The sequence below is a fragment of the Anaeromyxobacter oryzisoli genome (assembly GCF_022690765.1).
GTDB classification, from domain to species: Bacteria; Myxococcota; Myxococcia; order Myxococcales; family Anaeromyxobacteraceae; genus Anaeromyxobacter; species Anaeromyxobacter oryzisoli.
The window spans coordinates 1-57,671 of the sequence record NZ_JALCZA010000010.1 but is presented as its reverse complement, the minus strand read 5'-3'; the positions used below and the strand labels follow the sequence as shown (position 1 = coordinate 57,671).

Below are 57,671 nucleotides of genomic sequence, written 5' to 3'. Positions count from 1 at the left end.
CGGCGGCGACGCGATCGAGGAGCGCCTCGCGCGCCATCCGGTAGTTCGACTCCGGGTGATCGGGCGGGACGTTGCGCTCGTCGCCGAACCAGACGTGCACCCGGTCCCACGGCACGCGCGCCCGGTACGGCGCGGCGGGGTCCGCGAGGAGCGCGTACAGGGCGCGCGGGGTCGCGCCGCCCGCGAGCGCGAGCGCGAAGGCGCCGCGCGCGGCCACCGCCTCCGTCGCCCGGCGGGCGACCTCGTCCGCCGCCGCCCGCGCGAGCGCCGCCGGATCCTGCACGATCAGCAGCCCGCCCGGGATGGTCAACCCTCCGGATCCACCCAGCGCCGCCCGTCGCGCGCGAGCAGCTCCTGGGCCGCGGCCGGGCCCCAGGTCCCGGCGGCGTAGTTCGGGAAGTCGCGCGCCGGCAGGGTCGCCCACACGTCGAGGATGGGCGTCACGATCCGCCAGCTCGACTCCACCATGTCGGCGCGGTGGAAGAGCGTGCTGTCGCCGATCATCACGTCGTGGAGGAGCCGCTCGTAGCCCGTCGAGGCGGGCACGCCCCCGAACTGCTGGTAGGAGAAGTGGAGCTTCACCGGCTCGAGCCGGATCCCCGCCCCCGGCCGCTTCGCCCTCATCGAGATGCAGATCGCCTCTTCCGGCTGGATGAGGATGTCGAGCCGGTTCGGGTCGATGCTCTCGATCCCCGCCTCCTGGAAGAGGAGCAGCGGCGGCCGCCGGAAGTGGATCGTGATCTGGGTGTCGCGCCGGGCGAGCCGCTTCCCCGCCCGGACGAAGAAGGGCACCCCCGCCCAGCGCCAGTTCTCGACGAACAGCCGCGCCGCCGCGTAGGTCTCGACCTGCGAGGTCGGGGACACGTCGGGCTCCTCGCGGTAGCCCGGGACCCGCTCGCCGCCCACGAGCCCCCCGGCGTACTGGCCGCGGACCGCGTCCACGAGGACCTGCTCCGGGGACATCGGCCGGATCGCGTCGAGGACCTTCACCTTCTCGTTCCGGACCGCCTCCGCGGCGAGCGTCGAGGGCGGCTCCATCGCGACCATCGTGAGGAGCTGGAAGATGTGGTTCTGCACGATGTCGCGGAGCGCGCCGGCGCTCTCGTAGTAGGCGCCGCGCCCCTCGACGCCGAGCTCCTCCGCCACCGTGATCTGCACGTGATCCACGTAGCGCCGGTTCCAGATCGGCTCGAAGATGCCGTTCGCGAACCGGAACACCAGGATGTTCTGGACGGTCTCCTTCCCGAGGTAGTGGTCGATCCGGTAGACCTGCGCCTCCCGGAGCATCGACCCGAGCTCCCGGTTCAGCGCCCGGGCCGAGTCGAGGTCGCGCCCGAACGGCTTCTCGATCACCACCCGCCGCCAGCCCTCGTCCTCCCGCATGAGCTCCCCCGCGGCGAGCCCGCGCACGATGGCGCCGAACTCGCTGGGGGGCGCGGCGAGGTAGAAGAGCGCGTTCCCGGCGGTGCCGTGGTCGGCCCGGGCGTGGGCGAGGGCCTGCCCGACCCGGCGGTAGGTCTCGGGATCCTCGAAGTCGCCCCGCACATAGTGGATCCGCTCCGCGTACTCCCCCCAAACCGCGTCGTCCACCGGACGGGTCGCGAACTCGCGGAGCGAGCGGGTCACCCACTCCCGGTACGCGGCGTCGTCGAGCTCCCGACGCGCCACGCCGACGATCGCGAAGTCCCTGGGGAGCAGCCCGTTCGCCCGGAGGTTGTAGAGCGACACGACGAGCTTGCGCCGCGCGAGGTCCCCCAGGGCGCCGAGCACCACGAAGACGCACGGATCCCCGGGGCGCTCCGGCGAGCCCGCGCTCACGGGGCGCCTCCGCCGCGCGTCGCCTCGGCGTGACCGCCGAACTCGCGGCGCATCGCGGAGAGGAGCTTCTCGCCGAATGTCCCCGCCTGGCGCGAGCGGAACCGGGCGAAGAGCGCGGCGGCGAGGACGTTCGCGGCGACCCCTTCCTCGACGGCGGCCTCGACCGTCCAGCGCCCCTCGCCGGAGTCCGCCACCGCCCCGGTGAAGCCCTCGAGCCCAGGGTCGCCGGCGAGCCCGGCCGCCGAGAGATCGAGGAGCCAGGAGGCGACCACGCTCCCCCGCCGCCAGAGCTCGGCGATCTCCGGCAGGTCGAGCTCGTAGCGGAGCTCCTCCGGCACCCCCGGGCCGGCCGCGCCGCGGAGCACGTCGAACCCCTCGGCGTACGCCTGCATGAGCCCGTACTCGATCCCGTTGTGGATCATCTTCACGAAGTGCCCGGCGCCGTGCGGGCCGCAGTACAGGTAGCCGTCCTCGGCGGTCCCGGCCCGGGTCCGGCCGGGCGTGGGCGGAGCGGCGGCACGCCCGGGGGCGAGCGCCCGGAGGAGCGGCTCGACCCGCTCGAAGGCGCTGCGGTCCCCGCCGATCATCAGGCAGTACCCGCGCTCGCGCCCCCACACGCCCCCGCTCGTGCCCGCGTCGAGGGCGCGGACGCCGCGCGCGGCGAGGAGCCTCGCCCGTCGCACGTCGTCCTTGTAGAAGGAGTTGCCGCCGTCGATCACCACGTCGCCCGGCGCGAGCCGCTCGCCGAGGCTCCGCACGACCTCCTCCGTCGCAGCCCCGGCGGGCACCATCACCCAGATCGCCCGCGGCGGGGCGAGCGCGGCGACGACGCCCTCGAGCGACGGGGCGCCGATCACCCCTTCCGCGGCGGCCGCCCGGACGTCCTCCTCGTGGCGCGCCCACCCGACCACCCGGTGCCCGGCCAGGACGAGCCGCCGCGCCATGTTCCCGCCCATCCGCCCCAGCCCGATCATCCCGAGCTCCATCCGCGCTGCCCTCCCCTCACCGCTCCGCGCTCGCGTCGAGCGCGCGACGTGTCCGTCGCCTGGGCCCCGCCCATCGCATCGTCAGCGCTCCCGCCGCGCACCCGCAGGCGGTGCCCAGCCGGCCTCGAGCGCCCGGAGCTTCTCGACGCGCCGGAGGTGGCGCGGCGCGCCGTCGAACCGGGCCCCGAGGAACGCCAGCGCGAGCTCGAGCGCGAGGGCCTCGCCGACCACGCGCGCGCCGAGGGCGAGCACGTTCATCGCGTCGTGCTCCACCCCCTGATGCGCCGAGTAGGTGTCGTGGCACGTCCCCGCGATCACGCCGGGCAGCTTGTTCGCCGCGGCGGCGACCCCCACGCCGGAGCCGCACACGACGACGGCGCGCTCCGCGTCGCCCGCCGCGAGCGCCCGGGCCACCGCCACGGCGTAGTCCGAGTAGTCGCTCGGCGCGGCGTCGTGCGCGCCCAGGTCGAGCACGTCGTAGCCGCGCGCGCGCAGGGCGCCGAGGAGGGCCTGCTTGAGCGAGTACCCCGCGTGGTCCGCGGCGAGCGCGACGCGCATCCCTCCCGCCTCCTCCCTCTCCCTCCGATCCTCCTCCGGCGTCCCGATGCCGCCGATCAGGTAAGGAGCTCGCGCCGCGCGCGCCGGACCGCGCCGGCGCGGTCCCCGACGGGGGCGCCGAGCGACCAGGCCCGCGGCCCTGCCTGCCCTGTGGGGCGGGGTGCGAATGCGGGGGGACCGGCCGGTGTTCCCGAGCCGCGAGGGCCGCAGGGCGTACGGTCGCCGGTCGGCAGCCGGCGGCGCCCCGCGCCCGCGTCGACAGGGCCGTGCATCCGTGGTTTGCTCCGCAATCACATGTTCCAGGTCAAGCAGGAGTCCCCGTTCCCGCGCCTCGCCGCCTCGTGGGCCGAGGGCTCCGTCCCCGACCGCCGGACGCTGGACCTGACGCGCACCGCGCTGGCCGCCATCCGGCCGGATGATCTCGCGGCGGTGACGCCGCTCGTCGAGCTCCTGCTCGCGCGGCTCGACGGCCCCGAGCGTCCCGCGGCTCGCCGGGCGCTGTTCGGGCTCCTCGACGGTGTCCGCCGGCGGTCCTTCACCTCGCTGCTCGGCCGCGACGACGCGGAGCCCTGGCTGCGGCTGCTGCTCCCCGCGGTCGCGCGCGCCGACTACACCCTGGGCGACGTGCTCCGGTCCCGGGAGGAGACGGACCCGCGGGTCGTCGCGGTGCGCGTCCTCGGCCAGGACGCGCCCGAGCTCTCGGTCGCGGATCTCGCGCGCCGGACCCGGGCCATCGCGCGCGGCGTCCTCGCGCTGGTGGACGGCGCCCCGGACGCCAAGGTCGCGATCCTCTCGGAGAACTGCCTGGAGGCGGCGCTCTGCGACCTCGCCTGCCTCTCGAACGGCATCGTGGACTTCCCGCTCCCGGCGAACGCCGTGGGGGAGCAGATCGTCTTCATGCTGAAGCACTCCGGGGCCCACGTGCTGCTCGCCTCGGACGAGGAGCAGATCGCGAAGGTGCTGCCGTCGCTCCCGGCGCTGCCGGAGCTCCGCGAGATCGTGGTGTTCTCCCGCGCCGCCGCGGAGCGCAACGGGCTGCTCTCGCTCGACCAGATGGTCGGCCAGGGCGCCGACTTCGACGACGCGGCGCGCGAGGCGCGGGCCGCGGCGGTGCGATCGTCCGACGTCGCGACGGTCATGTACACGTCGGGCACCACCGGCAAGCCGAAGGGCATCGTCTTCACCCACGAGAACATCGTCTCGAAGCGGGTCGCCCGGGGCTTCGCGCTCCCCGAGGTCGGCGAGGGCGACGTCTTCCTGTGCTACCTGCCGCTCTACCACACGTTCGGGCGCTGGCTCGAGCTGACCGGGACGCTGTGGTGGGGCGCGACCTACGTGTTCGCGCGGTCCACCGCGCAGGCCTCGCTCCTCGAGGACTTCAAGCGGGTGAAGCCGACCGTGTTCATCTCCGTCCCGAAGAAGTGGATGGAGCTGCACGAGGCGGCGATCTGGGAGGCCGCCTCGGACGACCCCGACGACCTCGCGGCGCACCTGCGCGTCATCACCGGCGGCCGGCTCCGGTACGGCCTGTCGGCCGCCGGCTTCCTCGACCCGGCCGTCTTCCACGCCTTCCACCACGCCGGCACGGAGCTCTGCTCCGGCTACGGCATGACCGAGGCGACGGGCGGCATCACGATGACGCCGCCCGGCGAGTACCTGGACGGCTCCATCGGCAAGCCGCTCCCCGGCGTCACCTGCCAGCGCGCCGAGGACGGCGAGCTGCTGATCCGCGGCCCCTACGTCTCGCCCGGCTACCTCCAGGCCTCGCCGGAGGAGGACGCGGCGCACCGGGACGGCTGGTTCCACACCGGCGACCTCGTGTCGCTCGATCCCGACGGCCACTACCGGATCACCGGGCGCAAGAAGGAGATCTACAAGAACCGGCAGGGGCAGACGGTCGCCCCGCAGCGGGTCGAGAACCTCTTCCGCGACTTCGAGGCCGTCTCGCAGGCGTTCCTGGTGGGTGATCACCGTGAGTACAACACCCTCCTCGTCTGGCCGAACCAGGCGTCCGCCGCGGTGAAGGGGCGCACGCCCGAGGAGCTCCGGGAGCTGCTCTCGTCCCTGGTCGCGAGCGCGAACCGCTTCCTCGCCCCGTTCGAGCGCGTCGTGGCGTTCCAGGTGCTGCCCCGCGCGCTCGACCTCGAGCACGGCGAGCTGACGCACAAGGCGAGCTTCCGACGCGAGGAGATCGCGAAGAACTGGAAGGACCTCGTCGAGCGGATGTACGAGCAGAAGCACCTCGCCCTCCCGGTGGACGGCGGCTTCCTGCGCATCCCGAACTGGGTCTTCCGCGAGATGGGCGTGCTGCAGCACGAGATCTCGCTCGCCGGGGGCGTGCTGCGGGCCGGCGAGCGCGCCCTCGCGGTCCGCGAGGATCCCGCCGCGCCGGGCGCGCTGGTCATCGGCGACCTCGCCTACACGTCGGAGGGGGCGGTCGTCGATCTCGGCGCGCTGCTCGCGCGGCCGGCGCTCTGGCTCGGCAACGAGCCCCTCCGGCGCTTCCTCGGCGACGAGGCGTTCCTGTCCCTCGTCGGCCGGCGCCGCAAGAGCGGCGGAGACCTCCGGCTCGACCCGCGCCTCTGGCTCCCGCCTCCGCCCGAACGGCTCAAGGCGCTGCTCGAGACGGTGGACCGGACCGAGGTGGACTTCCTCTCGATCCACGCCGCCGGCGAGCTGCTGCGCGCGGAGCGCCCCGAGGCGCGCCGCGCCATCAGCCACCTCCACATCGGCCTCGCCGCCGCGCAGCCGGAGCACGTCGCGCTGTGCCGCGCCCTGCTCCGCCGGGCGGCCGACGCGCCCGACGAGGACGTCCGCCGCCGGGCCTTCCGCGTCCTCCTGCCCAACGAGGAGCCCGGCGAGACGCTCGCGACCCTGCGCCTGTTCGTGGACCGGATGGGCACGATGGCCCTCCGCGACGAGGACCTCGCCGACCTCGGCGAGCGCGGGCTCTCCGACGCGCAGGTGCAGGTGCTGCTCGGTCACCTCTCGTCGGATCGGGCCAACGCGCCGCCCGCCGACGCCTCGGACCGCCACCTCCTCGTCGCGACGATGCGGCTCCTCACCGCGACGGCGATCGCCCACCCCGTCTACTACGCGCCGGTCCGCATCCCCCTCGCGCGGCTCACGCTCCACGACGACGCCGAGATCGCCGCCCGCGCGGCCGAGGAGCACGACCGGCTCCGCCGCGGCTTCTCCAACTGGGTCGGCCCGAACCTCCGCCTCGCGATCGACCCGCAGACCGAGGCCGAGTACGGCTGGCGCGACGTCCTCGTCTTCGAGGACTCCGTTCCGCCCGAGGGGCGCACCCTCCTGCTCCAGGCGCTCGAGGACACCACGATCGTCCGGGGCTCGGTGTTCCTCCTCGGCCGCGGCGTGCTGCTCTCCCTCGCCGACATCCCGCCGGGCGGCGCCACCGTCTCGCTCCTCGGCCGCCAGCACGGGAAGGCCGTCTACCGGCTCTCGATCCACACCCGCGCGCGCGAGGTCTTCGACGTCGCCATCAACGTCGCCGAGGACATGACGTTCGCCGAGCTGCGCCAGGAGGTGACCTGGCTCCTCGCCGCCGGCGCGCCCCCGCCCCTCGTCGAGCAGTTCGCCGGCTACTTCCCCGAGTGGGGGATCTTCACCGAGGAGTTCATCCCGGGCGAGGACGTGGAGCGGCAGGTCGCGCGGCTCGTCCGGCTCGGCGAGGCGAAGCGGCTGAAGCTCCTCTGGCCGTTCCTCGTCTGGACCGCGCTCGAGGGGCACGTCCGGTTCTGGGATCGCGGCGGCCGGCGGCTGGCGCTGCGCGAGCCGTCCCCGGCCGCGTTCATCGTGCCGTCGCACGACTACCAGACCGGCGCGCGCCTCGTCTCGATCTCGGATCGCTCCGCCTGCCCGTCCTTCGACGAGCTGCTGGACCGCTTCCACGACGCGTTCGTCCGCCGGATCGAGGGCATGCGCCCGGAGCTCCGCGGCGAGATCGACGACGCGCTCGAGCTCGCGGCGGTGCTGGAGGCGCTCGGGCCGGAGCGCGGGCTCGAGCTCCTCGAGGAGGTCTCGGCGACCTCCAGGCGCGCCCTCGCCGTCGAGACCTTCCTCGAGCGGCTGCGCGCGGGCGGGTTCACGCCGCAGCGGGTCTGGTTCGCCGTCCGGCGCTTCCGGCGCTGGCTCGAGGTGAACCCCGCCGCGACGGTCGAGGCGAAGGGCAAGATGCTCGGCGAGCTGTGGGGCACCTACCGGCTGAGCGAGCTGGAGACCACCTGGCCGGACACGCGCCTCCGCTTCTTCCGGCGGACCGTGTTCGACGAGGCCCGCCCCGAGCTCGGCGCCGCGCTCGACCGGATCATGAAGCGCGCGCGCGTCCTCCCCGCGGGCGGGATCGACCTCGAGGAGCAGGTGGCCGCGGTGCGCGCCGCCGTGCGCCCGACCGCGGAGGAGGACTACTTCCTCGCCCGGATGACCTACCGGTACCTCGCCCCCACGGACCAGGTGGCGCTCATCTCGATGCCGTCCGGCGGGCACTACGTCACCGAGGTCGTCGTCGCGCTCGCCGACGAGGCCGGCAACCGCTTCACCGTCCGCGGCCCGGTCTCGCCGCGCGAGGTGGCACGTCTCCTGCACATGTTCCACGAGTCCAACCTGCAGGTGACGTTCACCGCGGAGCACGAGTTCCTGCTCTGCCTCGATTCCCGGGAGACGGTCATCGGCGGTCTCTTCTACAGGCAGGTGTCGCCCGATCGCGTGCACATGGAGAAGCTCGTGGTCGGGCGCAAGCTCCGCGGCCAGGGCGTCTCCGACGGCCTGGTCCGCGAGTTCGTGCGCCGGCTCAAGGCCCGCGGCGTGCGGCGCCTCGAGACCGGCTACTTCCAGCCCGAGTACCTCCGGCGCTTCGGCTTCCGGACGGACCCCACCTCCGGCGGGCTCGTCCGCGACCTCGAGGCAGACGCCTTCCCGCTCTGGAACCCATGACCCCGCCCACCTGGAAGCTCATCGACACGACCCTGCGCGAGGGCGAGCAGTTCGCGAAGGCCTCGTTCCGCACCGAGGACAAGCTCGAGATCGCCCGCGCGCTCGACACGTTCGGCGTCGAGTACGTCGAGGTGACGAGCCCGGCGGCGTCCCCGCAGTCGCAGCGCGACGCGACGCTGCTCGTGAAGCTCGGGCTCGGCGCCCGCGTCATCACCCACTCGCGCTGCGTGCTCGACGACGTGAAGGCCGCCCTCGACACCGGCGTGCGGGGGATCGGCCTCCTCTTCGCGACGAGCCGCATCCTCCGCGAGTCGTCGCACGGCAAGTCCACCCAGCAGATCATCGACGCGATGGGGCCGCCCATCGAGCTCGCCCTCCGGGCTGGCGTCGAGGTGCGCTTCTCCGCCGAGGACGCGTTCCGGAGCGAGGTGGCCGACCTGCTCGCCGTCTACAGGGCCGCGGACGCGCTCGGCGTGCACCGCGTCGGGATCGCGGACACGGTGGGCATCGCCACCCCGCGCCAGGTGTTCGTCCTCGTCCGCGAGATCCGGCACGCGGTGCGCTGCGACATCGGCTTCCACGGCCACAACGACACCGGCTGCGCCATCGCCAACGCCTACGAGGCCATCAGCGCCGGCGCGACCCACGTGGACGTCTCGGTCCTGGGCATCGGCGAGCGGGTCGGGATCACCCCCGTCGGCGGCTTCGTCGCGCGGATGTTCTCCCTCGAGCCGCAGGCGGTCGCCGAGCGCTACCGGCTCGGCCAGCTCCGCGAGCTCGAGCGCCTGGTCGCCCGCGTCACCGGGGTGGACATCCCGTTCAACAACTACGTGACCGGCGAGACCGCCTACTCGCACAAGGCCGGGATGCACCTCAAGGCCATGATGAGCAACCCGGGCTCCTACGAGATCATCCCGCCGGAGGCCTTCGGCCTCACCCGGCGGCTGATCATCGGCAGCCGCCTGACCGGGCGGCACGCCATCGCGTACCGGGCGCGGGAGATGGGGATCACCTTCGGCGAGTCCGAGCTCAAGGCGATCACCCGCCGCATCAAGGAGCTCGCCGACGCCGGGGAGCTCTCGGAGGAGCAGATCGACGAGGTGCTCCGGGACTGGGTGACCGCCTGACGGCGCCGCGCTCGACGCCCTCACCGCGCGGGTGGCGCCCCGGTCCGCGGCGCCGCCGGGCCGGTGCTACACTCCGCGCCCGATGACGATCGTGCAGTCCCGCCTCCTCCTCCTCGCGGCCGCCGCCCTCTGGTCCACCGCCGGCGCCGCCATCAAGCTCTGCGGCCTCTCCGGCTGGCAGATCGCCGGCGCGCGCTCGCTCGTGGCCGTCCTCTTCCTGCTCCTCCTCGTGAAGGAGAGCCGGCGCCTGCCGAGCCTGCCCGTCCTGCTCGTGTCGGTCGCCTACGCCTTCACGGTCGTGCTGTTCGTGCTCGCGACGAAGCTGACCACCGCCGCGAACGCGATCTTCATCCAGGACACCGCGCCGCTGTGGGTGCTCCTCCTCTCGCCGCTCCTGCTCCGGGAGCGCCCGACCCGCGGCGAGCTCCTCGCGATCCCGGTCTACGGCGCCGGCCTCGGGCTCTTCTTCCTCGACGAGCTGTCGGCGGGCCAGCTCGCCGGGAACCTGGTCGCCCTCGGCTCCGGCGTCGCCTTCGCGCTGTCCATCGTCGGCCTGCGCCGGCTGCGGAGCGACGGCCCCGTGTCGCTCGTGTGGGGGAACCTCGTCGCCGCGGCGATCGCGCTCCCCCTCTGGCCGACCGGGCCGGCCCCACGCGCGCTCGACCTCGCGCTGCTGGCCTACCTCGGCGTCTTCCAGCTCGGCCTCGCCTACCTCTGCTTCTCGCGCGGCCTCGAGCGCACGCCCGCGGTCGAGGCGTCCCTGCTCGTGCTGCTCGAGCCGGTGCTGAACCCGATCTGGACGTTCCTCCTCGCCGGCGAGCGGCCCGGCCCTTGGGCCATCGCGGGCGGCGCCGTGGTGCTCGCGGCGACGGCGTGGCGGACGCTGGCGCCGGCGCTCCGCCTCCAGGCGTCGGCAGAGCCGTAGCGCCTGCGCAGCCGCCCGGGCGTCACCCCGCGACCCGGCCGTTGCCCGTCTCGCGCCGGCGCGCGCCGTTGCCCTTGAAGAAGTCCTCGATCTCGGCCCGGCGCGCGATCGTGTCCTGGTACCCGAGATCCATCACGCGCTGCAGGTAGATCGGCTCGAACGCGAGGTACGAGAGCAGGTCCTCGCCCGCGTGGCCGGTCGCGCCGATGCCCTTCAGCAGGTACCGGAGCATCGTCGGGAAGCGGTGGTACTCGTCCGCGGCGAGCTTGCCGAGGTCGGCCGACGGGCGGAGCACCAGGGCCGGGATGTGCCGGAGCCCGACGTCGCTCTTCCCGAGCCGCTCGCGGGGGATGAGCGCGATCGTCTTGTTCATGCGGGTGAGCCGCTCGAGGTCTGAGTCGAGCGAGTCGAGGAAGACCGCGTTGAGCAGCACGCCCGCGATCTCGGAGAGCGGGAGCACGTCCGTCTTCTCCACCACCTCCTGGCGCGCGGTGTCCTCGGGCGCGCGCAGGTGGCGGATGCTGATCGCGACGATCCGTTCCGCGCCCATGTGGATCGCCGGGCTCATCGGGTAGATCATCCGCACGCAGCCGTCGCCGTAGAACGTGCGCTCGAGCCGCACCGGCGGGAAGAACACCGGGATCGCCGCGGACGCCATCACGTGATCCAGGGTCAGCCGCGCCCGGACGCCGACGCGGGAGGAGCGAATCCAGGGCTCGATCTCCGCCGCGCCCTCGAAGAAGGTGACGCCCGCGCCGGTGTGGTAGTTGGTCGCCGACACCGCGACGCCGTGCAGCCGCCCGGAGCGGAGGTGCCGGCGCATCCGTCCGATGGCGAGCGCCTTCTCGAGCAGGCCGTGCAGCGGCGCCGGGTCGAGGAGGTAGTTGATCCCGCTCTTCCCGATGAGGCCGCCCGCCGAGAGATCGCGGACCCACCGCGTCCCGATCCCGGCGAGGTTCAGGGCTCCCGTCCTGTAGACCCGGTCCGGGGTGAGGCGGCTCCAGGTCGTGCGGAGCCCGTCGGCCGCGCGGAGGAAGTTCTCGGCCCCGCACGCGAGCACGACGCCGTTGATGGCGCCGGCGCTGATGCCGGCGATGACGTCGAACGGCAGCGGCCCGGGGCCGGCGACCTCGGCGAGCGCACGGATCGCGCCGACCTGGTACGCGGACCGGGCACCTCCCCCCGTCAGGACCAGCCCCGTGTGGCTCACGAGCTGAAAATAATGATCTGCTCGCTCGTGCGGCAGATCGCTGCCCGTCAGCGAAGCACGCGGAGCGCGGCCTTCACGTCCGGAACGGCGAGGTACAGGTTCACCTTGCTCGCGCTCCTTGCCGTGCCGACGTACGCGTACGAGACGTTCACGCCGCCGTCGCCGAGCCGGTCGGCGATCCGGCCGAGCGCGCCGGGGCGGTCCGGGATCGTCACCTCGATGACGTCCTCCTCGGTGGTCCTCCACCCGTGCCGCGCAAAGATCCGCTTCGCCGCCGCGGGCTTGTCCACCACCACCCGCACGAAGCCGCGGCCGTCCATGGCGGTCGCGAACAGGGCACGAATGCTCACGCCCTTCTCCCCGAGCGCATCCACCACCTGTCCGAGCATTCCGGGACGGTCCTCGACCCACGCCGAGATCTGCTTGGCCCTGGGCACGTGTCCTCCTCGTGGCGGACCGGTGCCAGCGGGCCCGCCGTGCGGCCGCGTGAGACGACCTCCTGCTCCGTCCCAATAGGCGAGGCCGCGAGGGCGCGCCACGCGGATGCGCGCGACCGCCGCGCGCCCCGAGGACGGGCGGGCCGCCGCCCGCCCCTCACGGTCCGCGTCGTGGGCCCGGCGCACGCTCGGCCGGCGAGGAGTCCGCGCCACGGCGCCGCACCCAGGCCCTTCGGAAAAACTACTCTCGGTCGGGAACGGAGCGCGATTCCCGACCCGCCCGGGGGCGGTCCGGCCCGCCCGCCGCCCCGCGCGCCGCCTCGTCAGCGCCGGTCCGCCCCGGCGCGGACGGCGGCGTCGGCGAGCACCTCGTACGGCTGGCACCCCACCACCCGAAGCGGCGGCCGGCCCGGCGCCGAGAAGAAGTCGAACGTCGGGATCCCGGTCACGCCCGCGGCGATCGCCTCGCGCCGGGCCTCCGCGACGGCCGCGAGCCGCGCCGGATCGCTCGCCGCCGCGAGCGCGGCGGCGGGATCGAGATCCGCCTCGCGGGCGATCCAGCCCAGGTCCTCGTCGCTCTCGAGCCCCCAGCCGCGGCGCCAGTACGCGTCGAACGCGACGGCCCGGAGCGCGTCGAGCCGGCCGACCTCGCGCGCGAGCTGCGCGACGGCGAGGATGCGCCGGGTCGGGACGAGGCGCGGAGGCGGGACGAGATCGACGATCCCGAACCCCGCGGCGAAGTTCTTCACGCAGCCGAGCATCGCCTCCGCGTGCGGCACGTGCGCCGCGAGCGCCACGCCGCCGGCGGGCGTCTCCGGGTGGAGCTCGTAGCCCACCCAGGACAGCGTGACCTCGTACTCGTCCAGCAGCCTGACCAGGCTGCTCCGCTCGGCCACGAAGCAGAACGGTCAGACGAAGTCGGAGTAGAGGCGGAGCGTGACGGTCATCGCGGACGTTTTAACCGGACCGCCGCCCCGATACCACCCCCGCGCGGCGCGCCGCGCGCCGGCCAGCGCGCGAGCCCGAGGCGTGCTAGATCCACCCTTCCGTGCAGGCGTCTCACTCCCGCTGCGAACGGTGCCGCTTCCCGCCCGAGCTCTGTCTCTGTCCGCTCGTGCCGCGCCTCGAGGTCCCCTTCCGCTTCCTCGTGCTGCGCCACGCGAGCGAGCGCGAGCGGCTCACCAACACGGCGCGCTGGGCGGCGCTCGCCCTCCCCGGCACCGAGATCCTCGACCACGGCCTCCCCGAGCCCCCGCCGGATCTCTCCCGCCTCGCCGAGCCCGGGACCGTGGTCCTCTTCCCCTCCCCGTCCCCCGCGCCGCGGCTCGCGACCCCGCCGCGCCTCGTGGTGGTGCCGGACGGGAGCTGGAGCCAGGCGCGCCGGATGATGCACCGCATCCCCGAGCTGCGCACGCTCCCGCGCCTCGGGCTGCCCGGCCCGCCCGCCGGCCTGCGCCTCCGCCGCCCGAACCGCGAGGACGGCATGTCCACCCTCGAGGCCATGGCGGGCGCGCTCGCCGTCCTCGGCGCGCCGGACGCCGCCGAGCGCCTGCTCGCGCTCCACGCCGCCGCCGTCGTCCGCGTCCTCCGGCTCAAGGGGATGCCCGTGCCCCCGTGTCCCCGCGCCGCGCGCGCCGCCGTCGGCTGATCCCATGCCCTTCCGCTTCCACCCCGGCCCCCGCGATCCCGGCACCCGCGCCCGCCGCGGCGCGTTCGTGACGCGCCACGGCCGCGTCGAGACCCCCGCCTTCATGCCGGTCGGCACGCGCGCGAGCGTGACCGGCCTCACGCCCGAGGACGTCACCGCCGTCGGCGCGGAGATCGTCCTCGCGAACACGTACCACCTGCTGCTCCGCCCGGGCCCGGAGGCGATGCGCCACTTCGGCGGCGTGCACCGCTTCATGGGGTGGAGCGGCCCGGTCCTCACCGACTCAGGCGGGTTCCAGATCTTCTCCCTCGCGCGCGACCGCACCATCACCGAGCGCGGGGCGCGCTTCAAGAGCTACGTGGACTCCCGGTTCCACGTCCTCACCCCCGAGTCGTCCATCGCGATGCAGACCGCGATCGGCTCGGACGTGATGATGGTCCTCGACGTCTGCCTCCCCTCCACGGCCCCCGCCGCGGAGCTGCGCGAGGCGATGGAGCGGACGCACCGCTGGGCGCTCCGGAGCCTCGCCGCGCGCGAGGATCCCGAGCAGGCGCTCTTCGCCATCGTCCAGGGCGGGCTCGACCCGGACCTCCGGGCCCGGTCCGCGGACTTCCTCGTGCAGCACCCGTTCGACGGCTTCGCCATCGGCGGCCTCGCGGTGGGCGACACGCGCGAGGAGCGCGGCGACGTGATGGAGCGCACCGCGGAGCTGCTCCCGGCCGATCGGCCGCGTTACCTGATGGGCGTGGGGACGCCGCCCGATCTCCTCGAGGCGATCGGGCGCGGCGTGGACATGTTCGACTGCGTCCTGCCGACCACGATGGCGTGGCAGGGCACGGCGTTCACCGGCACCGGGCGCGTCCGCCTCACCCGCTCCGAGCACCAGCTCTCGGACGCGCCGCTCGACGCCGCGTGCGGCTGCCCGACCTGCCGGCGGTACAGCCGCGGGTACCTCCACCACCTCGTGAAGTGCCGCGAGCCGCTCGGCCCGCGGCTCCTCTCGGTGCACAACCTCCATCACTACCTCGAGCTGATGCGCGACGCGCGGGCCGCCATCGAGGCGGGGCGGTACGGCGCCTTCGCCCGGAGCAAGCTCGAGGCGATCGACCGGCACGAGCACGATCCCAGCGGCCGGGCGCCGGGGCGGCGGAAGGTCGTCGAGGGACTCCCGCGCGCGGAGCGCGGGGACGGACGCTCCCCGAACCCGAACCCCAACCCGACCCTGAACCCCACCCCGCTTCCGACGCCGCCGAACCCGACCCAGATCCCGACCCCGACGGGTCACGGGCGAGGGGACACGGGACACGGGACACGGGATGCGGGTGTGGGTGCGCGTTCGGGTGCGGGCATCCCGGTCCCGGACGAGAGCGCGCAGCGCTTCCACCTCGTCCTGACCTCGCAGGGCGCGCCGGCGGTGCGCGACGCGCGCACCGGCGAGGTGATGCACCCGGTGATCGGCCCCGAGGTGGAGTCGGAGCGGCTCTACGTCGCGCAGTCCGGGCTCCGGGCGCGGCTCGCCGAGCCCGGCCCGCCGCTCGTGCTCCTCGACGTCGGCCTGGGCGCCGGCTCGAATGCCCTCGCCGCGCTCCGCGCCGCCTGGGCCGCCCCCGCGGGCGGGCGCGGGCTCGAGGTGGTGAGCTTCGAGCAGGACACCGCGGCGCTCGCCCTCGCCGCGAGCGACGAGGGGGCCGTCCGCCTCGGGCTCGAGCCGGCCGCGCTCGCCGCCGCGCGGGAGCTCCTCGGGCGCGGCCGGCACGAGGGGCCGCGCACGCGGTGGCGCCTCGTCGAGGGCGACGTGCTCGAGACGCTCCCGCGCGAGGACGTCCGCGCCGACCTGGTGTTCTGGGACCCCTTCAGCCCGAAGGCGAACCCGGCGCTCTGGACCGTCGGCGCCTTCGCCGCGGCCCGCGCGCGCTCGGGTCCGCGCGCGGCCCTCTACACGTACAGCACCGCGACGGCGACGCGCGCCGCCCTGCTCCTCGCGGGCTGGTTCGTCGGCGTGGGCGATCCGAGCGGCCCGAAGGAGCAGACCACGGCCGCCGCGACCGGGCTCGACGGCCTGGCGCGGCCTCTCGACCGGCGCTGGCTCGCGCGCCTCGAGCGCTCGAGCGCCCCCTTCCCGCCCGACGCGCCGGCCGACGCGCTGGATCGGATCCGGGCGCACCCCCAGCTCCGGTGAACCCGCATGACGAGCTACGTCCCCGCCCGCTGGCTCCCCGGCGCCCACGCGATGACGGTCTTCGCGAGCGTGGCGCGCCCGCTCCCGCGCCCGGCCGCCCGCCGCGAGCGGTGGGAGCTGCCCGACGGCGACTTCCTCGACCTCGACTTCCTCGGCGCGCCGGCCACCGACGCGCCCGCCCTGGTGATCCTCCACGGCCTCGAGGGCTCCTCGCGCGCGGCCTACGTGCGCGGCCTCGCAGCGCTCGCCCTCCGCGCGGGCCTGGCCCCGGTCGCGCTCAACTTCCGCGGCTGCTCCGGCGAGCCGAACCGGCTCGCGCGCTTCTACCACTCGGGCGACACCGGCGATCTCGATCAGGTGGTCCGCCGGCTCGCCGCGGCGCGCCCGAGCCGCCCCATCGCGCTCGCCGGCTTCTCGCTCGGCGGCAACGTCGTCGTGAAGTACCTCGGCGAGCGCGGGGACGACCTGCCGCCCGAGGTCCGCGGCGGCGCCGGGATCTCGGTCCCCTTCGACCTCGCGCGCGCCGCCCGCGCGCTCGACGCGCGCGGCTTCTGGAACCGCGTCTACCGCGAGCGCTTCCTCCGGCGGCTCCGGCAGAAGGCGCTCGAGAAGGCCCGCCGGTTCCCGAGCCGCCTCGACGCCGCGGCGATCCGCTGCGCCCGCTCGTTCGCCGCGTTCGACGAGTGCGTGACCGCGCCGCTCCACGGGTTCGCCTCGGCCGAGGACTACTGGGTCACCTGCTCCGCGCGGCGCTTCCTCCCGGGCGTGCGCCGGCCGCTGCTCCTCGTCTCCGCGACCGACGATCCGATCGTCCCGGGCGAGACCGTCCCCGCCGAGGCGGCGCGCGCGAACCCCGCCGTGACGCTGGTCGCGACCGAGGCGGGCGGGCACGTCGGCTTCGTGAGCGGCTCGCCCCTGTGGCCGAGGTTCTTCGCGGAGGTGCGCGCCGCGGCCTTCCTCGCAGAGGTGGTCCGGCGGTGACGGGCGGCGAGGCGGGCGGCGAGCCCCGCTCGCCTCGGGCGAGCGGCGCCGTCGGCTACCGCGCCCCGGGCTCGACGCGCGGCGCGAGCCGCCGCACGGCCTCGCGCATCGCCGCCGCGGCGCCCCGCCGGACGGCGCCGATGGCGCGGTGGAGCACGAAGCTCGTCGCGAGGACCAGGAGCGCGATGCCGAACGCCGCGTGGAACGAGAGCGCCGGGCCGATCCGCAGCCCCAGCCCAGGGAACGTGGACCACCCGTACACGATCGGCACGTGGATCGCGTAGACCCCGAGCGACGCGCGCCCGAGCGGCGCCAGCCGACCGGCGGCCTTGGCGGGGACGAGGAAGAGCGCCGCGAGCAGCACGAGGATCACGCCGATCCGGAACACCACCAGGCGCGGGTCGCCCGGCGGAAGGGCGCCCACCCCGGTCCAGGCGGTCGCGAGCACGAAGGCGGCGCCGACCGCCGCGACGGCGGCCGCGCGCCGGCCGCCGCCGTCACCGACGAGGAGCGCGAGGACGGCCCCCGAGAAGAAGTACGCGGACCACGGGAAGAGCGGGAACGGCGAGGTCCCGCCCGCGGCCTGCCACAGGGCGAGGAGCGGCCCCGGCGCGGGCACCGTCCCCGGCGGCGGCACCGTCCCCGGGAGGGGCGCCTGCACCCCCGCCGCCATCGCGAGCACGGCGAGCAGGAGGAAGGCGATCGCCCGCTCGCGGCGGCTCCAGGGGAGCGCCAGCAGGCACGCCGCGGTGAGGAGCGAGATCGCGATGGTGTGCAGCGCGTCGAAGGCGAGGAGGTGGCTCCAGACCGTCCGATCGCCGGCCAGGAGGGCGTCGAGGCCCCACCCGGGCCACCGGAGGGCGTAGCCGATCACGAGGAGGAGGAGCACGCGGGGGAGCCGTCCGCGCGGGACGGCGAGGCCGGTGGCCCGGCCCCGCGAGATCGCCACCGTGACGGCCCATCCGGAGACCATCAGGAACAACGGGGCCGTGAGCCCGCGCGCCTTCCAGTACGTCTCCACGGCGGGGGCGGCCCGGACCTCCGGCGCGAGGAGCGCGTCGAGGGTGTGCCCCACCACCATCGCGAGCACCCCGAGGGCGCGCGCGGCGTCCAGCGCCGCGATGCGAGGGGCGCGGGGGCGCGCGGGGCCGTTGGCGGGCGCGACATCGACGACGGCAGCCTGCGCGTCGAGCCGCGCGGCGACGTTGGACGGCGAAGGGGGCAACCGGCGCGGTATAGCACGACCGGGCCGGACGCCGTCCAGTCTGGCCCGATGCCGGGCGATCGCCCGGCTGCCACCTGCCCCTACTTCAGGCCCGCCTTCACGTACTTCGCGAGCGACTCGATCTGGGCGTCGGTGAGCTTGCCCTTGAACGCCGTCATCTTCCCCCTGCCGGACTCGATGACCTTCGCGATCTCGGGCTCGGACAGCTTCGTGGCGGTGAGGTCCTTCGCGCCCATCTTGAGGCCGACGGGCGACCCCTTCCCGTCCTTGCCGTGGCAGACGGCGCACTTCTGCGCGTACAGCGGCGCACCGTCCTCCGCGCGGGCGACGGCGAGAGCGGCGAGCACGGCGAGCGTCACGGCGAGGCGCTTCATCGGGACCTCCGGGTTCGGGTGCGCTACGGAGAGGCCGTTCCGGCACCGGCCGGCGCCGGCACGCGGGCGCGATCCGGCGCCCGGAACGTGCCGACCAGGATCGGCACCGCGATCTTCACGAGCAGCGTGAACACGAGGAACCCGATGCCGAAGACGCCGACGGCGACGGCCCACTCGGTGCCCGTCGGCGTGTACTCGTAGATCTGCCCCAGCGCCGAGGGGGTGAAGCCCGGGATGATGAGGCCCATCCCCTTCTCGATGTAGACCCCCGCCCAGATGAGGAGGCAGCCGAGGTTCAGCGTCCGGTAGTCCTTGCGCGTCCGCGGAACGAGGAAGAGCAGGAACGCCGACACGCTGCACGCGAGGGAGATCCAGGCGTACGGTACGAGCGCCCCGTGTGGCGCGCCCGAGGCGTCGCGGAGCCCGCGCCAGAGGTACTGCGTGTAGGCGAGGTGCTCGGTCGCGGAGTAGTACTCCTTGAACAGCTCCGCTCCGAGCAGGAACAGGTTCAGGAACATCGCGTAGCTCATTAGCTCCGCGATCTTCCAGATCGCCTCGTCCTGGATGGGGAAGTCGTTGGTCCGGCGGAGGATCTGGAACAGCACGATCATCACCGCCGGTCCCGAGCAGAACGCCGACGCGATGAACCGCGGCGCCAGGATCGACGCGTTCCAGTACGGGCGCGCGGCCATGCCGTCGTAGAGGAACGCCGTGACCGTGTGGGTCGAGATCGCGATCGGGATCGACAGCAGGACGAGCGGCAGGAAGACGCGCCGGTCGTATCCCCTCCCCCGGTAGGTCCGGTAGAGCAGGTACAGGACGAGGGCGAGGTTCACGAAGAGGTACGTGTTCAGGACGAGCGCGTCCCAGGTCAGCAGCGACCGCGGGAAGTTCGGCTTCCCGAGGAGCGGGAGGACGTGGAGGAACCGGTCCGGACGCCCCATGTCCACGAGGACGAACAGGAGGCACATGACGAGCGCGCTGATGGCGAGCAGCTCGCCCAGCACCACCACCTCCTTCAGGGGCTTCCACTGGTAGACGTAGGCGGGGATGACGAGCAGCACCGCCGCCGCCGCGACGCCCACGAGGAACGTGAAGTTCCCGATGTAGAACGCCCAGGAGACGTCGTCGCGCATGTTGGTCGCGATGAGCCCCACGGCGGCCTGCCGCGCGTACGCGACGGCCCCGACCGCGATGGCGGCGAGCAGGAGCGCCAGCCACGCCTTGTACGCGCGGCCGCCGGTGAGCACCTGCCGGACGCAGCCCCTCCCGAACTCGACGATCCCCGACATGAGCCCTCGCTCGTGCGTCAGAAGTTGGGAGCGTGTGCGCAGCGGTCCTAGGTCGCGTAGAAGTAGTAGAGCCGCGGGTGCGTGGCGAGCTCCTCCTTGAAGACGAAGACCCGCTTCGTCTCCATCACCCTCCGGATCTCGCTCTCGGCGTCGAGCAGGTCCCCGAACTTCCGCGCGCCGACCGGGCAGGCCTCGACGCACGCCGGGTAGCGCCCGGCCCGCGTGCGCTGGATGCAGAACGTGCACTTCTCGACCACGCCCTTCGGGCGCGGCCGGTTCCCGAGGTGGTGCTGCTCCGGGTTCAGCTCGCCGGGCGGCAGGGTCGGCGCCGCCCAGTTGAAGTGGCGCGCGCCGTAGGGGCACGCCGACATGCAGCAGCGGCACCCGATGCACCAGTCGTAGTCCACCACGACGATGCCGTCCCGCTCCTTCCAGGTCGCCTGGGTCGGGCACACCTTCACGCAGGGCGGGTCCCGGCACTGCTGGCACTGCACCGGGAAGTAGAACTTCCCGGGGCGCGGCACCGCGTCGGCCTCGTAGTAGAGGTCCGCGTGCGCGAGATCGACGCCGTGCTCCTTCTCCATCTCGAGCACCTGGATCCAGTGGATCTGCGGGTTGCGCCGGGACTGGTTGTTCTCCTTCACGCACGCGTACACGCAGCGGCGGCACCCGACGCAGCGAGACAGATCGAGGCCGTAGCCGAACTCGACGCCGGGGCGCGGCCCCTCGGCGGTGACGTGCGTCGCCCTCCCGAAGCGCTCCCGGTTCCGCCGCTCGATCCGGGCGAGGTCCCGCCGCAGCTCGTCCGGCGACAGCTCCCTGAAGTGCTTCCGGAGGACCGCCTCGAGGCCCGGCGCGCCGCTGCACGCGGCCGCGGACACCGCGGCGCCGGCGGCCGCGGTCCGGAGGAACGCCCGGCGGGTGACCGGGCCGCTCGGGGGCCGGCTCCTGTTCGCGCTCATCGCCGCTGCTCCTCGGGGCGCACCGGCCGGGGCTCCGGCTTCAGGTACCCGCGCGTCGGCGCGACCGTCCGCTTGCCGTTCGAGACGATCTCCCGGACGCCCTTGAAGCGCGGCGAGTGCGGGTCGTGACAGTTCACGCACAGGAAGTAGGTCTTCGCCCCGTCCCACCGGCCGACGCGCTTCCCGTGCACGCCCGCGCGCCAGTCGCGGGACTTGTCGCCGTGGCACTGCCCGCAGAGCCGGTACGACTCCGTGAACGGGACCGTCGCGCCGCTGGCGAGCCGGAGGACGTCGCGATCCTGGAGATCGTGGCAGTCGAGGCACCAGCGGTGCTCGGCGTCGTGCGAGAAGACCGACTGCTGCTCGTCGTGGAACGCGAGCTCGCGCCGGGCCCCGTTCTTCTCGAGGGACGCGTGGCACGCGGAGCACGGGAAGATGCCCTCCGAGAACGGCGGCGCCTCCGCCTCGACGAGCCCGATGGGGCTCGGCGCGGTGCTCGCCGGCCGAGCGCTCGCCGGCGCCCCGGCGTGCGCCGTCACGGCCACGAGCCCCAGCAGCACGGCCGGGATCGAACGGCGGATCGAGCGTGGACGCATGCCCGTCTCCCTGCCCTCCGGCCGAAGCTACGTTGGGCTTGACGGTCGTCAGTTGCGCTCGATCAAAGGTGACGGGGCTACTTTGGGGCGCAAACTTCAGGGCGAGACTTCAGGTGAGAAGGACGGCTCGGAGACGCCGGTTGCGGCCTGGACGCGTTCGCGGACCTGACGAGGTCGCCGTATCAAAAGCTCCCCCGCGCGAGCAGGTCGCGCATCGCGATGGTCCCGACCAGCCGCCCGTCGGGATCCACCACGGGCAGCCGCTCCAGATCGCTCTCCCCGAACCGCGCGGCGACCTGGGCGACCGTCATGGTGACGGTGACGGGCTCCACCTCCCGGTCCACGACGTCCGCCGCGACGATCATCCCGAGGTCGGCCTGATCGGAGATCGTCCCCTTGAGGGCGTCGAGGCGGATCACCCCCAGGAGCCTCCCGGCCTCGTCGGTGACGTAGAGATCGTGCCCGGGCTCGAGGCTGAGCAGCTTCTGCAGCAGCGGCGCGAGCGGCGTGCCGGGCGGGACGCGCTCCGCGTCGGCGTGGATGAGCGCGGTGATCGGGGTGGTGCGGAGCCACTCCGGCCGGGGCAGCTCCGGGAGCGTCGCCCCGCGCCGCCGCAGCGACGCGGTGTAGAGCGAGTCCTGCTCGATCGCGCGGCTCGTCCCGGCGGCGACCGCCGCGCAGAGCATGAGCGGCAGGATCACGCCGTAGTCGCCCGTCAGCTCGAAGATGATGAGCACCGCCGACACCGCGGCGTGCGTGGTGCCGGCGAGCACGCCGGCCATCCCCACCAGCGCCAGGGCGCCGGGCGGGGCGACCCCCGGGGCGAAGCGCTCCAGGATCTGGCCGGCGACGCCGCCGATGGCCGCGCCGAAGAACAGCGACGGCGTGAAGAGGCCGCCCGGCACGCCGGTGCCGGCGCAGAGCGCGGTCGTGCCGAGCTTCAGGGCCGGGAGCACCAGCAGGAGCTCGAGGGGGACGCCCCCGAGGAGCATCTGGTGGACGGTGTCGAAGCCGTTCCCGAGCACCTGCGGGAAGCGGACGGCGATCGCGCCCACGGCCGCGAGGCCCAGCACGGGCAGGAGCGGCCGGGTCCAGCGCGGGAGCCGCTCGAACTCCACCTCGACCCAGCCCATCACCCGGACGTAGATCGCGGAGGCGAGGCCGAGCAGCGGCGCGAGGGCGAGCCCGAGGAGCAGCTCGCGCGGGCGGAGCAGCGCGTACTCCGGGATGACGTACGTGTCGTGCGCGATGGGCAGCGTCCGCGCGACCGCCGTGGCGATCACGCAGGCGACGACGATCGGGCCGAGGAGGTCGAGCGCGAAGCTGCCGAGGAGCACCTCGAGGCCGAAGAGCGCGCCGCCGATGGGGACGTCGTACGCCGCCGCGATCCCCGACGCGGCCCCGCACGCCACGAGGACCCGCGCCTGGCGATCGGTGAGCCGCAGGCGCGTCGCGAGCCAGGAGCCCGCGGCCGCGCCGGTCTGCACCAGCGCCCCCTCCCGGCCGAGCGACGCGCCCGCGCCCACCGACGCGATGGACAGGGCGGCGCGCGAGAGCGTCCGCCACAGCGAGAGCTCCCGGCCCCTGTGCCAGATGGCCTCGATGATCCGCGCGGTGCCGTGCCCGCCGCGGAGCCGCGGGAAGATCCCCGTGACGAGCGACACGAGGACGCCCGCCGCCGCGGGGACGAGCACCCTCCGCAGCGGCGTCGCGGCGTTCACCGCGACGATGAACCGCCCGCCGGGCGGCCAGGCGAGCCGCTGGACGAGCGACAGGAACCAGAGGAGCACCCCCGAGCCGAGCCCGGACAGGAAGCCGGTCGCGATGACCAGCAGCCAGAACCGCTGCACGGCGGCCGGGAGGACCCGCAGGAAGTCCCGGACCGAGCGAAGGAACGGCGGCGGTGCGCCGTGAGGGGACGACCGCTCTGCCTGGGGATCGTCGTTCAAGCCCCCCGCCCCGAGCCGGGAGCGGCCTCACGCCCGGCAGCCGCGCGGCCGACCGGCGCGCGCGAACACGCCGGTGCGATGCTCCCTCCGGGAAGGTGGCGACGGCGTCCGGGCGACGCACCGCACCGCCGCGGGGCCGGCGCTCCCTGCTACTCCGCCGCCGCGCCCCGGACCGCGGCGCCCGGCCGCCCGCCGACGAGGAACACCATCGCCAGGAGGAACGCGATCCCGGCGAAGGTGAGCACCGCGTCCGTGAGGAGGACCCCGCGGGCGGGCGCCAGCCCGAGCCACGCGGCGGCGCGCGGTCCGACCGCGCCGTCGAGCTGGGTCACGTAGCTGATGGCGAGGTTCGCCGACGCGTTGAAGAGCGCGTACTTCGTCGCGGTCGCCGCGGAGAGGCCGACCATCTCGAGGACCATCCCCGCCCAGGTGGCGAAGGCGATGCCGCCCGCGAAGAGGTAGACGAACGTCCCCCACGCGTACGTCCACGGCGTCATGGGCGCGAGCGCCATGGCCACCGCGGCGATCGCGGTGACCCCGCCCGACGCGGCGTAGGCGAGCCGCCGGCTCATCCGGTCGGCGAGGACGCCGCCGAGGAGCGCGCCGATCGCGCTCGCGACGCCGCCGCCGAGGCCGTTCGCCAGCGACACGACCGCCGCGCTGGCGCGGTACTGGCTCGCCATCCCCGAGAAGAGGTTGGACATCGCCTGGCACCCGACCGGCGCGAGGCAGATGAGCAGGCCCGTGAAGCCCTGCCGGCTCGTGACGGTGGCCCAGAGATCCCTCAGCATCGCGCGGAGGTGGAGGCCCGCGGCGCGCGTGAGGCTCCCCGCCCGCGCCACCGCCTCGTCCACGCGCCGCGGCTCCTCGATCCGCAGCGCCGCGGCGGCGCTCGCCACCACGATCGCGGCCAGGGTGAGGCTCGCCGCGCGCGTCGAGACGCGGTCGGCCACCAGGATCGCCAGGGCGCCGAGCAGGCCGGTCGATCCGACGTTCGAGGCCATGGCGAACCCGCCCACCTTGCCCTTGTCCCGCCGGCGGGTGGTGGTGGCCATCAGGGCGTTGTTGGCCGCGTGCCCGGTGGTCGCCACGGCTTGGAGGACGGTGAGGAGCGCCGCGAACGCCGGGAGCGCCGAGAGGGGATCCGGCGTGAGGCCGATCGCGACGAAGAGCGCCGCGTTCAGCGCCGCCATCGCGAGGTACCAGAGCTTGCGGTACGAGCCGAGGTCCAGGACGGGGATCCACGCGAGCTTCACGGCGTGCGCGAGGTTCGCCGAGGCCGAGACGGTGGCGATCGCGCCGATCCCGTACCCCCGCCGCTCCATCCAGAACGGGACCGTGATCGAGAGGAAGCCGACGGCGGCGCCGAACGGGAGATCGAGGAGGAGGAAGATCCAGGGCGGCGTGGGCCGGGCGGGATCGGCGGCGGGGACGTCAGTGCGGTCTGGCATGTGGCGCGGGATGGAGCGAGGATCCGCGACCGGCGGCTATCCCCGGGCCGCGAGCCAGCCCCCCACGGACGCGCGCGTCCGCTCCCGGAGCTCCACGTCCTGCCGGAGCCGCTCCAGCGTCTGGGCGATCGCCTGGCGCGCCTCGTCCACCGGGTGCTCCGAGAGGAACGTCTCCGCCTCCTGGAGGTGGCGCCGCTCGACGAGCGCCCCCATCGACTCCACGATCCGGCGCAGCAGCATCGGCGCCCCCCGCACCCGCTCGAGCAGCGGCGCCCAGTCGGCCCGGAGCCGGATCCACGCGGGGTCCCGCGCCACGCGGTTCCCGAGGAGCGCGCCGACGAACGACGCGACATCCTGGAGCGGGACCTCGCCGGAGAGGCAGAGCTCGATCCCGCGCAGCGCCAGCGCCGGCTCCTCGAACCCGGCGAGGGCGAGCAGGTACCGCCGGCGGAAGGCTGGGTCGGTCTCGCCGCGGAACAGGCTCCGGAACGCCTCGAACCGCGCGGCGTCGCCCTCGCGGGCCACGACGCCGACCGCCACCTCGTGCAGGTTCGGCTCGAGCGCCGCGCGCTCGCGGGCGAGCCAGAGATCGAGCCGCGCCCGCGCCTCGGCCCGCACCTCCGGGTCCCGGGCCACGAGCCCGAGCGCCCGGACCGCCGCCGCCCGTCGCAGCCGCACCGGGTCCGGCTCGCCCGGCGCCGGGTCCCACCCCACCGCCTCGAGCTGCGGCTGGAACAGGCGCGCCACGAACGCCTGGAGCGCGGGGCGATCCCCGTCCTCCACGATCCGGTGCTCGATCGTGGCGAGCCGCGCCACCAGCTCGTCGAGCACGGCGTAGTCCTCCTCGCCGCCGAGCGCCGCGCAGAGGTCCAGGAACGCCGCCATCTCCGCCTCCCCCGCCCGCACGAGGGCCCACTCGTCCTGGAGGAGGGCGACCCGCTCGGCGGGCGAGAGGGCCGGGAGGTCTGCGTTCAGGGCCGCGAGGAGGCCCGCGTCGTACGCCACCCGGTAGAACCCGGTCGCGCCGGCGTTCGCGCAGAGGATCTCGGGCTCGCCCTCGAGGGCGACCTCCGCCGAGGCGTCGCGGAGCAGGACCCGCTGCTCGACCTCGCGACCGCCGGTCCGGTACCGGAGCACCATCGGCACGGGCCAGGTCGCCGCGTCCGCGCCGGTGGCCGCGGCCGGATCCGAGAAGAAGCGGCGCTGCTCGAGCCGGAGCGCGGCGCCGGCCCGGGAGACGCGGACGAGCGGGTACCCGGGCTCGCGCAGCCACGCGTTCGCGAGCTCGACCACCGGCTGGCGCGACGCCTCGGCGAGGGCGGCCCAGAGGTCGTCGGCGACCGCGTTGGCCCGCGCGTGCCGGCGCATGTAGCGGCGGAGCCCGTCGCGGAACGGCTCCTCGCCGAGGTAGCCCTCGATCATCCGGAGCACCGCCCCGCCCTTCTCGTAGGTGATGAGGTCGAACGCCTCGCCGGCGTCGGCGACGTCCTTCACCTCGGCGTGGATCGGGTGGGTCGAGCGCAGCGCGTCGAGCCGCATCGCCGCCGCCTTGCCCTGGTCGAAGTCGAGCCAGACCCGCCAGGCGGGCTTCCACGCGTCCACGATCTTGGCGGCCATCCAGGTGGCGAAGGCCTCGTTCAGCCAGAGGTCGTCCCACCACGTCATGGTCACCCAGTTGCCGAACCACTGGTGCGCGAGCTCGTGGGTGACCACCTCGGCGACCCGCTTCTGCTGGCCGAGCGACGCGGTGGCGGGGTCGAGCAGCAGCGCCGTCTCGCGGAACGTGACGAGCCCGGCGTTCTCCATGGCGCCCGCCTCGAACTCGGGCAGGCCGACCTGATCGAGCTTCCCGAACGCGTACGGCACCGCGAAGTAGTCCTCGAGCCGCGGCAGCGCCTCGACCGCCACCGCCTGACCGAACCCGGTGAGCGCGAGCTTCTCCGGGCTCGCCCAGGTGCGAACGGGGATCCCGCGCACCTCGACCGCCGGCAGCGACTCGACCCGCCCGACCACGAGCGCGACGAGGTAGGTCGGGAGCGGCGGCGTCTCCGCGAAGACCACCCGCCGGACGGCGCCCCGATCCTCCTCGCGGGCCGGGACGCCGTTCGAGAGCACCACCGCGCCCTTGGGCGCGTCCACCGCGAGCCGCCACGGCGCCTTGAACCCGGGCTCGTCGAAGCAGGGGAAGACGCGGCGCGCGTCGGCCGACTCGAACTGCGTCGCCGCGAGGCCGCTCCCGGCGAGGTAGAGCCCGCGCAGCCCCGGGCTCATCGGGCCCGAGAAGGAGAGCTCGAGGCTCGCGGGGCCGGCCGGCGCCGCCGCGCCGAGCCGGAGCACGATCGTCTCGCTCGCGGGCGCGGCCCGCACCTCGGCGACGGGGAGGTCCCGCCCGGCGGCGCGCACGCTCGCGCGCTCGACGGCGAGCCCCGCCGCGTGCAGGACGAGCTCCTCCGCGGGCGCGGCGAGCGCGACCGCGATCCGGATCGTGCCGGAGAACCGCCGGCCGTCGAGGTCCACCGAGAGCGACGCGTCGTAGGCGGTCGGGCGGACCGAGGTGGGCAGGCGGAAGGTGCGGTCGTCGGTGGGGTGCGGCATCGCGAGAGGCTCCGTGGATCGGGAAGGCTCGGTGGGCGGTGAGCATGCGGCCGGGGCGGCCGCCGGGGCAACCGCAAGTTGCCGCCTCCGGCCGATGGAGCAGCCGTCCGGCGCCCACCTCGTGCCGGTCGAGCGGTACCTTCACGGGGCGGTCGTTTGGCAAGGCGCATCGCGTTAACTTGATTAGAGAATCGACAGGGTGCCGCACCTGCCGCGACGGCACGCGGCATCCGCATCGGGGGCACCATGACCGCGATCGCGAAGGAGCAGGACGCCATCCGCCGCTCGCGAGAGGTCGCCGAGGCCTCGCGCGAGGTCGAGTGGCAGGGAGCGGGGTTCCTGCGGGAGCTATTCCTGGGGAAGCTGCGCCTCGAGCTCATCCACCCCTACCCGCTCCCCGGACCGGAGCGGCCCGAGTTCACCCGGTGGTACGGGGAGCTCGAGGCGTTCCTGCGGGAGCGGGTCGATCCCGCCGGGATCGACATGACGGGCGAGTACCCGCCCGACGTCCTGGACGGCCTCCGCGCGCTCGGCGCGTTCGGCATGAAGGTGCCGACCGAGTACGGCGGCCTCGGCCTCGACCATGTCGAGTATGCGAAGGTGATGGCGCTGCTCGGCAGCTACGACGCCAACCTGACCGCCCTCCTCTCCGCCCACCAGTCGATCGGCGTCCCCCAGCCGCTCGTGCTCTTCGGCTCCGAGGAGCTCAAGCGCCGCTACCTGCCCCGCGTCGCGAAGGGCGCGATCAGCGCCTTCGCCCTCACCGAGGTGAACGTCGGCTCGGATCCCGCGCGCCTGGCCACCACCGCCGAGCGCACGCCGGACGGGCGGCACTACGTGCTGAACGGCTCGAAGCTCTGGTGCACCAACGGCACCCTCGCCGAGCTGTTCGTCGTGATGGCGCGCGACCCCAGGACCGACGCGATCAGCGCGTTCGTCGTCGAGGCGGGCTGGCCGGGCGTGGAGGTCGCCCACCGCTGCCGCTTCATGGGGCTGCACGCCCTCGCGAACGCGGCGCTCCGCTTCACGAACGTCCGCGTCCCGGCGGAGAACCTCATCGGCGAGGAGGGGCGCGGCCTGAAGATCGCCCTCACCACCCTCAACACCGGCCGGCTCTCGCTGCCCGCGGCGGTGGTCGGCGGCACGAAGAACATGCTCGAGCTCTGCCGGAAGTGGTCGTCGGCCCGCGTCCAGTGGGGCCAGGAGATCGGCAAGCACGAGGTGATCGCGCACAAGCTCGCCGAGATGGCGTCGAGCGTGTACGCGATGGAGGCGATCTCGGATCTCGTGCAGGCGCTCGCCGACCGGAAGGGCTACGACATCCGGCTCGAGGCGGCGGCGGCCAAGGAGTGGAACACGGTCAAGACCTGGCGGATCGTGGACGAAACGATGCAGCTCCGCGGCGGCCGCGGGTACGAGACGGAGGCCTCGCTGGCCGCGCGCGGCGAGGCGCCGGTCGGCGTGGAGCGCGCGATGCGCGACACCCGCATCGACCTGATCTTCGAGGGCTCCTCGGAGATCATGCACCTCTTCATGGCCCGGGAGGCGGTGGACAAGCACCTGCAGGTCGCCGGCGCGCTGGTGGACCCGAAGGTCCCCGCGCGCGGGAAGCTCGCGGCGCTCCCCCGGGTCGCGGCGTTCTACGCGCCGTGGTACCTCGGCCTGTGGCTGCGCGGCCTGTACCCGCCGCGCTACCGCGAGTTCGGGAGGCTCGCGCGCCACCTGCGCTTCGTCGAGCGGTCCTCCCGGAAGCTCGCCCGCGAGATCTTCCACGGGATGGTGGTCTTCCGGGCCGGCGCCGAGCGGCGGCAGGCGTTCCTGTTCCGGATCGTGGACGTCGCCAACGAGCTGCTCGCGATGAGCGCGAGCGTCGCGCGGGCCGACGCGCTCCGGCGCGCCGGACGTCCCGAGGCGGCGCGCGCGGCGCGGCTGGCGGATCACTTCTGCCTGACCAGCCGCCGCAAGGTGCGCGGGCTCTTCGCCGCGCTCTGGCACAACGACGACGCCCGCGCCTACGCGCTCGGCCGCGAGGTCCTCGCCGGCGAGCACGCGTGGCTCGAGCGCGGCGGCATCGGCCTCGGCCTCACGGTCGAGGACCTGCGCCCGGCCGAGGAGCCGGCGCGCCGTCCGCAGGTCGCCGGCGCCCCGCCCGCCGCGGCGGAGCCCTCCGCGACGGTCGCGTGACGAACGCGGGCCGGGAGGGCGCGCGCGCGCCCACCCGGCCGCGCGCCGCGTCCGCGCGGGCGGCGACGTCGGTCACGCCCGCTCGTAGAGGCGCACCGAGAACCAGGCGCGCTCGTCGGTCCACGTCCGGTCGAGCCGCCACCCGCCGATGGCCGCCAGGGCGTCGAACGCACGCGGCTCCCACTTGTACGCGCTCTCGGTGTGGATCGTCTCGCGCTCCCGGAACGTGAACGACGCGCCCGCGACGTGGACGAGCTGGGCCTCGACGCTCTCGAGGTGCATCTCGACCCGGCCGAGCCGCCCGTTCCACACGGCGAGGTGACGGAAGCGGTCGAGCCGGAGATCGCCCCCCAGCTCCCGATCGATGCGGGCGAGGAGGTTCAGGTCGAAGGCGGCGGTGACCCCGCGCGCGTCGTCGTAGGCGCGCCGGAGCGTCCCCTCGTCCTTGGGCGGGTCCACGCCGATGAGGAGCTTGCCGCCCGCCCCGGCGTCGCGGGCCATGCGCCGGAGGAGCGCCACCGCCTCGGGCGGATCGAAGTTGCCGATCGTGGACCCCGGCAGGAACGCGAGCCGGCGGGCGCAGGCGAGGTCCGCGTCGGGCAGCGCGATCCCTTCCGTGAAGTCGCCGACCACCGGCCGGATCGGCAGCCCGGGGAACTGGCGGGAGAGCCTCCGCGCCGCCTCCGCGAGCGCCGTCGCCGAGATGTCCACCGGCAGGTACCCGGTGGGGCGCTCGAGCGCGGCGAGGAGCTCGACCGTCTTGCGCCCGGAGCCCGCGCCGTACTCGAAGACCAGCACCTCCGGGCCGATCGCGCCGGCGATCTCGCCGAGGTGCCGCTCCAGGATCGCGAGCTCCGTCCGGGCCGGGTAGTACTCGGGCTGCTCGCAGATCAGCTCGTACAGGGCGGACCCGCGCGCGTCGTAGAGCCACTTCGGCGAGAGCGCCTTGCGGGGCGCGCCCAGCCCCGCCAGCACCTCCGCGAGGAAGCGCCCCGACTCCGGCCGCGCCTCGACGACGAACCCCGCTCCTTCGACGTCGGTCACGGATCCCTCGCGAGCCGGACCCCGCTGAACTGCCAGCGGGCGTCCGGGTGGAAGAAGTTCCGGTAGCTCACCCGCGCGTGCCGCCGCGGCGTCGCGCAGGAGCCGCCGCGGAGCACGAGCTGGTTCACCATGAACTTGCCGTTGTACTCGCCGAGCGCGCCCGTGGCCGGGCGGAAGCCCGGGTACGGCGTGTACGGGCTCCCGGTCCACTCCCAGGCGTCGCCGAGGAGCTGGCGGGGACCGTCCCCGGGCGCCGCCACCGCCGGGTGCAGCCGGCCGTCGTCCGCGAACGTGCCCGTGGCCTCCGGCGCCGCCGCCGCGGCCGTCTCCCACTCGGCCTCCGTGGGCAGCCGCGCGCCCGCCCACCGCGCATACGCGTCCGCCTCGTACCAGGAGACGTGGGCGACCGGCTCGGCCTCGTCGAGGGGACGCACGCCGCCGAGCGTGAACTGCGACCACCGCCCGCCCGGCTCCGCGATCCAGTACAGCGGCGCGTCCCAGCCGCTCCGCCGGACCGCGTCCCACCCATCGGACATCCAGAGCTCCGGGCGACGGTAGCCGCCGTCGGCCACGAAGGCGAGCCACTCGCCGCAGGTGACGAGGCGCGAGGCCAGCGCGTGCGCCGGGATCCGCTCCGGGTGGCGAGGCCGCTCGTTGTCGAAGGCGAAGCCCGCCCCCGGCGCGCCGACCTCCACCATCCGCGCTTCGCGCGCGATCCACCGGAGGGCCGGTGCCGGCCCGCCCGCGGGAGGCGGCGGCGACGCGTACGCCGGGCGGAGCGGGCTCGCGCCGAACGCGTGCTTCACGTCGGTGAGGAGCAGCTCCTGGTGCTGCTCCTCGTGGTTGATCCCGAGCTCGACGATCTCCGCCAGCGGGTCGGGGAGACCGCCCTCCATCAGCTCCGCCAGCTCCGCGTCGACGGCGCCGCGGTAGCGGTTCACGTCCGCGAGGGACGGCCGCGAGAGCAGGCCCCGCTCCGGGCGCGGCTGCCGCGGCCCGGCCGCCTCGTAGTACGAGTTGAAGAGATAGCCGTACGCCGGGTCGAAGGGGGGCCGCGACGGGCGCGCCCGCGCGAGGACGAAGGTCTCGAAGAACCAGGTCGTGTGCCCGAGGTGCCACTTCGCCGGGCTCGCGTCCGGCATGGACTGGACCATCGCGTCCTCGGGCGTGAGCGGCGCGGCGAGCGCGCCCGTCGCGCGGCGCACCGCGAGGTAGCGGTCGCGCAGCGACGCGCCCGCCTCCGCGGCGCGGGCGCGTGCGAGCTCCTGCGTGGATCGGCGAGCCTCCGCGTCCGGCACGGCACGAAACCTCGCCACGCGCCCCCGGCGCCGCAACGCGAATGCCTCCTCGTGACGCGCCCGTGCGGGCCGATCGCGACCTTCCGGGGACCCCGGCGGCACGCGCCGAGAGCGGACCGCGCTCGCTTTACGCCGTGCCGCCCGGCCGCTCGCGTCCGCGCGGGTTCCCGCGACCGTGCCGGGTTTTCCGCCGCGCCGGCCGGTCGTGCGCTAGCCTCTCGCCGTGACCGAGACCCCCGCGCTCCACTCCGCCCCCGATCCCCGCGCAGAGCTCGCCCGCCGCCTGGAGGACCGCCACGCCCGCGTGGCGCGGCTCGACGTCGCCGACGCGCGCGTCGCCCGCGGCCGGCTCGTCGTCTTCGTCGCCGCCCTCGCGATCGCCGCCCTCTCCTGGGGCGCGGAGACGCTCTCCGCGTGGTGGCTCGTCGTCCCCGCCGTCGTCTTCGTCGCGCTGGCCCTCCTCCACGATCGCGTGTTCCTCGAGCGGGACCGGGCGCGCCGCGCGGTGACCTTCCACGAGGCGGCCCTCGCCCGGATCGACGGACAGTTCGCGGGGCGCGGCATCGCCGGCGATCGCTTCGCCGACCCCGCCCACCCGTACGCGGCGGATCTCGACCTCTTCGGCGCCGGAGGGCTCTTCGAGCTGCTCTGCGCCGCGCGCACGCGCCCGGGCGAGGAGCGGCTCGCCGCCTGGCTTCGCGCCCCCGCCCCGACGGACGAGGTCCGCGGTCGGCAGCGCGCCGTCGCGGCCCTCGCGCCGCGGCTCGACCTCCGGGAGGACCTCGCCGTGCTCGGCGCCGACGTCCGCGCCGCGGTGGACGCCGCAGCGGTGGCCGCCTGGGGTGCCGCCCCGCGGCCGCTCCCGACGGCGACGGTCCCGATCGCGATCGCCCTCGCCCTGGCGGGGATCGCCGCGACCGTGAGCTGGCTCACCGGACGTGGCGGCCTGCCGCTCCTCGTCGTCATCGTCCTGGCGTGGGGCTTCCGGCGCGCGCTCCAGGAGCCGATCGCGCGCGTGCTGGGCGGGCTGGAGCGACCCGCGGCGGAGCTGCGGGTGCTGGCGCTGCTCCTCGCGCGCCTCGAGCGCGAGCCGCTCGACGAGCCGCGGCTCGCCGCGCTCCAGGCGCGACTCCGCGCGCCCGCCCCGGCGTCGGCCCGGATCGCCGCCCTCGTGGCGATCGCCGCGCGGATCGAGTGGGCGCACAACCAGTTCTTCGCGCCCATCGCGTTCCTGCTGCAGTGGACGCCGCTCCACGCCGCGCGCGTCGCGCGCTGGCGCGCCGCGAACGGCGCCGCGGTCGGCGGCTGGCTCGACGCGGTGGCGGAGCTCGAGGCGCTCTCGTCGCTCGCGGGCCACGCCTACGAGCAGGCCGGCACCGTCTTCCCCGAGCTCCTCGACCTCGGCGAGGAGCGCCGGGCCGTCCTCGAGGGCGACGCGCTCCGCCACCCGCTCCTGCGGGGCGCCGTGCCGAACGACGTCCGCGTCGGCGACGCCGGCCCGCGCGTGCTGCTCGTGTCCGGCTCGAACATGTCCGGGAAGAGCACCTACCTCCGGACGGTCGGCGTCAACGTGGTGCTCGCCCTCGCCGGCGCGAAGGTCCACGCCGCCCGGCTCGCGCTCACCCCGCTCCAGCCCGGCGCGACGCTCCGGATCCAGGACTCGCTCCAGGCGGGGAAGTCGCGCTTCTACGCGGAGATCACGCGGCTCAAGGAGCTCGCGGATCTCGCCGCGGGCCCGTACCCGCTCCTGTTCCTGCTCGACGAGATCCTGCACGGCACCAACAGCCACGACCGACGGATCGGCGCCGAGGCCATCGTGCGCGGCCTCGTCGATCGCGGCGCGATCGGGCTCGTCACCACCCACGACCTCGCCCTCACCGAGATCGCCGGGAACGGCGGCGCCCTGGCGAACGCGCACTTCGAGGATCAGGTGAAGGACGGCGCGATCGTGTTCGACTACCGCCTGCGCCCCGGCGTCGTGCAGCACTCGAACGCGCTCGCGCTGATGCGCGCGGTGGGGCTGAGGGTGTGATCTCGATGATGAGAGCTGGCGCTCCAGGTCCGAGCGGGAGGGTGATCCACGGCTACCGCTTCGACGCGAGCTCGAGCTTGCCGAGCGGGTCCTCGTCGATCCTCACGTTCGCCTGCTTCCAGAGGTCGTCCAGGAACCGCTTTCGGTCGGCCTCCCGGCGCTCGTTTGCGAGGCGCGCCGCCAGCGCGTCACGAACGATTTCGAACCGCGGCTCGTACGCCGCTTCTCGGCCCACGAGCTTCACGAGGTAGAGCGCCGACGCGCTCTCCACCACCGCCCCGCCGAGCTCGCCGGGGATCTTCAGGTCGAACGCCGCCTTCGCCAGCTCCGGACCGTAGCCGCCCTCGAGGTCCTCCCGGCTCGCGTAGCCCACCTCGCCGCTCGAGGCGCGGGTCCGCTCGTCCTCGGAGCGCGCGCGGGCCAGCCTCCCGAACGCGTAGTAGTCCTTCGACCCCGCGCGCGCCTCCGACAGCGTCTGCCGCGCGAGCGCTAGCTTCTTCTGGCGCGCCGCCGGATCCGGCACCTTGAACTCGACGAGGGCGATCCGGATGCGCTCCGGTCGCGACAGCTCCGCCTGGTGCTCCTCGAAGTACTTGCGGAGCTCGCCGTCTTCGGGCGCCTTCCGGCGCTCCGGCTCGTCGAGCTCCTTCTCGAGGTAGAAGCTCCCCAGCTCCTGCGCGTAACGCCGCGCGAACTCGGGGTCGCGCTGATACCCCTTCTCCTCGGCACGCCGCGCGAGGATCCGCTCCCGGGCCAGGTCCTCGACGAACCGCTTCCGCGCCTCCGGCGTCGCGAGCCGGGCACGCGCCATCTCCGGCATGGCCCTTACGCGCGCTTCGACCTCGCTCGTGCGGAGCGCCTCCCCGCCGAAGCTGACGACGATCGCGCCCTCGCCCGAGCCGTCGAGCACGCTCGGCGCCCGGCTACCGCGGCCGGCCCAGTAGCCGCCTCCGGCGGCGAGCACGATGACCAACGCCAGAAACGCCTTCTTCATGCGCGGTGTCTCCCTCCAGGCCGATTCACACGGCACCCTCACGGGCGGGCCGCCTTCCCCCCGCACTGCCGTGACTGTTCGGTCCCTTCGTCATCCTTCACCGTACCACCATCACCGTTCGTCGACGCCCGGAATATTCACCTTCAGTTCCGCCTGATCCCCCGCCGGCCTCGTTCGCTCGGCCGGGAGTGGCCCGGGCTCTGGTCCGCCACGGGCCTGATCGGCGGAGAGCCCGTCGTCGCCGAGAAGCCGGCAGAGTTCTTCCGCTAGCTCGGCTAGATGCCGGCCTCGGCGAGCCTCCGACTCCACAGGCCTCCCGGGTTCGAGTCGGACGCCGCTTTCGCTCAGCGGCTCGGCAAGGCGCTCCGCGATGCAGAGGACCGCGCCGCGGCGGAGCTCGAACGCGAAGGCCGTTCCTTCCTCGGCGCAGCTCGCGTCCTCGCGCAGAAGCCCTACGCACGCCCCGCTCCCGGCGAGCCGCGGCGGGGGCTCAATCCTCGAGTCGCGTGCCGGACCAAGTGGAAGCGGATCGAGGCGCTCCAGTGGCTCGAGAAGTTCGGACGGGCTTACCAGGCCGCCCTCGAGCCCTGGAGAGCCGGCGTCCGCGACGTCATCTTCCCCCTCGGCACGTGGCTGATGCGCGTCCAGCACGCTGCGCGCTGTCAGGCGTACGGATAACCCCACCGGTCCGTCCGACCAAGCAGCCCCCACCGGATCTCCAGGCGAGACGCCGACGGGTCGCGCACGCCACCGCACCGGCGCTCCCGCGTCGAGGTTGCCAGCCGCGGTCATGTCGTGCCTGTTCGCGGCGTTCATTGCGGGTCGCCTGGGGTCTCCTGCCTCGCCACATTCGTTCCCGAGTCCCGATCCTTTCACTCATCGTGCAGCTACGTCATCCTCTTCCACGAACTACTCTCGGTCGGGGGTTTCCGCACGCCTCCACACCGGCCTTCGTGCACGGCGGGTGTCCCACGGCGTCTCGCTGTGCCTGTCGCTGCGATCCATGGCTTCTTACCGGGGACTCTTGCCTCACTAATCCGCTCTCGAAAAGCCGCTCCTGCCCGTCGTCGTTCGATCCCGCATCCCCTCCCCCGCAACTACTCTCGGTTGGGGCGTTGGCGATTATTTACGTTCCATACATGTTCGCAGCTAGCGTCATCGCCACGATTTGCACGAACACCCCAAGCACGACCGCCCGCAGCGCAACGATTGCGGTGCGATCAGGAGGCCCGCCTGATCGCCCACCACCAGCATTTAGAACTAGATAATACGCTATCACCGCAGCCACAAGCGGAACCCGAATGCGACAACATCCCAATTTGCGATGGAACTTACCCCACGAACACGAGCCCAATAGAACAGAACACCAACAACAACATGAGCAACGGCACAAGCGATGAGAGCCAACAGTTTCAAGGCAGTGTCCGCCCCTTCGATTTGTCGCTGCTTCCAGTTTTCGCTTTTTGCTCTTGCGCCTTAGCTGCCTCCCGTCGAAGCACGAACGCCCGCACTTCCAACTTGGTTGCCTCCGCCTTGCAAGCGCCCCGACCAAGCGCCCCGACCGAGAGAAGTTCCCGCGGACGGCCCGTCCGCCGCGCGGACGGTCGGCTCCGTCCAAGCGCTGTACTTTCGCCCATTCCTCCTCGGCACGCCAGTTGCCCTGAGCCTCGGGCATGACCGCGCCCAGGCAACTTTTCGAGGGCACCACCTATCTCGTGACGCGCCGCTGCTCGGAACGCCGCTTCTTCCTCCGGCCATCGAGGAATACCGACGACATCTTCCGGTACGTCCTCGCCATCGCCGCGAACCGGTACGAGATCCAGGTGCACGCGTTTTGCGTGCTCTCGACCCACTTCCACCTGGTCGTGACCGACCCGCACGCCCGGCTCCCCGAGTTCCACCGCTACCTCGACGGCCTGGTCGCTCGGGCGATGAACTGCTCCCTCGGCCGGTGGGACGGCTTCTGGGAGCGAGACACCTACAGCGCCGTCCGACTCGAGACCGACGACACGGTGATCGAGAAGATGGTCTACGTCCTCGCGAACCCCGTCGCAGCCGGCCTCGTCCGACACGGCCGGGAGTGGCCGGGGCTCTGGTCCGATCCCGCCCTGATCGGCGGAGAGCCGATCATCGCGAAGAAGCCCGCGGGGTTCTTCCGCAAGATGGGCCGGATGCCGGCCTCGGTGAGCCTCCAGCTCCACAGGCCCCCGGGGTTCGAGTGGGACGCCGCCTTCGCCGAGCGGCTCGGGAAGGCGCTCCGCGATGCCGAGGACCGCGCCGCGGCGGAGCTCGCGGGTGAAGGCCGCTCCTTCCTCGGCGCAGCCCGCGTCCTCGCCCAGAAGCCCTACGCGCGCCCCGCCCCCGGCGAGCCGCGGCGGGGGCTCAATCCTCGCGTCGCGTGTCGAACCAAGTGGAAACGCATCGAGGCGCTCCAGCGGCTCGAGGAGTTCGGATGGGCCTACCGGAAGGCGCTCGAGTCGTGGAGGGCGGGCGTGCGCGACATTCTCTTCCCCGCCGGCACGTGGCTCATGCGCGTCCAGCACGCCGCACTCTGCGGCGAAACATGCGGATAGCCGCACCCTCTCGGTCAACCAAGGCAGGACCGAACGGCTCTCCCAGTGAGGCGCCGAGGCTCGCGCACGCCGCCACACCGCCGTTCGCGCACGGTGGATGACCCTCGGCAACCCGGTTTGCCTGTCGCCGCCGTCCATAGCGTCTTGCCGAGGAGTCTCGCCTCACCACTTCGACCTCGAAAGGCCGCTCTCATCCATTGTCGTTCGTTCCCTCATCCCGTTCCCGCGCAACGACTCTCGGTCGGGGCCCTCACCTGCCTCACCACATTCGTTCCCGAGTCCCGATCCTTCCACTCATCGTGCAGCTACGTCATCCTCTCCCACGAACTACTCTCGGTCGGGGGTTTCCGGTCGGGGGTTTCTTCTACGACATCCAGGTCCATGCCTTCTGCGTGCTCTCGAACCACGTCCACCTGGTCGTCACCGACCCACTCGCCAGGCTCCCTGACTTCCACCGCTACCTCGACGGCCTCACCGCCAGGGCGATGAACTGCCTCCTCGGCCGGTGGGACGGCTTCTGGGAACGCGACACCTACAGCGCCGTTCGCCTCGAAACCCCCGAGGCGGTGATCGAGAAGATGGTCTACGTCCTCGCCAACCCTGTCGCCGCTGGCCTCGTCCGCCGCGGCCAGCAGTGGCCGGGGCTCTGGTCCTCCCCGTCCCTCGTCGGCGGCGCGCCCATCGTCGCCGAGCGACCGGCGGGGTTCTTCCGCAAGCTCGGCCGGATGCCGGCCTCGGCGACGCTCCAGCTCAAGAGGCCTCCCGGTTTCGAGACCGACGCCGCCTTCGCCGAGCGCTTGAGCGAGAAGCTGCGCGAAGCCGAGGACCACGCCGCGACAGAGCTCGAAGCCCAAGGGCGCTCCTTCCTCGGCGCACCCCGCGTCCTCGCCCAGAAGCCCTACGCCCGACCCGCCCCCAGTGAGCCAAGACGGAAGCTCAATCCACGAGTCGCCTGCAGGACCAAGTGGAAGCGGATCGAGGCGCTCCAGCGGCTCGAGGAGTTCGGACGGGCTTACCAGGCCGCCCTCGAGTCCTGGAGAGCCGGCGTCCGCGACGTCATCTTCCCCCTCGGCACGTGGCTGATGCGCGTCCAGCACGCTGCGCGCTGTCAGGCGTACGGATAACCCCACCGGTCCGTCCGACCAAGCAGCCCCCACCGGATCTCCAGGCGAGACGCCGACGGGTCGCGCACGCCACCGCACCGGCGCTCCCGCGTCAAGGTTGCCAGCCGCGGTCATGTCGTGTCTGTTCGCGGCGTTCATTGCGGGTCGCCTGGGGTCTCCCGCCTCGCCACATTCGTTCCCGAGTCCCGATCCTTCCACTCATCGTGCAGCTAAGTCATCTTCTTCCACGAACTACTCTCGGTCGGGGGTTTCCGTCCTCCCCCGGCACCTTCCGGCGCTCGGGCCCATCGAGCTCCTTCTCGAGGTAGAAGCTCCCCAGCTCCTGCGCGTAGCGCCGCGCGAACTCGGGGTCGCGCTGGTAGCCCTTCTCCTCGGCACGCCGCGCGAGGATCCGCTCCCGGACCAGGTCCTCGACGAACTGCTTCCGCGCCTCGGGCGAGGTCAGCCGAGCGCGCGCCATCGCCGGCATGGCTTGCACGCGCGCTTCGACCTCGCTCGCGCGGAGCGCCTCACTGCCGAAGCGGACGATGACCGCGCCGTCGCCGGCGGAATCGAGCACGCTGCTCGTCCGCGACCCGCGGCCGGCCCAGTAGCCAACGGCCGCAGCGAGAATCACCACAGCGGGCAACTTCACACGTGCGTTCATCAGCGCGCATCTCCGTTCATCACATCGCGACCGAGAGAAGATTCGCGGTCACCCCGTCCGCCGCGCGGACGGCCGGCTCTGTCCAAGTCGCAGCTCTTCAGCTCGAAAGGCCACCGAACTCGAATCCGACGCCGCGTTCGCCGAGCGCTCGAGCGCGAAACGGCGCGAAGTCGCGGACCACGCCGCGGCGGACCTCGATGCCGAAGGGCGCTCCTTCCTCGGCGCACCCCGCGTCGTCGCCCAGAAGCCGTACGCCCGTCCCGCCCCCGGCGAGCCGCGGAGCGAAGCTCAATCCACGGGTCGCCTGCAGGACGAAGTGGAAGCGGATCGAGGCGCTCCAGCGGCTCGAGGAGTTCGGAGGGGCTAACCAGGCCGCCCTCGCGTCCTGGAGAGCCGGCGTCCGCGACGTCATCTTCCCCCTCGGCACGCGGCTGATGCGCGTCCAGCACGCTGCGCGCTGTCAGGCGTACGGATAACCCCACCGGTCCGTCCGACCAAGCAGCGCCTCCCGGATCTCCAAGCGAGACGCCGACGGATCGCGCACGCCACCGCACCGGCGCTCCCGCGTCGAGTTCGCCAGCCGCGGCCATGTCGTGTCTGTTCGCGGCGTTAATTGAAGGTCGCCTGGGGAGTCCTGCCTCGCCACATCCATTCCCGAATCCCGAGCCTTCCACTCGTCGTGCGGCTATGTCATCCTCTTCCACGAACTCTCTCGGTCGGGGGTCTTCCACCGGAGCTGGGCTATCTATCACGATCTTTACGTGGGCACGCGTCGGCGATCTGGCGAACATACTCCCCGGGACTCCCGGGCGTCACAACCGGATACAACTGTTCGAGTAAGTCGAAATCGCTGCAGAACGCTGTCGTTTGGAGGTCTAACCGCCGGATAGACTTTCGCGCCCCCATCCAGCACTTATTCACTTGTTTCGGGTGCTCCTTCAGGAGGCGAAATACGAGTTCCTCCACCGCCTCTCCGTACTCGCCCGACAAGTCCTCAGCAAGCGCACCTATCGCCACGAACGAATCGCATCTCCCGTTCGCTGCCGCTTCTGACAATGCATCAAGCACGGGGGTAGCAATTCCTTCACGCAAGCCGCGAGTGACTTCGGACTTGTCTGCACTTTCCACATACCGAAGCACAGCGACATCAATCTGCCACAGGTACCTCGGAGTGAGCCGCCCCGATCTGATTGCGCGCGCGAGCGCACTTCCGCGATGCGGATCCGCCAAGCACCGTTGAAGGACCCTACTCGCGAACGCCCCGCCGACCGCCGAAAGGCGTCCCTGGAGCGCACTAGATAGCGCCCGCGCTTCGCCGTCGGTTAACGAAGTCAACCTAGCCGCCTGGCCGACCGCTTGACGCGGCCACAGAATAGCGGCAACAAGCGCCGCCCCTGCAACTACTCGGCGCTTCACTGTTTCCCCTTGTACCGCGGAGCCGCCGAATTATTGTTTGTGACGGTGATGGTCTTTAGCGGATCATCCTTGTGTACCTGCAAGATCAACTCCATAGCTGAGTCGGTCGTTCGGATACATCCGTGAGTTGGGTGCGCCTCGGCTCCTTTGTTAGCGCGCCCAGAGTGGACCCCAGTTCCATCGTACCGCTTGCCCTTCGCCGACAAGTCAAACACAACGATGCCATGCGACCCGAAGGCATCATTTCGTCCACTCTCTTTATGCCGATTGTAATGCGAATACCTGTACGTCCCCTCCGGCCCAGACCTGATTCCCGCTGACCGGTCGCCCCGCGGTTCTCGCGCCTGCGGCGCTTGAGGATCCGGCCGGGTCGGCGTCAGGGGCGAGTTTCGTGATGCGGATGACGCTTCGCCCACCGCAGCCGCGATTTTCTGATCGGCAAGATCGACGCCGGGATCGACCCCGGCGATCATCCCCTCCGCGCAAACGAAGAAGGGGTGGAGCCGGCGCCGGCCCCACCCCCAAGACGGCCGAACTCGCGCAAACGAGAAGAGGCCGAGAGGCAGGAGATCATGTCGATCACCGAAGCACAAGCCCGACGTGCCTTGCGGCACGCCGACATCCCCTGGGACCGGGAGGTCGACGACCCCCGGGAGGACGCCTGGGTGGTCCACGACCACCTCGGCCTGCTGGGCGGCCTGGCCGCCGCATTCTCCGTCGGCTGCCGGAGCCTGCGTCGCGCCGAGGACTTCTTGGCCGACCTCGGCCTGGGCGCGCGACGAGCGCTCGGGCTCGGACGCGGGAAGCCGTGCGACACCACGCTGTACCGCCTCCTCGCCGAGCAGTCCCCGGCCGGCCTCGAGGAGACGGTCTTCGCCCAGGTGAAGGATCTCATCGCCCGCAAGGTGGTGCGAAACGACCGTCTTGCCGTGGGGGTGATCAGCTTCGACGGCAAGGGGACCTGGTCCCGGGTTGACGGTGAGCGTATGCCGGGCGCCGTCCAATCGACCTACGACGGCGAGGGCTCGTCGGTGCAGACGTTCGGCGCCCTCCGCGCCGCCCTCACATCCTCGTCGGTCTGCCCCTGCGTCGGGCAGAGGATGATCGGCTCCAAGGAGGGCGAGTCCCCCGCCTTCCGGGAGCTGCTCCCCACGGTCTGCGAGCAGCTGGGCGGGCAGTTCCGCATCGTCACCGGCGACGCCGGCCTCTGCGCTCGCGAGAACGCGGAGCTCGTGACCTCGCTCGGCCGCTGGTACGTGTTCGGCCTCAAGGGCAACCAGCCCTACCTGCACGACTTCGCCCGCGATCACGGTGAGTACGGCCTCCGCGCCCCGCTCGCCCGTACTGCGGAGCGGTACCGGGGCCACACCATCGTGCGCGACCTGTACGCCCGCGACATCGCGGGCGCCCCGGCCGCCGCCATCGAGGCCGCCCAGCAGCTCTGGTACGTCTGCCAGACGACCACCGACCGGCGCGGCGAGATCGTCGCCGTGGAGCAGCGCTACTTCGTCACCTCGATCCCCACCGGCACCCTGACGCGCGACGAGGAGCTGGCCCTCGTCCGGCTGCATTGGGGGATCGAGAACGGCTGCCACTGGACCCTGGACGTCGTCCTCGGCGAGGACGAGGGTCATCCCTGCCAGGCCAGCCGGGCCTCCATCGAGACCGTCAGCTGGCTGCGGATCATCGGCTACAACGCGCTCAGCGCCTGGCGGGCCCTGGCGCCTCGCAAGGACTGCATGCCGATCCCCTGGGCCCGCGCCACGGAGACCCTCCGCGACGCGCTCCTCGTCGCCCAGCTCACCGACCTCGCCACTGCCGTCACCTGAACCACCGGTCCGCAGGCCGCCCCTTCTTCATTGCGCGCAGACAGCACGAAACGTCCCGCGGCCGACGCCGCCGGGCGTCCTGCGTCCCGGCGCCTCGAATGCGGCGTCACGGCGCCAGCAGAGCTCAACCCGCATCAGCGCGGATCGGGTCTGCCCTCCGGCCACGGGCCCTGACTCTTAGTCGTTGTGTTGTTCTGAGCGGGGAATGTCGCGATCGTTTCGCCGCTCGCCGAGTACAACGTTAGCGTGTGTAGCTTCCCATTGTATTCCAACGCCGAACGGCCGGTTGGGTCAGTGAACCGTGCGGGGTTATTTAATGCGTAGCCATATCTGTCGAGCGTTCCAGGCGTTCCCGCTTCCGGCATCTTCGAGCCAACAGAATTGAACCGTCTCATGTCCGGCGAGTGCATTCGTTCGCCGTACTCTTGCAAGTCGGTGCCGGGCTTGGACTCTCGACCGTCAGACTGATCAAGATCACCTATCGGTAGAGCAAGGACTGGATCCACGCTCCTCCACCGCGCGAGCTTAGAATCGTAATACCTCGCCCCGAAGTAATAGAGCCCGGTCTCCTCGTCCAGCTCCTTGCTCGTGAACAGGAACTGCTGCCCCTTCACCCCGGCGCCGTCCCGGTCGTACTTCGGCTCCCACCACACCTCGCCGTACGGGTAGTACTCCACGTGCTCGTGGACCTTCCCGTTCTGGTCCGTCACCCAGCTCGTCGAGCCCAGGTGGTCGGGGTGGTAGTAGTACGTCTCCGGCCTCACCACCGTGTCGTCGTACGCGTATGCCACCGGCGGCGAGCCGGGGAGATACGGGCACTTCTGCGGGCTGTAGCTCGACGGGTCGCAACCGGGCAGCGTGATCGCGGACGTCGTCGTCGTGGTGGTACTCGAGTTCGCCGGCGCGAGCCCCTCGACCCACCCCGGCGGCGGGAGCAGCTTCGACGCGAGCCGCGTCTCCCCCACGAACACGTGCTTCGTCGCCGCCGTCTTCCCCTTCAGGTTGAAGAACTGCCCGATGGTGATGCTGTCCCCGCCCCGCCCCTGCTTCACGATCCGTTCGCCGGCGGCGTCATAGAGGAAGCTCGTCACGTGCCGCCCGCCGCCCTCGATCACCGCCGTGAGCCGGTTCTCCTCGTTCCAGAAGAGCTCACGCAGGTGATCGTGGTCCACCGTGCACGTCGGGTCGCCGTGGTCCCGGCACTCTCGCGTCGTGTTCCCGTTCGCGTCGTAGGTGAGCAGCGTGTCCCCCACCCTCGTCGCCTGGTGCGGGTGGGCCGGGTCGTACTGGTACAGCCAGTCGTGGTTCGACGGCGGCGGGTACGCCTCGCTCTCGGTCCCCCCGTTCTGGCTCCTCACCGTGTGCACCTGACGGTTCACCGTCATGTTGTGGATGTCGTCGTAGTCGAAGTGCGACCGGAACGCGTCGATCACCCCCGGCCGCGCGAACGCCGTCCCCGTCGCGTCCGTCAGCCGATACAGCTTGTCGTACGAGTAAGAGTAGCTCACCGCCCCGGACCGCGGACCGGTCGCCTGCCCCAGGGCGTTCGTCATCCCGGTCACGTTCCCGACCAGGTCGTACGCGTACGTGACCCGCTGCAGCGCCCGGCCCGCCACGATCGTGTCGAGGTTCCTCAGCCTGCGGGTCAGGGGGTCGTACGTGTACCGGCTCGTCCCGCCGTTGCCGTAGACCAGCGTCTTCCGCTGCTCGAACTCGTCGTAGGTGAGCGAGGTGAGATACGTCTCCCTCGCCGCGGCGTAGTGCTGCGTCGCCGGCCGGTTCCCGCTCGCCCCGGCCACCAGCCCGCCAGCGTCGTAGTGATACCCGAGCACCTCGCCGTCCGGGTAGACCATCGACGTCATCCGCCCGAACGAGTCGAAGGCGAAGCGCGTCTCGAACCTCTGCGGCGAGCCGTTGGGCTTGAGCGGCCTCACCGTCCGCGTCGAGCGGACGGTCTCGCCGAGCTTCCCGTACCCGCGCGTCTCCTCGCCCGCGTCGTCCACGATCCGCTTCACGCGCCCGACCTGGTTCTCCACCGTGTCGCTCGCGCTCCCGTACTCGTACGTCACCGCCGACGAGAACGGGTACCGCACCGTCCGGAGCTGGTCGTACACGTACTCGTACCCGATCACCGCGTGCTTCGCGGCCAGGTTCGAGTCCTGCTTCTGGATCAGGTTGCCTGCCGCGTCGTAGACGAAATTCACGAGCCCCGCGTCCGGGTTGGAGAGCGACGTCCGTCGCCCGAGCCAGTCGTACGCGATCCCCGTCTGGTGCCCCTGCGCGTCGGTCACCGTGAGGAGTTGCCCCAGCGGATCGTACTGGTAGCTCGTCGTCGGCGTGCTCTTCCCGGTGTTCTCCTGCACCGCCACCACCTCGTCGCGCGGGTCGCGGAAGAGCACCTTCGCGTTGCCGAGCGGATCGGTCACCGTCGAGCGCAGCCGCTGGATCGCGCTCCCCGCCGGCGCCCCGAAGTCGTAGACCACCGACGTGTCGGCGAGCCCGCCCGGCGCGTCCCCGTTCGGCTCGCGCGTGAGCACCGTCCGCCCCAGCACGTCGTACGCGAAGGAGGAGGGGTTGAGCGGCGCCCCGCCGACGAAGTACGGGCTCGCGCCCGGCTCGAAGAACGTCTGCCCTCGCTTCACCACCCGCCCGAGCGCGTCGTACACCTCCTGGCCCGACACCGACCAGCCGATGCCCTTCCCCTCCACCTCCGCCGTCTTCCACGTCTGGATCACCCGCTTCAGGCCGTCCACGAGCACCACCGTGTCCACCGACATCAGGTAAACGAACAGGCGGCACTTCGCCGCATCGGATGACGCAATTCAGGATAGCGCCGGATGTCAGACCCGCGTGCAATCCTCCCGACGATGCGCAACGTCGGCTCCAGCCCGATCGTCACCTTGGCCGAGCCGCCGCCGGAGGCGCTCGCGCGCGCAGCGTGGCAGCTTGACCCGCCGATGCCGCACGAGCGACCGCATGTCCTTCGCGAGGAGGCGGCCCTGCTCGTGGACGGGCTCCTCGCCCGGGTAGCGCGGGGACGAGGCGCGCTGGACGTCGCGCTCGGCGACGGGCTCCTCGCCTTGGCGCAGGGCGACCGCACGCTGCGGCTCGGGTACTCGGGGATCGTGGATTACGCGCGCGAACGGCTCGGGATGGCCGGCCGGACCGCGCAGGGGATGGTCCAGCTCGCGCGCGCGTTGGAGGCGCGACCACGACTCCGCGAAGCGGTCCGCTCCGGCGAGGTGAGCGCGCGCAAGGCGACCACGATCTTGCGGGTGGCGCTGGGCGAAGCAGAGGCGGAGTGGGTCGAGCGCGCGCGGACCGCGACGGTGCGTGCACTCGAGGTGGCGGTACGGGCGGCGGACCGGGACGGTGCGGAAAGCGCAAGCGGCGCGAGCGGCGCGAGCGGGGCGATTGGTGCGTCAGCCGGCGATGAGCTCGAGGAGGAGCGCTTCGACCGGGTGGACGTCCTTCTCGGACCCGAGGCGCGGGCCCGGCTCGACGAGGCGCTTGCGCTGGCGGGGAAGCTCCTCAAGGCAACCTCGCCGCGGTGGGAGCGGCTCGAGTCGATCTGCCAGGAGTACCTCGGCGCGCACCCGGTGGACGCGGACGAGGATGCGGACGAGCGGAGCGTGGAGGCGTCGCGCGCGGAGTGGTTCGACGCCGCGCGGGAGGCGCTCGAGGAAGAGACGGCGTGCTGGGCCGCGCTCGACCAGGTCGCGCCGGTGCCTGCCCCGGTGGTCGGCGTCATGACCGACGGCGTGGGCCTGGACGACGGGGCCTCGAGCGATGCGGGCGGCGCGCCCGCGCGGGATCCCGCGGAGCTCCTAGACGAGCAGCTTCGGCACCTCGCCTCCATGCGCGAGCGCTGGGACGAGCTGGTCGGCCACCTCGCCATGCTGGTCCTGAACGTGGGGCTCTGGCGCGACATGGGCTTCGCCACCTTCGGCCACTACTGCGCTGAAAGGTTGGGGATGGCCGAGCGGACCGTGGCGCAGCGCGCCGCGCTGGAGCGGCGGCTCTACGCGCTGCCGGCGCTCCGGCAGGCGCTCCGGGGCGGCCGGATCAGCTACGAGCAGGCGCGGCTCGTCGTCCGCGCGGCGGGAGCGAGCACGGACGAAGACACGGTCGAGGCGCTGATTGCCCACGCCGAGGCCTCGACCTGCATCGCGTTCCGGCGTGAGCTCGAGGACGAGCTCGCCGCTCGGTCCGCGGCCGAGGCGCAGGCCGCGGCGCAGATGTGTGCGCCGCCGGGGCGTACCGACGACTCCGCGGAGGAGCCGGCGCAGATGTGTGCGGCGTCAGGGCGGACCGACGACTACGCGGAGGAGCCGGCGCAGATGTGTGCGGCGTCGAGGCTGACCGAAGACTCCGGGAAGGAGCCGGCGCAGATGTGTGCGGCGTCCGGGAGGACCGACGACTCCGGGGCGGAGACGGGCACGCCGAGCAAGCCGACGGACCCCTTCCCCGCGCAGATGTGTGCGCGCGACTGGCTGACCCTCCACGTCCCGCGCCGAGTCGCCCTTCTCGTCGACGCCTCGTTCCGCGCGGCTCGGGCCGCCGCAGGTCACTGGCTCACCCCGGAGGAGTGCGTCGTCCGCATCGCGCACGAGTTCATCGAGACCTGGAAGGAGGCCGCGAAGGTGGCCGAGCGCTCGCGCCCGCCGCGGCAGCGGAAGATCCTCGCGCGCGATCGGGGCCGCTGTCAGGTCCCCGGGTGCAGCCGCCCCGCCGCGCACGTGCACCATGTCTGCTACCGCTCGCAGGGCGGCGATGATTCGGACGAGAACCAGATCGCCCTCTGCGCCGCGCACCACCTCCACGCCATCCACCGGGGCTGGATCCGGGTCCGCGGCCGGGCGCCGGACGGGCTCCGGTGGGAGCTCGGGGTGCGTCGGGCCGGGAGGGCGCTGGCCGTGTTCGGGCCGGACGCCTGATAGCGCCTCTCGGTTGGGTCGAGCCCGTCGCGAGGCACACGATGCCGTCGCCGAGCCGGGGCACACGACGACGGAGCAGCGCAGGCGATTCGAAGTTCCGTTCGCCCTGAGCGTAGGCGCGCGCTGCGCGCCGGAGTCGAAGGGCGAGCAGCGGACGGAGGAGTCTGCCCGGCGCAGGCAGGCAGCGTGCGCCGCAGCAGGGTTCAGCCCAATCGAGCGGCGCTGTGAGGCCTGTCCTCACTCCACCGTCAGGATCTCGGCCCCGTCCTCGGTCACCGCGAGCGTGTGCTCGAACTGCGCGGAGCGCTTCCCGTCGGCGGTGACCGCGGTCCAGCCGTCGTCCCAGAGGAGGTCCTCCCAGGTGCCCTCGGTGATCATCGGCTCGATCGTGAAGGTCATCCCGGGCTCCATCACGCGCCGCATCGACGGATCGTAGTGGTGCGCGATCTGGAGCTGGGTGTGGAACGTCTCGCCGATGCCGTGACCGCAGTAGGAGCGGACCACGCCGAAGCCGTGGCGCGACGCGTGCGCCTCGACGACCCGGCCGATGTCGGAGATCGGGCGGCCGGGCCGCACCGCGGAGATCCCCTTCTCCAGGCACTCCCGCGCGACCTGGACGAGCTTGCGGCCGCCGGCGTCCACCTCGCCGACGAGGAACGTGGCGGAGCAGTCGCCGTGCATCCCATCGAGGTAGACGGTGATGTCGAGGTTCACGATGTCGCCGTCGGCGAGCGGCCGGCTGTCCGGGATGCCGTGGCAGATCACCTCGTTCACCGAGGTGCAGATCGACTTCGGGTACCCGCGGTAGTTGAGCGGGCTCGGGTAGGCGCCGAGCCGGATCGTCTCGGCGTGCGCGAGCTCGTCGAGCGCGTCCGTGGTGATCCCGGGGCGCACCGACTCGCCGGCGATCCGGAGGACCCGCGCAGCGGCGCGACAGGCGCGCCGCAGCCGCTCGAGCTGCTCCGGCGTCTTCACGTCGCGGCCCTGCCCGCGCGGCCGGCCGGTCGCAGCGTAGTCCGGGCGCACCACCGCGGGCGGGACCGCGCGCCGAGGCGAGACGATCCCGGGCGCCAGCGGCCGGCGCGCCACCCGCACCGGAGACGCCTGCAGCGCGCCCCGGCTGTCCGCGTCGAGGTGGCACTTCTTGTACTTCTGACCGCTTCCGCACCAGCAGGGGTCGTTGCGCCCGGGCCGGGCCCTCGCGGCGTCCGGGCCGCTCATCGCCGGCCCTCGGCCGTCGCCGTTGTCGTGACGAAGATCATGTCCGCGATGTTGTAAGGAAAACGCCGGCGCAGGGCAACCGCCCCGGCCGGCGTGGAGGACTGGGCGCGGGCGTCCGTCAGGCCGCCTTCCGGCCGATCTCGCTCGCGGGCGGCGCTCCGGCGCGCCGGAGCCGCGCGTCCAGCGCGATGGCTCGGACGACAAAGGCGAGGAGCGACAGGGCGCCCACGACGAACACGACGTCGGGCAGGACGCGCGCCCAGGTCACCGCGTGGATGAACGCGCTCCCGGTGACCGCCGGGCTGCGGGCGTACCAGAGCCCCTCCTTCACGGAGATGGCGAGCTGGTAGATGCCAGCCGGGAGGAGCGACAGGACGATCATCCCGGCGAGGCCGGCGTTCAGCCCCCAGAACGCCACCTTCAGGAGCCGGTCGCTCCAGGCGGCGGTCCGGACGACGTTCCGCATCGAGAAGAGCATCAGGGCGATGGCGAGGAACCCGTACACGCCGAACAGCGCGCCGTGGGAGTGGATCGGCGTGGTGTTGAGCCCCTGCGCGTAGAACAGGACGATCGGCGGGTTGATGAGGAACCCGAGCACGCCGGCGCCGACCGCGTTCCAGAAGGCGACCGCGACGAAGAAGTAGAGCGGCCACCGCCAGGGCGCCGCCGCCGGGCTCGAGCGCGCGAGCTTCAGGTTCTCGTGAACCTCGAACCCGAGCAGCGAGAGCGGCACGATCTCCAGGGCCGAGAACGTGGCGCCGAGCGCGGTGATGAAGAGCGGCGTGCCGGTGAAGTACAGGTGGTGGAACGTCCCGATGATGCCGGACCCCAGGTAGAGCAGGATCGAGAAGTAGGTCGCGCGCTGCGCCGACTTCTCACCCACCGCGCCGATCTTCGAGAGGATGAAGGCGAGCGCGACGGTGGCGAACACCTCGAAGAAGTTCTCCACCCAGAGGTGCACCACCCACCAGCGCCAATAGTCGGCGACGGCGAGGTGCGTGCCGGGCGTGTAGAAGAGGCCGACCGAGTAGAAGAGCGGGATCGACACCGACGCGTAGAGGAGCAGGTGCGTGAGCCCCCCCTTGTCCTTCTCCGCCACGAGCGCGGGCTTGATGGCCCGGTAGACGAGCGCGAGCCAGAGGAGCATCCCGAGGATCAGCGCGACCTGCCAGACGCGGCCGAGCTCGATGTACTCGTACCCCTGGTTGCCCACGAGCCAGCCGTTCGGGCCCGAGAGCTTCCCGGCGACGCCGAGGTACGTGCCGGCGAGCGCGCCCACCACGACCACCACGAGGGCGCCGAGGAGGGTCCAGACCAGGGCCTTCTGCCCCTTCGGCTCGTAGCCTCCGGTGACGAGGGGCCCGATGAACAGGCCGGTGGCCAGCCAGCAGGTGGCGATCCAGAACACCGCGAGCTGGAGGTGCCAGCCGCGGGTCGCCGCGTACGGGAGGAGGCCGCCGACCTTGATGCCGAAGAGCCTGTTCCCCTCGACCGCGTAGTGGCCGGTGAGCGAGCCGAGACCGGCCTGGAGGATGAAGAGGACGATGGCGACGGCGAAGTACGGGAGGACGGCGCGCTGGCTCGGCGTCGGGTTCGGCTCGCGGAGCGGGGCGAGCCTCGGGGCGTCGTGACCGTCCCGCTCGCGCAGCCGCAGGTAGTAGAACAGCGCGACGGCGATCCCGAGCAGGAGCAGGACGACCGAGACGATCGACCAGACCAGCGCCGACGGGAGCGGCACGTTCCCGACGAGCGGGTCGTGCGGGAAGTTCGCGGTGTACGAGTAGACCTCGCCGGGCCGGTTCGTGCCGGCGGCCCACGCGGTCCAGAAGAAGAACGCCGTCATCGCCTTCGCGTCGGCCGGATCGCGGACGAAGCCCGGCGGGATCGACATCGCGTCCGAGCCGTCGCGGAAGAGCTGCGTGTAATAGGCGACCAGCGCCGGGTAGGCGGCGGCCTGGCCCGGCGACAGCGTGAGCGTCCCCGTGGACGCGTCGTACCGGTTCCGGCGCAGCTCCTCCGCGACCTCGGCCTGGACCCGGCCGCGCTCGCCGGCGGGGAGCGCCAGGAGCTCGCCCTGGGTGAAGGCGGCCGCGGCGGCGGGCGGGAGCCCGCGCTTCAGGCCGGCGGTGGCGAGGCCGACCCGGTGCAGCACGTCCGCGGACCAGTCCGGCGCGAGGTACGCGCCGTGGCCCCAGATCGACCCGGTCTGCTGGCCGCCGCGGGACAGGTACTGGCGCTGGCCGAGGGCGACGTCCTCGGCGGTGAAGATCACCTCGCCCGAGGGCGCGAGCGCGCGGGCGGGGATGGGGGGCTTGTGGGCGGAGATCTGCGCGCCCCCGAAGATGAGGACGCTGAAGCAGGCGACGATGACGAACAGGAGGACTGCGCGACCCTTCGGGCTCATGTCGATGGTTTCCTCGGATTCGGGCTTCGCGGGGGTTGTCTGGGCTACGCGCGCGCGGGCTGCGAGCGCGGGGCGGCTAGCGGGCGTCGAGCCCCGTCGGGTCCGGCGCGGCGTCGGGGTGGACGGCGTGGGCGTGGCGTGTCACGAGCTCCTCGGCGAGCGCGACGAGCCGCTCGGCGGCGTCCGCCCTCCCGGCGTCCAGCGCGGCGCACCGCTCCGCCACGCCTTCGAGCGCCTCGTCCGGCAGCCGGTTCAGCGCCATCGGGTAGAGGATCGCGTCCTCCTTGTGGATGTGGGCGCGGAGGAGGTCGGCGTAGCCGTGCGCGTTCTCGGCGATCTCCTGCCGATCCGCCGCCGTCCACTCACCGTCCTGGCTCGCCTTGGCGGCGAGCGCGCGGACGAGGCCGCGCGAGGCGTCGTGCTCGTGCAGCATCACGGCGATGGGGCCGCCGCTCGACGGGAAGCCGTGCGCCACCATCTCCTGGAACAGGACCCCCTCCTCCTTCGCGTGGTGCTGCCCGTCCGCGTACTCGCGGACGAAGGTGACGAACCGCGAGAGCTCCTCCTTCTCGGTCGCCCCCGTCCGCTGGATCTCCTCCGCGAACCCGGAGAGCGCGTCGCACACCCGCTCGATGTTCCGGTGCTCGCTCATCAGCGTCTCGATCGCGTCCATTCGGCCTCTCCTCCGGCGGCACCGCCGGTGCTGTATCAATCTGTGACGCACCTTCAGCAAGAGGCCGGCCAAACGTCATTCACGCGATAACACGTCGTTTTTCGAGATTCGCGACCCGCCACGCACCCACCACGGGTTGCATCCGACACCGACATTTCGGTAGACACCGAGACATGGTTGACCACGGAAGCCATCCCGCGGCGCGCAGCCTGCCGGTCCTCGGCGGCCCGGTGACGTTCGCCGCGCCCGCGGACGACGTGCACCGCCGCATCGTCGAGGAGGCGATCGAGGCGGTCCTCTCGACCGTGGATCTGCGCGCGGTCCTCGATCGCACCGGCCAGCTCCTGCGGCGCCACTTCGGCGAGACCCGCGTCGCGATCCACCGCATCTCGCCCGAGGACCCCGCGCGGGCGGAGGTCGTCCTCGTCTCGGATCCGCGCCAGCCCTCCCCCGAGCTCGGCACCACCTTCCCGCTCGCGGGCTCGGCCGCCGGTCAGGCGATCCAGGACCGCCGCCCCTGCGTGGTCGATCCGCTCCAGCCGCGGACGCCGCGGTACCGGGACGAGCCGCTCCTCGCGGCGTACGGCTACGGCTCGCTCGTCTCGTTCCCGCTCGTCTTCGAGAACGAGGTCCTCGGGACGCTCGACATCGCCCACCCGCCCGCGGAGGGGCTCCTCGACTGCTGCTTCGAGGTCGCGCGGCAGGTCGCGCACCTCGTCGCCATCGCGCTCCACAACAGCTTGATGGTCGCGGAGGTGCAGCGGCTGAACCGGCTCCTCGGCAAGGAGAACGCGCTCCTCAAGGAGGAGATCCGCCAGATCAAGCGCGACACGCGCTACGTCGCCGAGAGCGAGGCGATGCGCGCCGTCGTAGAGCGCGTGCGGCTCGTCGCGCCCTCGACGACCACGGTCCTCGTGCGCGGCGAGACCGGGACCGGCAAGGAGGGGCTCGCGCGGATGATCCACGAGTTCAGCCCCCGGTTCAACGCACCGTTCGTGGCGGTGAACCTCGGCGCGATCCCCGAGGGGCTCGTCGAGAGCGAGCTGTTCGGGCACGAGCGGGGGGCGTTCACCGGCGCGAGCCGTCGCCGCTCGGGCCGGTTCGAGCAGGCGGACGGCGGGACGATCTTCCTCGACGAGGTCGGCGACGCGCCGCCCGCGGTGCAGGTCCGGCTGCTGCGGGTCCTGCAGGAGCGCGTCGTCGAGCGCGTCGGCGGGACGGAGCCCGTGAAGGTGGACGTGCGGGTCGTCGCCGCGACCAACCAGAACCTCGAGGAGATGGTCGCGCGCGGCACCTTCCGCGCGGACCTGTACTACCGGCTCGCCGTCTTCCCGATCGAGCTCCCGCCGCTCCGGGAGCGCCGCGACGAGCTGCGGCCGCTCGCCACCTACTTCCTCGCGCGGCAGGCCGCGCTCATGCACCGCCGGTCGCCCCGCGTCGGCGAGGACGTCTGGCGCGCCCTCGAGGCCCACGACTGGCCCGGGAACGTGCGCGAGCTCGAGAACTTCCTGCAGCGGGCGCTCATCCTCTCCCCCGGGCCGGAGCTCGCGCTGCCCGAGCTGCCGGCGCGCGCCGTCCGCGGCGCGCCCGCGGAGCCCGCGCCGAGCGCGCCCCCCGGGCCGTTCGAGGACGAGGTCCGCGCGCTCATCGAGCGCGCGCTCGCGCACTGCGGCGGGCGCGTGTACGGCCCCTCCGGCGCGGCCGCGCTGCTCGGGCTGCGCCCCACCACGCTCCAGGGCAAGATGAAGCGGTACGGGATCGCGCCCGGGGCGCGGCGCGACTGACCTACGCTTCCGCACACCGTGCGAGGGACGCGCCCGACGCCACCATTTACGCACCGTGCAGGATCGCGGCGCGCCGCCGTCCGGCGCGCGCGCTAGTATCGGGCCTCCACCACTCGACCGGAGGCATCGATGCCCAGGATCGCCGTCGCCGCGCTCGCCCTCGCCGCCCTCGCGGGCTGCGTCTCCCAGGACACCTACCGACGCAAGGAGGCCGAGGCCGACCAGCTCCGCAAGGACTGGCAGGCCGAGCAGGCGCGCCGCGCGAAGCTCCAGGAGAGCTTCGACCAGGTGAAGGCGCAGCTCGACGGCCTGGCGCAGGACGCGTCCGCGCTCCGCGAGAAGATCCGCGCGGACGAGAGCACCCTCGCGCAGAAGGAGGCGGAGCTCCGCGCCGCGCAGGCGAAGGGCGCCGACCTCCAGGCGCTCGTCGACGAGCTGTCGAAGTCGAAGAAGAAGCTCGAGGCCGCCAAGGCGGAGCTGGAGCGGAAGAGCGCCGAGTACGACCAGCTCGCCAACGCGCTGCGCGCCGAGATCGACGCGGGCCGGGTCGAGCTCACCGAGCTGCGCGGCCGCACCACGGTGAAGATGAAGGACAAGATCCTCTTCGCGTCCGGCTCGGCCACCATCGGCAAGGACGGGCGGGAGGCGCTGCGGCGGGTCGGCGAGGCGCTCCGGAGCCTGAACGGGAAGAGCATCCGCGTGGACGGGCACACCGACAACGTCCCCACCTCGGGCTCGACCTTCGCGTCGAACTGGGAGCTCTCCAGCGCGCGCGCCCTCGCGGTGGTGCGCTTCCTCCAGGAGCAGGGCGTCGATCCCACCCGCCTCTCGGCCGCGGGGTTCGGCGAGTTCCAGCCCATCGCGTCGAACGAGACCGCCGAGGGCCGGAGCCAGAACCGGCGGATCGAGATCACGCTCGTCCCGGCGGAGGGCGGCGCGCCCGCCGCGACGCCCGCGAAGGCGCCGGCCGCGCAGCCGTAGCGGACGCCGGCCGGGGGGCCGGCGCCCCGCGCGCCGGCCCTACCGCGCGCCGTGGCCGGACGGGATCCGGAAGATCTCGGTCAGCACGCCGCCCGCGGTGTTCGCCCCGCCGACGCCCGCGCCCTGCACGACGAGCGGCCGATCGGCGTAGCGCGCGGTCGTGAAGGCGACGAAGGCCTCGACGCCGACGAGGCGCGCCGCGGGCTCCTCCGGACCGACCGCCTCCGGCCCGACCCGCACCCGGACCGCGCCGCCTTCCTCGACGGCGATGCGCGCGAGGTACCGGAGGACCTTCCCCTCGCGACGGACCCGGTCCAGCCGGGCGGCCATCGCCTCGTCGTGGGTCCGGAGCGCGGCGAGGAGGGCGTCCGGCGTCCCCGGCGCGAGCAGCGCCCGCGGGACGAACGGCTCGACCTCCACGTCCTCCAGGGCGAGCGCCGCGCCCAGCTCGCGGGCGAGGATCAACGCCTTGCGAGCGGAGTCCAGGCCGGAGAGATCGTCGCGCGCGTCCGCCTCGCAGTACCCGAGCCCGATCGCCCAGCGCGTCGCGAGCGAGAGCGGCACGCCGCGAGCGAGCTCCGTGCAGAGGTACCCGAGCGTCCCGGAGAGCGACCCCTCCACCCGCTGCACCCGGTCGCCGCCCTGGACCAGGCGCCGGAGCGTGCCCAGGACCGGGAGGCTCGCGCCGACCGCCGTGTCGTAGTGCCAGTGCCGGTGGTGCTGGCGGCGGACCTGCCGGAGGAGGTCCTCGCGCCCGGGCGCCACCGCGAGCGGCCGCTTGTTCGACGAGACCACGTCGACGCCGCGCCGGAACGCCTGCTCGTAGACCTCCTCCATCCCGTCGGCGGCCGTGAGATCCACGAGCACCGGCGAGGGGAGCCGCGCGAGCCGGTCGAGGAGCGCCGGGGCGGTGCGCGCGTCCACCGGCCCCGTCGCCGGCGCCGCGGCGAGGAGCTCCTCCCAGCGCGCGAGGTCCACGCCGGTGTCGGCGAGGACGGCGCCGTGGGTGTCCGCGATCCCGACGACGCGCAGGAGCACGTCGTAGTCGCGCTCGAGCTCGCGGCGCTGCACCCGGATCTGCTCGAGCAGCTCCCGCCCGACCTTCCCCTTCCCCAGCACGAGGAGCGAGACGCCGCGCTCCGCGAACGCCTTCTCCACGACGCCGCTCTCCGCCGGGGCGGCGATCGGCCGGCCGCGGAAGTCGGCGACCATCTCGGAGACCCGGTCCACGGAGATCAGGAACGCGTCGTGCCCGTCCAGCGAGTCGAGCACGTCGAGGCGGGCGTTCGGGACGAGGCGCGCCACCTCGCGCTGCTCCCAGGGCCAGTAGAGGACGTCCGAGTCGATGGAGACGACCAGCATCGGCTGCCGGATGGACCGGAGCACCTCGTCGAAGTCGCCGCGCCCGCGGGAGACGTCGTGCGTGTCCATCGCCCGGGTGAGCGTGACGTAGGTCGCCGGATCGAACCGGTCCACCAGCTGCCGGCCCTGGTAGCGCAGGTAGCTCTCCACCGCGAAGAGCTCCTCGGTCTGCGGCCGCCGCGCGAACCGCTCCTCGAAGGACGGCTGGCTGCGGTACGAGAGCATCGCCGCCATCCGCGCCGCCGCGAGGCCGGCGACCGGCGGGTCGTCGGGATCGTACCGGCCGCCCTTCCAGCGCGGGTCGGCGTAGATCGCCTGCCGCTGCGACTCCGACAGGCCGATGCACCAGGCCGAGTGGCGCGCGGTCGAGGCGATGAAGACGACGGAGTCGACGAGGTCCGGGTAGAGGAGCGCCCACTCCAGGACCTGCATCCCCCCGAGCGAGCCGCCGATGGCCATCCGGACCCGGCGGACGCCGAGGCCGGTCACGAGGGCGTGCTGGACCCGCACCATGTCGCGGATGGTGATCGCCGGGAACGTCCCGAAGTACGGCCGCCCCGTCGCCGGGTCGAGCGAGGCGGGGCCGGTGGTCCCGTAGCAGCTCCCGAGGATGTTCGAGCAGACGATGAAGTCCCGCTCGGGGTCGAGCGCGCGCCCGGGCCCGAACATCCGCGTCCACCAGCGGTCGGCGTCGGCCGAGCCGGTCAGCGCGTGGCAGCAGACCACCGCGTTGGTCCCGTCGCGGTCGAGCGTGCCCCAGGTGCGGTACGCGACGTCCACCTCCGCGAGGCGCCCGCCGAGCTCGAGCTCGAAGGAGCCCGGGAGCCTGAACGTCCTCGTCTCGGGCGCGACGAACGCCGCTCGTCCGGCTGCCGCCGTGGTCGTCGCGCTGCCCGGATCCGTGGCCATGGGTCGCGGAGGGTATCGGCGGCGGATCCGGGGTGTCAAGAAGCCCACATCGTCCCCACCTCTCCCGCAACCGCCCGAAACCCGGGCCTGTTCAGGAAGTCCTTGAAGTGGACGGCGACACGGTGCTGTGCTCGTTAAGCTTCCGGAGGCCGCCTCCAAGCAGGCGGTCGCCCGGCCGAGAGGTCCCTGGACCACCGGCATGACGCCGGTCCCGGGGAGACCACATGCTCGCTTCACACGACGAACCAGACGAACGACGCGCCCGCCTTCCGGGGCGGGCGTCCTTCCGGATCGCGGCGCTCGCGCCCGACGATCCCGATCTGCTGGCCACCCTCCGCGAATGGGACTGGGTGGCCCGCTCCCTCCTCACCCGGGGCGCCGTCTGCGCCGCGACCCGCCCCCGGCTCGAGGACTCTCGCCGGATCGTCGGCGAGCTCTGCCGGGTCCTCGCCGGCGAGGAGGAGGGCGAGGGCGTGTCGCGGGAGCGGCTGGTGTTCGCCGCTCGCGCCGGCGGCCGGGTCCAGGCGGTGGTGGCGCTGTTCGCGTGCCCCCGCTCCGTCTTCGTCGAGCTCCTCGCCACCGCGCCGTGGAACCTCCTCGGCCCGGGCGATCCCGCGGACGCGCGCACCGTCCGGGGCGCCGGCACCACCCTGGTGAACCACGCCTCGACCTTCTCGCGACGGCTCGGCCGCGGCGGCCGGGTCGCCCTCCAGGCCGAGAACCCCCGCGCCCTCGCGCTGTACGAGCGGCTCGGGTTCCAGCGGATGCAGCCGTCCGACGCCCCCCTCGCGCTCGTCCCGCGCGGCGAGGACGGCTGGTCGCCGGCGGTGCTCCGCCTCGCGCAGAAGAAGGCGTCGCGCGAGGACGCGCAGAGCCCGTGGATGCTCCTCGACCCCGAGCGCCCGCCGCGCCTGGCCGCGGTGCCCGCCCGCGGCCGACGGACGCCCGCGGCGTCGCGCCTGGCGCCCGGTGCGCGTCCGCCCGGCTCCGCCTC

Annotated in this window: 40 protein-coding genes and 1 pseudogene (1 of these 41 running past the window's edge); 16 read left to right on the top strand and 25 right to left on the bottom strand. The window is 73.1% G+C overall.

Annotation, left to right across the window (positions count from 1 at the left end):
- From pgl to MNZ27_RS05555, 4 genes are all read right to left on the bottom strand, one after another.
- Positions 1-310 carry the 5' end (the start) of a 6-phosphogluconolactonase gene (gene pgl, locus MNZ27_RS05570; RefSeq protein WP_242393049.1) on the bottom strand. The gene continues 419 nt to the left of window position 1, outside the view, so the window shows 310 of its 729 coding nt (coding positions 1-310); it begins with the start codon at positions 308-310; its stop codon lies beyond the left edge, outside the window.
- A complete protein-coding gene (gene zwf / locus MNZ27_RS05565; protein WP_242393048.1) occupies positions 307-1,818 on the bottom strand; it encodes a glucose-6-phosphate dehydrogenase in 1,512 nt (503 codons plus the stop codon). Before zwf ends, pgl begins: the two co-directional genes overlap by 4 nt.
- Complete coding sequence (gene gnd / locus MNZ27_RS05560; RefSeq protein WP_242393047.1) at positions 1,815-2,804, bottom strand: phosphogluconate dehydrogenase (NAD(+)-dependent, decarboxylating); 990 nt, start codon at positions 2,802-2,804, stop codon at positions 1,815-1,817. The genes zwf and gnd overlap by 4 nt, the downstream gene beginning before the upstream one ends.
- A gap of 81 nt (positions 2,805-2,885) precedes the next feature.
- Positions 2,886-3,362, bottom strand: a complete 477-nt coding sequence (locus tag MNZ27_RS05555; RefSeq protein WP_242393046.1) for an RpiB/LacA/LacB family sugar-phosphate isomerase — start codon at positions 3,360-3,362, stop codon at positions 2,886-2,888.
- A 294-nt stretch (positions 3,363-3,656) separates the two neighbouring features.
- On the opposite strand from MNZ27_RS05555, the gene MNZ27_RS05550 reads away from it, so the two are divergent.
- The 3 genes from MNZ27_RS05550 to MNZ27_RS05540 all read left to right on the top strand — a co-directional run bounded on the left by MNZ27_RS05550 (position 3,657) and on the right by MNZ27_RS05540 (position 10,367).
- The gene (locus MNZ27_RS05550) at positions 3,657-8,315 is read left to right on the top strand and encodes a GNAT family N-acetyltransferase (protein ID WP_242393045.1); all 4,659 of its coding nucleotides are present in this window, start codon (positions 3,657-3,659) and stop codon (positions 8,313-8,315) included.
- On the top strand, positions 8,312-9,442 hold the full coding sequence (lysS, locus tag MNZ27_RS05545; protein WP_242393044.1) for a homocitrate synthase: 1,131 nt from the start codon (positions 8,312-8,314) through the stop codon (positions 9,440-9,442). The genes MNZ27_RS05550 and lysS overlap by 4 nt, the downstream gene beginning before the upstream one ends.
- An 82-nt stretch (positions 9,443-9,524) precedes the next feature.
- On the top strand, positions 9,525-10,367 hold the full coding sequence (locus MNZ27_RS05540) for a DMT family transporter (RefSeq protein ID WP_277957619.1): 843 nt from the start codon (positions 9,525-9,527) through the stop codon (positions 10,365-10,367).
- A 22-nt stretch (positions 10,368-10,389) separates the two neighbouring features.
- On the opposite strand, the gene MNZ27_RS05535 is transcribed toward MNZ27_RS05540, so the two are convergent.
- From MNZ27_RS05535 to MNZ27_RS05525, 3 genes are all read right to left on the bottom strand, one after another.
- Complete coding sequence (locus tag MNZ27_RS05535) at positions 10,390-11,577, bottom strand: patatin-like phospholipase family protein (RefSeq protein WP_242393043.1); 1,188 nt, start codon at positions 11,575-11,577, stop codon at positions 10,390-10,392.
- 47 nt (positions 11,578-11,624) lie between these two features.
- Positions 11,625-12,014 carry an ACT domain-containing protein gene (locus MNZ27_RS23925; protein WP_242393042.1) on the bottom strand — a complete coding sequence of 130 codons (390 nt, stop codon included), beginning with the start codon at positions 12,012-12,014 and terminating at the stop codon, positions 11,625-11,627.
- A gap of 323 nt (positions 12,015-12,337) precedes the next feature.
- Positions 12,338-12,910 carry a DsbA family protein gene (locus tag MNZ27_RS05525; RefSeq protein ID WP_242393041.1) on the bottom strand — a complete coding sequence of 191 codons (573 nt, stop codon included), beginning with the start codon at positions 12,908-12,910 and terminating at the stop codon, positions 12,338-12,340.
- Between the two features lie 152 nt (positions 12,911-13,062).
- Here MNZ27_RS05525 and MNZ27_RS05520 point away from each other — a divergent pair, with 152 nt between their 5' ends.
- The 3 genes from MNZ27_RS05520 to MNZ27_RS05510 are packed head-to-tail and all read left to right on the top strand — an operon-like array spanning position 13,063 to position 16,822.
- A complete protein-coding gene (locus MNZ27_RS05520; RefSeq protein WP_242393040.1) occupies positions 13,063-13,662 on the top strand; it encodes a tRNA-uridine aminocarboxypropyltransferase in 600 nt (199 codons plus the stop codon).
- Positions 13,663-13,666: 4 nt separating this feature from the next.
- On the top strand, positions 13,667-15,841 hold the full coding sequence (tgt, locus tag MNZ27_RS05515; RefSeq protein WP_242393039.1) for a tRNA guanosine(34) transglycosylase Tgt: 2,175 nt from the start codon (positions 13,667-13,669) through the stop codon (positions 15,839-15,841).
- A gap of 6 nt (positions 15,842-15,847) precedes the next feature.
- Positions 15,848-16,822 (top strand): YheT family hydrolase, encoded by a 975-nt coding sequence (locus MNZ27_RS05510; RefSeq protein WP_242393038.1) that lies wholly within the window; start codon positions 15,848-15,850, stop codon positions 16,820-16,822.
- A 55-nt stretch (positions 16,823-16,877) separates the two neighbouring features.
- Here MNZ27_RS05510 and MNZ27_RS05505 read toward each other — a convergent pair whose 3' ends face one another.
- The 8 genes from MNZ27_RS05505 to MNZ27_RS05470 all read right to left on the bottom strand — a co-directional run bounded on the left by MNZ27_RS05505 (position 16,878) and on the right by MNZ27_RS05470 (position 27,266).
- Positions 16,878-18,047 carry an acyltransferase family protein gene (locus MNZ27_RS05505; RefSeq protein WP_242393037.1) on the bottom strand — a complete coding sequence of 390 codons (1,170 nt, stop codon included), beginning with the start codon at positions 18,045-18,047 and terminating at the stop codon, positions 16,878-16,880.
- 80 nt (positions 18,048-18,127) lie between these two features.
- Complete coding sequence (locus MNZ27_RS05500; protein WP_242393036.1) at positions 18,128-18,421, bottom strand: c-type cytochrome; 294 nt, start codon at positions 18,419-18,421, stop codon at positions 18,128-18,130.
- 23 nt (positions 18,422-18,444) lie between these two features.
- A complete protein-coding gene (dsrP, locus tag MNZ27_RS05495; protein WP_242393035.1) occupies positions 18,445-19,713 on the bottom strand; it encodes a sulfate reduction electron transfer complex DsrMKJOP subunit DsrP in 1,269 nt (422 codons plus the stop codon).
- Between the two features lie 47 nt (positions 19,714-19,760).
- The gene (locus tag MNZ27_RS05490; RefSeq protein WP_242393034.1) at positions 19,761-20,675 is read right to left on the bottom strand and encodes a 4Fe-4S dicluster domain-containing protein; all 915 of its coding nucleotides are present in this window, start codon (positions 20,673-20,675) and stop codon (positions 19,761-19,763) included.
- Positions 20,672-21,271, bottom strand: a complete 600-nt coding sequence (locus MNZ27_RS05485; RefSeq protein ID WP_242393033.1) for a hypothetical protein — start codon at positions 21,269-21,271, stop codon at positions 20,672-20,674. The genes MNZ27_RS05490 and MNZ27_RS05485 overlap by 4 nt, the downstream gene beginning before the upstream one ends.
- A gap of 182 nt (positions 21,272-21,453) precedes the next feature.
- On the bottom strand, positions 21,454-23,220 hold the full coding sequence (locus MNZ27_RS05480; RefSeq protein ID WP_242393032.1) for a chloride channel protein: 1,767 nt from the start codon (positions 23,218-23,220) through the stop codon (positions 21,454-21,456).
- A gap of 149 nt (positions 23,221-23,369) precedes the next feature.
- Positions 23,370-24,671, bottom strand: a complete 1,302-nt coding sequence (locus tag MNZ27_RS05475; RefSeq protein WP_242393031.1) for an MFS transporter — start codon at positions 24,669-24,671, stop codon at positions 23,370-23,372.
- A gap of 36 nt (positions 24,672-24,707) precedes the next feature.
- Positions 24,708-27,266: a M1 family metallopeptidase gene (locus tag MNZ27_RS05470; RefSeq protein ID WP_242393030.1), complete on the bottom strand. Its 2,559-nt coding sequence runs from the start codon at positions 27,264-27,266 to the stop codon at positions 24,708-24,710.
- 246 nt (positions 27,267-27,512) lie between these two features.
- Between MNZ27_RS05470 and MNZ27_RS05465 the strand changes: the two genes are divergently transcribed.
- Entirely contained in the window at positions 27,513-29,450 is a 1,938-nt protein-coding gene (locus MNZ27_RS05465; protein ID WP_242393029.1) for an acyl-CoA dehydrogenase family protein, read from the top strand.
- 72 nt (positions 29,451-29,522) lie between these two features.
- Here the strand turns inward: MNZ27_RS05465 and egtD are convergent, their stop codons facing one another.
- Positions 29,523-30,494 carry an L-histidine N(alpha)-methyltransferase gene (gene egtD / locus MNZ27_RS05460; protein ID WP_242393028.1) on the bottom strand — a complete coding sequence of 324 codons (972 nt, stop codon included), beginning with the start codon at positions 30,492-30,494 and terminating at the stop codon, positions 29,523-29,525.
- The gene (gene egtB / locus MNZ27_RS05455) at positions 30,491-31,792 is read right to left on the bottom strand and encodes an ergothioneine biosynthesis protein EgtB (protein ID WP_242393027.1); all 1,302 of its coding nucleotides are present in this window, start codon (positions 31,790-31,792) and stop codon (positions 30,491-30,493) included. Before egtB ends, egtD begins: the two co-directional genes overlap by 4 nt.
- A gap of 223 nt (positions 31,793-32,015) precedes the next feature.
- On the opposite strand from egtB, the gene MNZ27_RS05450 reads away from it, so the two are divergent.
- Positions 32,016-33,824: a MutS-related protein gene (locus MNZ27_RS05450; RefSeq protein ID WP_242393026.1), complete on the top strand. Its 1,809-nt coding sequence runs from the start codon at positions 32,016-32,018 to the stop codon at positions 33,822-33,824.
- 52 nt (positions 33,825-33,876) lie between these two features.
- On the opposite strand, the gene MNZ27_RS05445 is transcribed toward MNZ27_RS05450, so the two are convergent.
- On the bottom strand, positions 33,877-34,818 hold the full coding sequence (locus MNZ27_RS05445; RefSeq protein ID WP_242393025.1) for a peptidylprolyl isomerase: 942 nt from the start codon (positions 34,816-34,818) through the stop codon (positions 33,877-33,879).
- Positions 34,819-35,097: 279 nt separating this feature from the next.
- Between MNZ27_RS05445 and MNZ27_RS05440 the strand changes: the two genes are divergently transcribed.
- The 3 genes from MNZ27_RS05440 (at position 35,098) to MNZ27_RS05430 (ending at position 38,515) form a co-directional block, all read left to right on the top strand.
- On the top strand, positions 35,098-35,496 hold the full coding sequence (locus MNZ27_RS05440; protein WP_242393024.1) for a hypothetical protein: 399 nt from the start codon (positions 35,098-35,100) through the stop codon (positions 35,494-35,496).
- A 995-nt stretch (positions 35,497-36,491) separates the two neighbouring features.
- On the top strand, positions 36,492-37,391 hold the full coding sequence (locus MNZ27_RS05435; protein WP_242393023.1) for a transposase: 900 nt from the start codon (positions 36,492-36,494) through the stop codon (positions 37,389-37,391).
- A 392-nt stretch (positions 37,392-37,783) separates the two neighbouring features.
- Entirely contained in the window at positions 37,784-38,515 is a 732-nt protein-coding gene (locus tag MNZ27_RS05430) for a hypothetical protein (RefSeq protein WP_242393022.1), read from the top strand.
- A gap of 214 nt (positions 38,516-38,729) precedes the next feature.
- On the opposite strand, the gene MNZ27_RS05425 is transcribed toward MNZ27_RS05430, so the two are convergent.
- Both MNZ27_RS05425 and MNZ27_RS05420 read right to left on the bottom strand, forming a co-directional pair.
- Entirely contained in the window at positions 38,730-39,074 is a 345-nt protein-coding gene (locus MNZ27_RS05425; protein WP_242393021.1) for a hypothetical protein, read from the bottom strand.
- Positions 39,075-39,258: 184 nt separating this feature from the next.
- Positions 39,259-39,573 (bottom strand): hypothetical protein, encoded by a 315-nt coding sequence (locus tag MNZ27_RS05420; RefSeq protein WP_242393020.1) that lies wholly within the window; start codon positions 39,571-39,573, stop codon positions 39,259-39,261.
- A gap of 1,475 nt (positions 39,574-41,048) precedes the next feature.
- On the opposite strand from MNZ27_RS05420, the pseudogene MNZ27_RS05415 reads away from it, so the two are divergent.
- A pseudogene (locus MNZ27_RS05415) lies at positions 41,049-42,406 on the top strand (ISAs1 family transposase).
- 134 nt (positions 42,407-42,540) lie between these two features.
- Here MNZ27_RS05415 and MNZ27_RS05410 read toward each other — a convergent pair.
- Positions 42,541-45,183 (bottom strand): RHS repeat-associated core domain-containing protein, encoded by a 2,643-nt coding sequence (locus MNZ27_RS05410; protein ID WP_242393019.1) that lies wholly within the window; start codon positions 45,181-45,183, stop codon positions 42,541-42,543.
- A 60-nt stretch (positions 45,184-45,243) separates the two neighbouring features.
- Here MNZ27_RS05410 and MNZ27_RS05405 point away from each other — a divergent pair, with 60 nt between their 5' ends.
- Entirely contained in the window at positions 45,244-47,343 is a 2,100-nt protein-coding gene (locus MNZ27_RS05405; RefSeq protein ID WP_242393018.1) for an HNH endonuclease signature motif containing protein, read from the top strand.
- Positions 47,344-47,580: 237 nt separating this feature from the next.
- On the opposite strand, the gene map is transcribed toward MNZ27_RS05405, so the two are convergent.
- The 3 genes from map to MNZ27_RS05390 all read right to left on the bottom strand — a co-directional run bounded on the left by map (position 47,581) and on the right by MNZ27_RS05390 (position 51,641).
- Complete coding sequence (gene map / locus MNZ27_RS05400; protein ID WP_242393017.1) at positions 47,581-48,564, bottom strand: type I methionyl aminopeptidase; 984 nt, start codon at positions 48,562-48,564, stop codon at positions 47,581-47,583.
- 118 nt (positions 48,565-48,682) lie between these two features.
- Positions 48,683-50,968 (bottom strand): nitric-oxide reductase large subunit, encoded by a 2,286-nt coding sequence (locus MNZ27_RS05395; protein ID WP_242393016.1) that lies wholly within the window; start codon positions 50,966-50,968, stop codon positions 48,683-48,685.
- Positions 50,969-51,044: 76 nt separating this feature from the next.
- Entirely contained in the window at positions 51,045-51,641 is a 597-nt protein-coding gene (locus tag MNZ27_RS05390) for a hemerythrin domain-containing protein (protein ID WP_242393015.1), read from the bottom strand.
- 173 nt (positions 51,642-51,814) lie between these two features.
- Here MNZ27_RS05390 and MNZ27_RS05385 point away from each other — a divergent pair, with 173 nt between their 5' ends.
- Together MNZ27_RS05385 and MNZ27_RS05380 are read left to right on the top strand one after the other, a co-directional pair.
- Entirely contained in the window at positions 51,815-53,425 is a 1,611-nt protein-coding gene (locus MNZ27_RS05385; protein ID WP_242393014.1) for a sigma 54-interacting transcriptional regulator, read from the top strand.
- 129 nt (positions 53,426-53,554) lie between these two features.
- Positions 53,555-54,406: an OmpA/MotB family protein gene (locus MNZ27_RS05380; protein WP_242393013.1), complete on the top strand. Its 852-nt coding sequence runs from the start codon at positions 53,555-53,557 to the stop codon at positions 54,404-54,406.
- A gap of 39 nt (positions 54,407-54,445) precedes the next feature.
- Here the strand turns inward: MNZ27_RS05380 and metX are convergent, their stop codons facing one another.
- The gene (gene metX, locus MNZ27_RS05375; protein ID WP_242393012.1) at positions 54,446-56,677 is read right to left on the bottom strand and encodes a homoserine O-acetyltransferase MetX; all 2,232 of its coding nucleotides are present in this window, start codon (positions 56,675-56,677) and stop codon (positions 54,446-54,448) included.
- 350 nt (positions 56,678-57,027) lie between these two features.
- Here metX and MNZ27_RS05370 point away from each other — a divergent pair.
- Positions 57,028-57,671 (top strand): GNAT family N-acetyltransferase (locus MNZ27_RS05370; RefSeq protein WP_242393011.1); only part of this gene is annotated, 644 nt, incomplete at its 3' end.

Coding starts and splice junctions, on each gene's coding strand:
- gnd (WP_242393047.1), bottom strand. CDS start 2,804: ATGGAGCTCGGGATGATCGGGCTGGGGCGGATGGGCGGGAACATGGCG.
- MNZ27_RS05555 (WP_242393046.1), bottom strand. CDS start 3,362: ATGCGCGTCGCGCTCGCCGCGGACCACGCGGGGTACTCGCTCAAGCAG.
- MNZ27_RS05550 (WP_242393045.1), top strand. CDS start 3,657: ATGTTCCAGGTCAAGCAGGAGTCCCCGTTCCCGCGCCTCGCCGCCTCG.
- lysS (WP_242393044.1), top strand. CDS start 8,312: ATGACCCCGCCCACCTGGAAGCTCATCGACACGACCCTGCGCGAGGGC.
- MNZ27_RS05540 (WP_277957619.1), top strand. CDS start 9,525: ATGACGATCGTGCAGTCCCGCCTCCTCCTCCTCGCGGCCGCCGCCCTC.
- tgt (WP_242393039.1), top strand. CDS start 13,667: ATGCCCTTCCGCTTCCACCCCGGCCCCCGCGATCCCGGCACCCGCGCC.
- MNZ27_RS05510 (WP_242393038.1), top strand. CDS start 15,848: ATGACGAGCTACGTCCCCGCCCGCTGGCTCCCCGGCGCCCACGCGATG.
- MNZ27_RS05500 (WP_242393036.1), bottom strand. CDS start 18,421: ATGAAGCGCCTCGCCGTGACGCTCGCCGTGCTCGCCGCTCTCGCCGTC.
- dsrP (WP_242393035.1), bottom strand. CDS start 19,713: ATGTCGGGGATCGTCGAGTTCGGGAGGGGCTGCGTCCGGCAGGTGCTC.
- MNZ27_RS05490 (WP_242393034.1), bottom strand. CDS start 20,675: ATGAGCGCGAACAGGAGCCGGCCCCCGAGCGGCCCGGTCACCCGCCGG.
- MNZ27_RS05485 (WP_242393033.1), bottom strand. CDS start 21,271: ATGCGTCCACGCTCGATCCGCCGTTCGATCCCGGCCGTGCTGCTGGGG.
- MNZ27_RS05475 (WP_242393031.1), bottom strand. CDS start 24,671: ATGCCAGACCGCACTGACGTCCCCGCCGCCGATCCCGCCCGGCCCACG.
- MNZ27_RS05470 (WP_242393030.1), bottom strand. CDS start 27,266: ATGCCGCACCCCACCGACGACCGCACCTTCCGCCTGCCCACCTCGGTC.
- MNZ27_RS05465 (WP_242393029.1), top strand. CDS start 27,513: ATGACCGCGATCGCGAAGGAGCAGGACGCCATCCGCCGCTCGCGAGAG.
- MNZ27_RS05445 (WP_242393025.1), bottom strand. CDS start 34,818: ATGAAGAAGGCGTTTCTGGCGTTGGTCATCGTGCTCGCCGCCGGAGGC.
- MNZ27_RS05440 (WP_242393024.1), top strand. CDS start 35,098: ATGCCGGCCTCGGCGAGCCTCCGACTCCACAGGCCTCCCGGGTTCGAG.
- MNZ27_RS05435 (WP_242393023.1), top strand. CDS start 36,492: ATGACCGCGCCCAGGCAACTTTTCGAGGGCACCACCTATCTCGTGACG.
- MNZ27_RS05420 (WP_242393020.1), bottom strand. CDS start 39,573: ATGACGTCGCGGACGCCGGCTCTCCAGGACGCGAGGGCGGCCTGGTTA.
- MNZ27_RS05410 (WP_242393019.1), bottom strand. CDS start 45,183: ATGTCGGTGGACACGGTGGTGCTCGTGGACGGCCTGAAGCGGGTGATC.
- MNZ27_RS05405 (WP_242393018.1), top strand. CDS start 45,244: ATGTCAGACCCGCGTGCAATCCTCCCGACGATGCGCAACGTCGGCTCC.
- map (WP_242393017.1), bottom strand. CDS start 48,564: ATGAGCGGCCCGGACGCCGCGAGGGCCCGGCCCGGGCGCAACGACCCC.
- MNZ27_RS05395 (WP_242393016.1), bottom strand. CDS start 50,968: ATGAGCCCGAAGGGTCGCGCAGTCCTCCTGTTCGTCATCGTCGCCTGC.
- MNZ27_RS05390 (WP_242393015.1), bottom strand. CDS start 51,641: ATGGACGCGATCGAGACGCTGATGAGCGAGCACCGGAACATCGAGCGG.
- MNZ27_RS05385 (WP_242393014.1), top strand. CDS start 51,815: ATGGTTGACCACGGAAGCCATCCCGCGGCGCGCAGCCTGCCGGTCCTC.
- MNZ27_RS05380 (WP_242393013.1), top strand. CDS start 53,555: ATGCCCAGGATCGCCGTCGCCGCGCTCGCCCTCGCCGCCCTCGCGGGC.
- metX (WP_242393012.1), bottom strand. CDS start 56,677: ATGGCCACGGATCCGGGCAGCGCGACGACCACGGCGGCAGCCGGACGA.